Annotated in this window: 41 protein-coding genes and 2 pseudogenes; 29 read left to right on the top strand and 14 right to left on the bottom strand. The window is 58.8% G+C overall.

Annotated features, from left to right (window positions below):
- The 4 genes and pseudogenes from JAO32_RS17370 to JAO32_RS17355 form a co-directional block, all read left to right on the top strand.
- Positions 1 to 581, top strand: a pseudogene (locus JAO32_RS17370) (1-deoxy-D-xylulose-5-phosphate reductoisomerase); the annotation flags it as partial.
- Between the two features lie 82 nt (positions 582 to 663).
- On the top strand, positions 664 to 1,989 hold the full coding sequence (gene rseP / locus JAO32_RS17365; protein ID WP_334242729.1) for an RIP metalloprotease RseP: 1,326 nt from the start codon (positions 664 to 666) through the stop codon (positions 1,987 to 1,989).
- Positions 1,990 to 2,109: 120 nt separating this feature from the next.
- Positions 2,110 to 3,033, top strand: a complete 924-nt coding sequence (locus JAO32_RS17360) for a ketopantoate reductase family protein (RefSeq protein ID WP_334242727.1) — start codon at positions 2,110 to 2,112, stop codon at positions 3,031 to 3,033.
- A complete protein-coding gene (locus JAO32_RS17355; protein ID WP_334242725.1) occupies positions 3,030 to 4,019 on the top strand; it encodes a DHH family phosphoesterase in 990 nt (329 codons plus the stop codon). Before JAO32_RS17360 ends, JAO32_RS17355 begins: the two co-directional genes overlap by 4 nt.
- 9 nt (positions 4,020 to 4,028) lie before the next feature.
- On the opposite strand, the gene JAO32_RS17350 is transcribed toward JAO32_RS17355, so the two are convergent.
- Entirely contained in the window at positions 4,029 to 5,627 is a 1,599-nt protein-coding gene (locus tag JAO32_RS17350) for a Na+/H+ antiporter (protein WP_334242723.1), read from the bottom strand.
- Positions 5,628 to 5,754: 127 nt separating this feature from the next.
- Here JAO32_RS17350 and JAO32_RS17345 point away from each other — a divergent pair, with 127 nt between their 5' ends.
- Genes JAO32_RS17345 through JAO32_RS17335 form a run of 3 tightly spaced genes read left to right on the top strand, consistent with a single transcriptional unit; the run spans position 5,755 to position 8,883 of the window.
- Positions 5,755 to 7,575, top strand: coding sequence for a hypothetical protein (locus JAO32_RS17345; RefSeq protein WP_334242721.1), 1,821 nt, complete (start codon positions 5,755 to 5,757; stop codon positions 7,573 to 7,575).
- 25 nt (positions 7,576 to 7,600) lie between these two features.
- Positions 7,601 to 8,512 (top strand): polyprenyl synthetase family protein, encoded by a 912-nt coding sequence (locus tag JAO32_RS17340; protein WP_334242720.1) that lies wholly within the window; start codon positions 7,601 to 7,603, stop codon positions 8,510 to 8,512.
- Positions 8,513 to 8,517: 5 nt separating this feature from the next.
- The gene (locus tag JAO32_RS17335) at positions 8,518 to 8,883 is read left to right on the top strand and encodes a metal-sulfur cluster assembly factor (protein WP_334242718.1); all 366 of its coding nucleotides are present in this window, start codon (positions 8,518 to 8,520) and stop codon (positions 8,881 to 8,883) included.
- Between the two features lie 74 nt (positions 8,884 to 8,957).
- On the opposite strand, the gene JAO32_RS17330 is transcribed toward JAO32_RS17335, so the two are convergent.
- The 3 genes from JAO32_RS17330 to bshC are packed head-to-tail and all read right to left on the bottom strand — an operon-like array spanning position 8,958 to position 12,363.
- Positions 8,958 to 10,364 (bottom strand): glycoside hydrolase family 28 protein, encoded by a 1,407-nt coding sequence (locus tag JAO32_RS17330; protein WP_334242717.1) that lies wholly within the window; start codon positions 10,362 to 10,364, stop codon positions 8,958 to 8,960.
- A 27-nt stretch (positions 10,365 to 10,391) separates the two neighbouring features.
- The gene (locus tag JAO32_RS17325; RefSeq protein ID WP_334242715.1) at positions 10,392 to 10,709 is read right to left on the bottom strand and encodes a hypothetical protein; all 318 of its coding nucleotides are present in this window, start codon (positions 10,707 to 10,709) and stop codon (positions 10,392 to 10,394) included.
- A gap of 37 nt (positions 10,710 to 10,746) precedes the next feature.
- Complete coding sequence (gene bshC, locus JAO32_RS17320; RefSeq protein ID WP_334242713.1) at positions 10,747 to 12,363, bottom strand: bacillithiol biosynthesis cysteine-adding enzyme BshC; 1,617 nt, start codon at positions 12,361 to 12,363, stop codon at positions 10,747 to 10,749.
- A gap of 57 nt (positions 12,364 to 12,420) precedes the next feature.
- Here bshC and JAO32_RS17315 point away from each other — a divergent pair, with 57 nt between their 5' ends.
- The 5 genes from JAO32_RS17315 (at position 12,421) to JAO32_RS17295 (ending at position 16,517) form a co-directional block, all read left to right on the top strand.
- Complete coding sequence (locus JAO32_RS17315) at positions 12,421 to 13,122, top strand: NUDIX hydrolase (protein WP_334242711.1); 702 nt, start codon at positions 12,421 to 12,423, stop codon at positions 13,120 to 13,122.
- Between the two features lie 172 nt (positions 13,123 to 13,294).
- Positions 13,295 to 13,510, top strand: a complete 216-nt coding sequence (locus JAO32_RS17310; RefSeq protein WP_047497695.1) for a cold shock domain-containing protein — start codon at positions 13,295 to 13,297, stop codon at positions 13,508 to 13,510.
- A 110-nt stretch (positions 13,511 to 13,620) separates the two neighbouring features.
- Positions 13,621 to 15,390, top strand: a complete 1,770-nt coding sequence (gene polX / locus JAO32_RS17305) for a DNA polymerase/3'-5' exonuclease PolX (protein WP_334242708.1) — start codon at positions 13,621 to 13,623, stop codon at positions 15,388 to 15,390.
- 5 nt (positions 15,391 to 15,395) lie between these two features.
- Entirely contained in the window at positions 15,396 to 15,974 is a 579-nt protein-coding gene (locus JAO32_RS17300) for a hypothetical protein (protein WP_334242707.1), read from the top strand.
- A gap of 138 nt (positions 15,975 to 16,112) precedes the next feature.
- Positions 16,113 to 16,517, top strand: a complete 405-nt coding sequence (locus JAO32_RS17295) for a DUF6326 family protein (protein ID WP_334242705.1) — start codon at positions 16,113 to 16,115, stop codon at positions 16,515 to 16,517.
- 61 nt (positions 16,518 to 16,578) lie between these two features.
- On the opposite strand, the gene JAO32_RS17290 is transcribed toward JAO32_RS17295, so the two are convergent.
- A complete protein-coding gene (locus JAO32_RS17290) occupies positions 16,579 to 17,295 on the bottom strand; it encodes an energy transducer TonB (protein WP_334242703.1) in 717 nt (238 codons plus the stop codon).
- A 75-nt stretch (positions 17,296 to 17,370) separates the two neighbouring features.
- Positions 17,371 to 18,186 carry a hypothetical protein gene (locus JAO32_RS17285; RefSeq protein WP_334242701.1) on the bottom strand — a complete coding sequence of 272 codons (816 nt, stop codon included), beginning with the start codon at positions 18,184 to 18,186 and terminating at the stop codon, positions 17,371 to 17,373.
- 82 nt (positions 18,187 to 18,268) lie between these two features.
- On the opposite strand from JAO32_RS17285, the gene JAO32_RS17280 reads away from it, so the two are divergent.
- From JAO32_RS17280 to JAO32_RS17260, 5 genes are all read left to right on the top strand, one after another.
- Positions 18,269 to 19,288, top strand: a complete 1,020-nt coding sequence (locus JAO32_RS17280) for an NAD(P)/FAD-dependent oxidoreductase (protein ID WP_334242699.1) — start codon at positions 18,269 to 18,271, stop codon at positions 19,286 to 19,288.
- 124 nt (positions 19,289 to 19,412) lie between these two features.
- Positions 19,413 to 20,549, top strand: coding sequence for a citrate synthase (locus JAO32_RS17275; protein ID WP_334242697.1), 1,137 nt, complete (start codon positions 19,413 to 19,415; stop codon positions 20,547 to 20,549).
- 71 nt (positions 20,550 to 20,620) lie between these two features.
- Positions 20,621 to 21,580 carry a hypothetical protein gene (locus tag JAO32_RS17270; protein ID WP_334242696.1) on the top strand — a complete coding sequence of 320 codons (960 nt, stop codon included), beginning with the start codon at positions 20,621 to 20,623 and terminating at the stop codon, positions 21,578 to 21,580.
- A gap of 42 nt (positions 21,581 to 21,622) precedes the next feature.
- Positions 21,623 to 22,321 (top strand): (d)CMP kinase, encoded by a 699-nt coding sequence (cmk, locus tag JAO32_RS17265; protein ID WP_334242694.1) that lies wholly within the window; start codon positions 21,623 to 21,625, stop codon positions 22,319 to 22,321.
- Positions 22,322 to 22,519: 198 nt separating this feature from the next.
- Complete coding sequence (locus JAO32_RS17260; protein ID WP_047497671.1) at positions 22,520 to 22,720, top strand: cold-shock protein; 201 nt, start codon at positions 22,520 to 22,522, stop codon at positions 22,718 to 22,720.
- An 85-nt stretch (positions 22,721 to 22,805) separates the two neighbouring features.
- On the opposite strand, the gene JAO32_RS17255 is transcribed toward JAO32_RS17260, so the two are convergent.
- Positions 22,806 to 24,848, bottom strand: coding sequence for a hypothetical protein (locus JAO32_RS17255; RefSeq protein ID WP_334242690.1), 2,043 nt, complete (start codon positions 24,846 to 24,848; stop codon positions 22,806 to 22,808).
- Positions 24,767 to 26,779, bottom strand: coding sequence for a DNRLRE domain-containing protein (locus JAO32_RS17250; protein WP_334242688.1), 2,013 nt, complete (start codon positions 26,777 to 26,779; stop codon positions 24,767 to 24,769). The genes JAO32_RS17255 and JAO32_RS17250 overlap by 82 nt, the downstream gene beginning before the upstream one ends.
- A gap of 252 nt (positions 26,780 to 27,031) precedes the next feature.
- On the opposite strand from JAO32_RS17250, the gene pgm reads away from it, so the two are divergent.
- On the top strand, positions 27,032 to 28,696 hold the full coding sequence (gene pgm / locus JAO32_RS17245) for a phosphoglucomutase (alpha-D-glucose-1,6-bisphosphate-dependent) (protein ID WP_334242686.1): 1,665 nt from the start codon (positions 27,032 to 27,034) through the stop codon (positions 28,694 to 28,696).
- A gap of 102 nt (positions 28,697 to 28,798) precedes the next feature.
- Here pgm and JAO32_RS17240 read toward each other — a convergent pair whose 3' ends face one another.
- Entirely contained in the window at positions 28,799 to 29,122 is a 324-nt protein-coding gene (locus JAO32_RS17240; RefSeq protein ID WP_334242685.1) for a ComEA family DNA-binding protein, read from the bottom strand.
- A 336-nt stretch (positions 29,123 to 29,458) separates the two neighbouring features.
- On the opposite strand from JAO32_RS17240, the gene hisI reads away from it, so the two are divergent.
- The 8 genes from hisI to hisF all read left to right on the top strand — a co-directional run bounded on the left by hisI (position 29,459) and on the right by hisF (position 36,252).
- Positions 29,459 to 29,809: a phosphoribosyl-AMP cyclohydrolase gene (hisI, locus tag JAO32_RS17235; RefSeq protein WP_334242683.1), complete on the top strand. Its 351-nt coding sequence runs from the start codon at positions 29,459 to 29,461 to the stop codon at positions 29,807 to 29,809.
- Between the two features lie 143 nt (positions 29,810 to 29,952).
- A complete protein-coding gene (hisG, locus tag JAO32_RS17230; protein ID WP_334242681.1) occupies positions 29,953 to 30,831 on the top strand; it encodes an ATP phosphoribosyltransferase in 879 nt (292 codons plus the stop codon).
- Between the two features lie 162 nt (positions 30,832 to 30,993).
- Positions 30,994 to 32,265 (top strand): histidinol dehydrogenase, encoded by a 1,272-nt coding sequence (hisD, locus tag JAO32_RS17225; RefSeq protein WP_334242679.1) that lies wholly within the window; start codon positions 30,994 to 30,996, stop codon positions 32,263 to 32,265.
- Positions 32,262 to 33,389 (top strand): histidinol-phosphate transaminase, encoded by a 1,128-nt coding sequence (gene hisC, locus JAO32_RS17220; RefSeq protein WP_334242677.1) that lies wholly within the window; start codon positions 32,262 to 32,264, stop codon positions 33,387 to 33,389. The genes hisD and hisC overlap by 4 nt, the downstream gene beginning before the upstream one ends.
- Positions 33,382 to 34,092, top strand: a complete 711-nt coding sequence (gene hisB, locus JAO32_RS17215) for an imidazoleglycerol-phosphate dehydratase HisB (protein WP_334242674.1) — start codon at positions 33,382 to 33,384, stop codon at positions 34,090 to 34,092. The genes hisC and hisB overlap by 8 nt, the downstream gene beginning before the upstream one ends.
- Positions 34,093 to 34,505: 413 nt before the next feature.
- The gene (gene hisH, locus JAO32_RS17210) at positions 34,506 to 35,114 is read left to right on the top strand and encodes an imidazole glycerol phosphate synthase subunit HisH (RefSeq protein WP_334242672.1); all 609 of its coding nucleotides are present in this window, start codon (positions 34,506 to 34,508) and stop codon (positions 35,112 to 35,114) included.
- A gap of 2 nt (positions 35,115 to 35,116) precedes the next feature.
- Complete coding sequence (locus tag JAO32_RS17205; RefSeq protein ID WP_334242670.1) at positions 35,117 to 35,485, top strand: hypothetical protein; 369 nt, start codon at positions 35,117 to 35,119, stop codon at positions 35,483 to 35,485.
- Complete coding sequence (gene hisF, locus JAO32_RS17200; RefSeq protein WP_334242668.1) at positions 35,479 to 36,252, top strand: imidazole glycerol phosphate synthase subunit HisF; 774 nt, start codon at positions 35,479 to 35,481, stop codon at positions 36,250 to 36,252. Before JAO32_RS17205 ends, hisF begins: the two co-directional genes overlap by 7 nt.
- A 15-nt stretch (positions 36,253 to 36,267) precedes the next feature.
- On the opposite strand, the gene JAO32_RS17195 is transcribed toward hisF, so the two are convergent.
- Both JAO32_RS17195 and JAO32_RS17190 read right to left on the bottom strand, forming a co-directional pair.
- Positions 36,268 to 37,218: a glycoside hydrolase family 43 protein gene (locus JAO32_RS17195; protein ID WP_334242666.1), complete on the bottom strand. Its 951-nt coding sequence runs from the start codon at positions 37,216 to 37,218 to the stop codon at positions 36,268 to 36,270.
- 51 nt (positions 37,219 to 37,269) lie between these two features.
- On the bottom strand, positions 37,270 to 37,704 hold the full coding sequence (locus JAO32_RS17190) for a pyridoxamine 5'-phosphate oxidase family protein (protein WP_334242665.1): 435 nt from the start codon (positions 37,702 to 37,704) through the stop codon (positions 37,270 to 37,272).
- 100 nt (positions 37,705 to 37,804) lie between these two features.
- Between JAO32_RS17190 and JAO32_RS17185 the strand changes: the two genes are divergently transcribed.
- Both JAO32_RS17185 and JAO32_RS17180 read left to right on the top strand, forming a co-directional pair.
- On the top strand, positions 37,805 to 40,513 hold the full coding sequence (locus JAO32_RS17185; protein ID WP_334242663.1) for an MGH1-like glycoside hydrolase domain-containing protein: 2,709 nt from the start codon (positions 37,805 to 37,807) through the stop codon (positions 40,511 to 40,513).
- Between the two features lie 39 nt (positions 40,514 to 40,552).
- The gene (locus JAO32_RS17180) at positions 40,553 to 41,254 is read left to right on the top strand and encodes a 1-(5-phosphoribosyl)-5-[(5-phosphoribosylamino)methylideneamino]imidazole-4-carboxamide isomerase (RefSeq protein WP_334242661.1); all 702 of its coding nucleotides are present in this window, start codon (positions 40,553 to 40,555) and stop codon (positions 41,252 to 41,254) included.
- Between the two features lie 76 nt (positions 41,255 to 41,330).
- On the opposite strand, the gene JAO32_RS17175 is transcribed toward JAO32_RS17180, so the two are convergent.
- The 3 genes from JAO32_RS17175 to JAO32_RS17165 form a co-directional block, all read right to left on the bottom strand.
- Positions 41,331 to 41,780 carry a response regulator gene (locus JAO32_RS17175; protein WP_334242660.1) on the bottom strand — a complete coding sequence of 150 codons (450 nt, stop codon included), beginning with the start codon at positions 41,778 to 41,780 and terminating at the stop codon, positions 41,331 to 41,333.
- A complete protein-coding gene (locus JAO32_RS17170) occupies positions 41,777 to 42,943 on the bottom strand; it encodes a two-component system sensor histidine kinase NtrB (protein WP_334242658.1) in 1,167 nt (388 codons plus the stop codon). Before JAO32_RS17170 ends, JAO32_RS17175 begins: the two co-directional genes overlap by 4 nt.
- A gap of 128 nt (positions 42,944 to 43,071) precedes the next feature.
- Complete coding sequence (locus tag JAO32_RS17165) at positions 43,072 to 44,115, bottom strand: VWA domain-containing protein (RefSeq protein WP_334242656.1); 1,044 nt, start codon at positions 44,113 to 44,115, stop codon at positions 43,072 to 43,074.
- Positions 44,116 to 44,270: 155 nt separating this feature from the next.
- Between JAO32_RS17165 and JAO32_RS17160 the strand changes: the two are divergent.
- Positions 44,271 to 44,471, top strand: a pseudogene (locus JAO32_RS17160) (VWA domain-containing protein); the annotation flags it as partial.

Genomic DNA, 44,471 nt, shown 5'->3' with positions numbered 1-44,471 from the left:
TGAAGCATCCCACGTGGGTTATGGGACAGCGCATCACCATTGATAGCGCCACCATGCTCAACAAGGGACTTGAAATCATCGAAGCATGCCGCCTGTTTGATCTGCCGCCGAGCAAGGTGAAGGTCACGATCCATCCGCAGTCCACCATCCACTCGCTGGTGGAATACGTGGACGGCAGCATCCTGGCACAGCTTTCGGTTACGGACATGCGCCTACCGATTCTTTACGCGATGGCGTACCCCGAACGCGTGCCCAGCGAATTGACCTTTGATATGGCCGCGCTGGCTCAGTTGGATTTCCAGCAGCCTGATTTTGAACGCTTTCCCTGCCTGCGGTTGGCATACGAAGCGGCAGAGGCTGGGCCGTCGCACTGCATTGCACTGAATGCCGCAGACGAAATTGCTGTTGCGGCATTCCTAAAGGGTGATCTACCCTTTCTTGGCATCCCACGCACCATAGAACGTGTACTGGAACGGACGCCAGCGGCTAATCCGGCAACGATTGCCGAAGTTCTGGAAGCGGACGCAACCGCCCGCGAAACCGCTCGCCAAGTGGCATCGGAAACGCTGGCTCGCGCCTGACCCTGGGTCCGGTACAAAACGTCTAAACTTCAGGTTGTATTTGATTGGCCACGCGCTGATCGCGTAGTACGAGAGGGTCTGTTTGCACATCGGCGAAATGCTCATCACCATTATTTATTTCCTCGTCATCCTGGGCGTCATGGTCCTGGTACACGAGTTCGGTCATTTTGCTGCGGCGAAGCTTTTTGGCGTTCGCGTGGAGGCGTTCTCCATCGGCATGGGCAAGCGGCTGTTTGGCTATGTGCATAACGGCACCGACTACAAGGTGTGCGCGCTGCCCATTGGCGGCTACGTGAAGATGACGGGCGAAACCGAGATGGAGATGATCCAGACCTCGCCCAGCGAAAGCCTGGATCCCAACTCTCCTGACGGCGCGTTGCACTCCGCGCGTCCCGGCGAAGACACTGGCAACTTTAACGCGAAGCCTCGTTGGCAACGCATGGTGATCGCGCTTGCAGGCCCTATTGCCAATTTCGTCCTGGCGATCTTTGTCTTCACGCTCGTTGCGCATTATCACCACGAGACCATTGAATATCTGCAGGATCGCGGCGAACTGGATTACGTCGTAGCCGACTCACCGGCGGCAAAAACCGGCATCCAGGTGGGCGATCAGATTGTCCGCTTTGACGGCATCACGAACCCCACATGGCAGGACGTGATGATGTTCAGCGGTTTGAAGGCAGGCCAGACGCTTCCCTTCTCGTATATCCATAACGGCAACCGCGTAAACGCCGAACTGCCCATCAACTACACCGGCAAGCCGGAAGACTTTGGCCCGGAAGATGTGTCCACCGTGCTGGGTCTTGTGCCGCGTCCGCAGGAAGGCCCGGTGGTGATCAACGATCTGCCGGACAGCACCACGCCTGCAGCGCGTGCGGGTCTGCAGAAGGGCGACAAAATTGTTGCCATTGATGGTCATAAGTTCCACGGTACAGAGGCCACCAGTGCGTATCTGAGCGATGTGGGTGGGCGCCCTGTCACACTCACCATCGACCGCAATGGCGAAACGCTGCAGGTTCCCATCACGCCACGACTTACACCCGGAACCAACGGAGCGCAGGCTTACAAACTTGGCTTTGCCGTGATACCGCCGCCTGTTGTAACGACGAAGCAGCCGTTGAACGTGGCAATGAAGACCGGCTGGAAGGATTTCACCAAGAACTCCACGCTGGTGTTTGACGTACTCGGCGGCATGTTCAAGCGTCAGGTCTCCGTGCGTAATCTGAGCGGTCCTGTTGGCATTGCGCAGCAGGTGGGCATGGCACGCGAAATGGGCACATGGACAGTGATGAGCCTTGCTGCCGCCATCAGCCTGAACCTGGGCATCTTCAATCTGCTGCCCATGCCGATTCTCGACGGCGGCATGATCCTTTTCCTCATTATTGAAAGCATCATCCGCGTGATGTGAATGCGCAGTTGAAGGAGCGTATCTACCAGGCGGCATTTGTCTGCATTATCCTGTTCGCGATGTTCGTTATCTTTAACGACATCACCAAGCTGTCGATCTTCAGCCACAAGGGATAAGGCAATGCGCATTCTGATGGTGGGCGCCGGCGCCACCGGCGGATACTTTGGTGGACGCATGGCGCTCGCAGGCCGCGACGTCACGTTCCTGGTCCGTGGTCAGCGCAAGGAACAATTGCAGCGTGATGGCATTCGCATCGCCGGGCCATCGGGCGACGCAGTGCTCACAGCACCAAAGCTTATCACCGCAGATGAACTGAAGACCGCAGGTGCATTCGATGTCGTCATCATCAGCGTGAAGGCGTATTCGCTGGATAGCGCAATGAACGACTTCGCTCCTGCGGTTGGCGACAACACGGTCATTGTGCCCATCCTGAATGGCATGCGGCACCTTGACACGCTTGCGCATCGCTTTGGCAAAGAGAAGGTCATGGGCGGTTCCGTGCGTATCGTCTGCGACGTGGAACCTGACGGACTTATCCGTCAGATGACGAAGCTGGACCACATGAACTTTGGCGAGACCAGCGGCGACGTGACCTCGCGCGCGCAGGCGTTGCGCGATACCTTTGATGTTCCCGGCATAACACTCGCGCTGTCGAACGACGTTATCGACACCATGTGGCAGAAGTGGTGGATTCTTTCGACGATGGGCGCAGTCTGCGTACTTGGCGGCGGCAATGTGGGCGAGATCGTATCCACGGGCGCACAAGGTGTTGCGATGGCGCTTGCGGTGCAGGACGAAGCCATTGCCATTGCAACGGCGAATGACCATCCCGCTGATGCAGAGTTTGCCAAAGGCCACGCACAACGCATGACTGAGGCGGGTTCGTCGCTGACGTCGTCCATGTATCGCGACATGACCAAGGGATTGCCTGTGGAAGCCGATCACATCCTCGGCGATCTGCTGGCCCGCGCCAACGGCGTAAAAGCACCGCTGCTGGGCGCGGCTTACACGCACCTGAAGGTGTACGAAGGAAGGCGTGGATGAATCTGCGTGTGCTGTATCACAACAACTGTTTCGATGGCGCATGCTCCGCATCGCTCTTTACGAAGTTCCATCGCGAATGCATTGGCACCGCCACGGAATACAGCTACAAAGGTCTGGCCCACAAAGCCGGAGCGCAGTTTGATCCTGCCGACTTCAGCGGTAATGAAAACGCCATCGTCGACTTTAAGTATTACGATTCGCCGAAGCTCACATGGTGGTTCGATCATCACCAGAGCGCGTTTCTGACGGAAGCCGATCACGAAGATTTTCTTCGCGACAAGTCTGGCAAGAAGTTCTTCGACCCCACACGCATCTCCTGCACTGGCTTCATTGCGGACATCGCGCGTGAGAAGTTTGGTTTCAGCACCAAGGGCCTGGAGGATCTGCTGCTATGGGCAGACATCATCGACGGCGCAAAGTTTGAATCGGCGGACGCCGCCGTTGGCCTTGCTGCACCAGCCATGAAGTTGATGATGGCGATTGAAGGCACCAGTGACCCTACCTTTATTCCGCAACTGATTCCGCTGCTCACGTCACAGTCGCTGGTGGACACTTTGCAGGAAAACTTTGTGCAGGCAGAAGTGCAGCCACGGCTGGAGAAGCATCATCGCGACATCACACTGTTGCGTTCGCGTGCAGCCAGCGATCATGGCGTGATCACCTTCGACATCACCGACCAGCCCACCGAGGGCTACAACAAATTCATCCCGTACTATCTGCTGCCGCAGGGTGTATACGTGGTGGGTTTGTCGAAGTCCAGCTTCCGCACCAAGATTTCAGTCGGCACCAACCCGTGGACGACCGTGTCCACAGATAAGCTTGCGAACATCGCAGCTATCTGCGAACGCTACGGCGGAGGAGGGCATCCTCGCGTTGGCGCCATCAGTGTGCCAGTGGATCGCGTGGATGAAGCACGCCGCATTGCAGCGGAAGTCACAGCAGAATTGAAGGCGCTGGATCAGCGCAACATTCTGCCTACGGACTAACGCAGAGTTCTACGTGGAACTCTGCAAGCGGCTCTCATCCAGATCCAGTTCACGTTCCAGCGTGCGATAGACGCTCTCATCTACACGCCCTTCATCACGCAGGGCGATCAGTTGTTGACGCTCTGCGCGATACGTCTCCGCAAGAATCGTCTGCATGGAACGTTCGTGACGATCCTGTGCAGGAACACCCGGCCCACAATCCTGAATGAACTCCAACCGGTGTTCGTACTGGTGCAGCAGGTCTTCGTACGCATGCTGCAGCGAGGGATCATCACCTTCACGGGCTGATGAAAGATAGCCCATCGCGCTGCGGATCAGGATGCGTCGTGCCTCTCCTTCATCGCACTCGCTGGTGGGAAGATTCTTTAGCCGCAACACGCGCAGCAATGCCGGCAACGAAAGCCCCTGCAGCACCAGCGTCACCAGGATGACGCAGAACGTGAGGAAGATGATCATGTTGCGCTGGTGAAATGGCTGGCCGTTCGAAAGCTGGTACGGCAGCGAGTTGGCTGCGGCCAGCGCCACAACGCCGCGCATGCCGGTCCATCCCATTACAAAGATGCTTCTTGCCGAAGGCGTCTGCTCCTGTTGATGCTGGAAACGGCTGCGGAAACGATGCGTGATGTGTGCCATGGGGAAGCACCACAGCAAACGCAACGCGATCAGCACCGCTGCAAAGCTCAGACCGTAAAGAACGGCCTGCGTGTGAGTGAAGCCTCGAATGCCGTTCAGCACGGGCTGTATCTGCATGCCCAGCAGAAGGAAAACCAGGCCGTTCAGGAGAAACTCCGCCGCATCCCACACGGCTGTGATCTGCAGGCGCACGCCGGGCGAAAAGAATGTTGCGCTCTTACGGCTCATGAACAGGCCACACACCACCACGGCAATCACACCGGATGCATGCACGGACTCCGCCGTCAGATAGGAGCCATAGGCCACGATGAAGGACACGGCAATCTCTACCGGCCCGTCGTCAATGTAGCCTTCAAACCAAACTGCCAACTTGCCACAGAGCAAGCCCGCGCCCACACCACCGGCGAACAGCCACAGCAGTCGAAGCAGGCCTTCTGTGAGCGTAGGCGCTGAACCACGCAGCAGCATGTCCACGCCAAACTCCAGCGCCAGCAGGCCCGTGGCGTCGTTCAGCAGGCTCTCGCCCTCCAGAATGTCCACGATGCGTTTCGGCATGCCGATCTTGCGTGCAATCGAGGTCGCCGCCACGGCATCCGTTGGCGACACGACGGCGCCCAGCAGGAACCCGATCCGCCAGTCAAACTCTGGCAGAAAATAATGCGCTGCCACAGCCACGCCGATAGCCGTGAAGAAGACCAGTCCCACTGCCAATGAACTGATGGTGACAATGTTGTATTTGAAGTCAGTCCACGACGTTTGCCACGCGGCGGCAAACAGCAGCGGCGGCAGGAACACAAGGAACACCAGGTTCGGCGGCAGTGGAATATCCGGCACCACCGGCAAAAACGAGGCGAACAATCCCGCCAACACCAGGACGATGGGATACGAGACAGACAGCCGCCGCGCCACTCCTGCGATGAGCGCAATCGCAATCAGCAGCCCCAGAAGCAGGGATTGCAGCACATGAAGGTTCACCTCTCTAGTGTGCCATCCGGGACGCGACTCGTGGAATGTAGGGACACGGACATCTGGTTGTCCCACGAAAATCCCGATTTGGACGAGAACAAACTCTTTCCACAAAGCTAGACTCGTAAGAATCAAGATGTTGGATAGAGCAAAAGCAGAGACAGGAGGCCACGCGCGCTTTGTCACACGAGCCGATGTGCTTGCGTGGGTCATCCTGGCCGTTGCAGCAGTATTCGCTGCTCTTCCTCTGCTGACGCGCGGCTACTCCTGTGGCCATGATTTCGACTTCCACCTGCGCAGTTGGATGGAAGCCAGCGCGCAATGGAAGAGCGGCATCATTAAGCCCGTATGGGCGTTCCACGCCGCATGGGACGCAGGCGAACCGCGCCTGCTGTTCTATCCGCCACTTTCATGGATGACGGGCGCCTTGCTCACACTGATTCTTCCGTGGAGCAGTATCGCCTTCAGCTTCACCGCGCTGGTGCTGTTCCTGAGTGGCGTCACGATGCATCGCCTGTTGCGGCGATGGGTTTCACCGGGCATAGCGATCTTCGGCGGCTGCCTTTATCTGGTAAATCCTTACATGCTGTTCTGCGCCTATGAGCGCACAGCTTATGCAGAACTGATGGCCGCTGCGTGGATGCCCCTGCTACTGATCGGCCTTCTGCGCGACCGCGTAACAGCATGGCGCATCGCCATCGCCATCGCGCTGCTATGGATCACGAACGCGCCTGCTGGAGTCGTGGGTTGTTATTCCATGTTGCTCATAGGAGGCATGCGCTGGCTGTATCTCCTGCGCAAAGACCGGGAAAGAGCATGGCCCTACTTCGGCCGTGTCGCAGCAGGATTTTTACTCGGGATACTGCTGGATGCGTTTTACCTTTTTCCCTTCGCTATCGAACGCAAGTTCATCACACTCAACGCAGCGTTAACACCCGCCGCCAGTCCCGAGGCGAACTACCTTTTCCAATACACGAAGGATGAGTTCCACAACGGCGTTCTGCTCCACTCCTCCACCATTGCTGTCTCGTTGATTGCAGCAGCTTTGGTTTGCGGCAGTGTGATCCTTCTGCTGCAACGCAAACAAGTGCGCGCCTTTGCTGGCATGCACGATCGCGACGCATCCTTGCAGCGAAATAACGCAGGGCACATCGCCGTGCCTGTGTTGATGATCTACAGCGTTATTGTTCTTCTACTGCAAACGCCTCTGTCCGGAGCGGTGTGGCATTACGCACCGCAACTGAATTTCCTGCAATTTCCGTGGCGCTTTCTTGCCATGCAGGGCGCGGTTTCTGTAACGGTGGTGATGCTGATGTTGAAACGCATCACCGCATCCCGCGCCGTCACACAGAGAGCCAATGCCGCATGGATGCTGGCCGGATTACTGTTGGCGCTCGCGGCAGGCTACGGTCTTGCCAATCCAATCTTCCGGCAGGGTTGCGATGACGAAGAAGGCCTGGCGCCACAGTGGATGTTTTTTCAACGTGGCGACGGCTTTGAACAGACGGACGAATACACTCCGATCCGCGACGACAACGACGTACTGAAGATCAAACTTCCCGCAGCATGGGTCGCACAAAATGCGCGCAATCAACCTGCCAGTGGCAACGGTTCCTTTCCGAAAGGAACGCCGCTGCCTGCGGAGCAGATCCCGCATTCTGACGACCTTATCTTCACGCCCAACGCGACTCACGCCAACGATGTGTTGATTGTCCGTTTGCGTTCCTTCCACGGCTGGCATGTGCTGCTGGACGGCGTGGAACAAAACACTCTGCCTCAGCGACCGGATGGGCTTCTGGCTGTGCCTTTGCGTAGTGTTGGACCACATCGCGTGGAAGCGCGATATCGCAAGCCATGGGATCAGTGGGCAGGCGGAGCATTGTCTCTGCTGGGGTTAGGCATCCTTATCATTGCGGCAAAGCGCGAAGAATCCTCGCACAGCGGCCTTCTCCGGTAGAATCAAAGAGATCACTCACCCACACATGTCTGTAGATTTTTCGCAACTCGTTCAGGAAGGCGTAGCCCAGACCGACGCAGCGTTGGAACGCCTGCTGCCCGGCCCGGATGCGCAGCCGCACAACATCCATCGCGCCATGCGCCACAGCGTCTTCGCGGGTGGCAAACGCTTGCGCCCGCTGCTGGTGCTGGAATCCGCTCGCATGATCAACGGCACGTTGCCCGATGGCGCGGCCGACGTAGGCGCAGCTGTTGAAATGCTGCACACCTACTCGCTGATCCATGATGATCTGCCCGCGCTGGACAATGATGACCTGCGCCGCGGCAAGCCCACCTGCCACGTGGTCTACGGCGAAGCCATGGCCATCCTCGCAGGCGACGCGCTGCAAACGCTGGCTTATGAAACCCTCGCCAAGCTGCCCGGCGATGCGCTTGCAAAGATTGAAATCGTTAAGGAAATCGCCATTGCCACAGGCACCGGCGTGGGCTACGACGGTCTGGCTCCCGGCATGATCGGCGGCCAGGTGTGGGACATTGAAGGCGAAGGCACCAAGCCCACCGCTGAACGTGTGGAAGCGATTCACCGCTCCAAGACCGGCGCGCTCATCACCGTCTCCATCGTTGCGGGTGGTCTCATCGGCGGCGCGTCCGCGGATGAAGTCGCCAGTCTTCGCCGCTTTGGACAGAAGGCCGGACTCGCCTTCCAGATCGTGGATGACGTGCTGGACATGACGCAGAGTAGCGAAGAACTGGGCAAGACCGCTGGCAAGGACACAGCTACGGACAAAGCCACATGGCCCGCTGTCTTTGGCATCGAAAGCAGCCGCGCAACCGCCGCTGAACTGCTGCGCGATGCTCTTGCGGAACTTGATCGCTTTGGCACAAACGCTGACCGCCTGAAGGCCGTGGCCCGCGCTCTGGTTGAGCGCACACACTAATCCCGATGCTTACCGAAGACGATGTTCGCGATGCGCTCCGTGTCTGTTTTGACCCGGAACTACAGGTGAACATCGTCGATCTCGGCCTTGTTTACGGCATCACGATCACACGCGACGAAGAAGCTCCGGGCTTCGAGCCCCGCTACCTTGTCCACATTGCACTGACGATGCGTGCGCCAAACGACGAGCGTGAAGCTCTGCTCATTGGACAGGTGCAAAACCGCCTTGCAGGTATGCGTGAAGTGAGTCGCGCCACCGTCGAGGTTGTATGGGAACCCGCATGGACTGCTGACCGCATGACGGCTGCGGCACGCCAGCAACTGGGTCTTGATCGCCCTGCAAAGCAAGGCCTCATCAACATCACGCTCTAAGCAAAGCGCGTCATTCTGAGCGAAGCCGAAGGACCTGCTTTCTTCTCCGCCACTACAACGCAACCGGCAGGCAGCTACGGTTTCAACGCGGCCCCATACTTCACCTGCGATTGCCCCTGAAGCTCTGCGTTGTCCGTAAACTTCAGCACACTGCCATCCTCAATCTGCAGCTGGATATCACTCAGTTTCAGATTTCGTGTGTTTGCAATGCTTCCCGCAGACTTCGCTGCAATCGTCACATGATCGATCACGAAGTTATCCAGCGTCGCATTCGGATACGCCGACATATCGATCGCAGTTGTCGCATTCTTCGCGTCGATGTTCCAGATGTGAATATCGTGAAAGTGCGGCAGCCCTTTCTCCGGTGGAACAGGCGTTGTTAGTGGAATCCAGTACGGCGGCACCGTCTTCGGGTCAGCATCTTTCGGCAACGTGGCATAGCTGTACGACGGGTTCCAGTTCAGCGTCACCTTGATCGGCGTCTTCACACCGTCGAGATGTAGATCATGCACACGCAGGTTCTCACCAAAGCCACCGCGCACACGAGCACTCTTAATCAACACGCCGTTGCTTACGTTCTTCTCAGCGGTCAGGTTGTACGCTTCCACGTTGCGGAATCCTCCTGACGTCTCGCTGCCAAACGTCACTGCAGCGGCACCAGAGCGAATCACCGAATCATGAATCACCACGTTATACGTGGGCCGATTCACTCGCAGACCATCGCTGTCTCGTCCCGCCTTCAGACACAGCGCGTCGTCATTCACATCAATGTCTGCGTGCTGTACCTGGATATCGTGCGAGCTATCGATATCAATGCCATCCGTCGAAGGCCCCTTGCCACCGATGTTGTTGCGGATGGTTACACCATCCACCATTACATCGTGCGAGTAGCAAATGTGTACCGTCCAGAAGCCGGAGCGATGTAACTGCAATCCACCACCAAGCTTCACGTCCGACGAATCAAATACCTGGATCAGCCGAGGCCGTTTCGCGTCGTAATCGCTGGCCCAGCGTAACCCCTTGGGTTCATACGTCGCGCGCAGATCCCAGTAGCTCTTCCACCAATAACTGCCATCGCCATCGATGGTTCCTTCGCCGGTAATCTGCACATGCTGTTGCTTGTAGACATTCACCAGCGCCGCGGGCCACGTCATCTCAATCCCCGCAACGCGCGTGGGCATCTGTGGATATGCACTCAGCGATTGAATGCCGATTAACGTAACACCTTTGGCGATCTCAAGGTGCGTGTTGCTCTTCACAAAGATAGAACCGATACGATACGTGCCCGGAGCAAACGTCACGGTATCGTTATGTCGTGCGGCCTTATCCAGCGCGCGCTGAATGGCCTTTGTATCATCCGCGGCACCATCGCCCTTCGCGCCAAAATCATTCACACGCAACGTAGCCGCATGCAGCGAAGCAGATGCCAACAATACCAGCGGCAACAGGCCACGAAGCAAGAAGTTTACTTTCCTAACCATCGCAACCCGTTTCCTATTCTTGAAGAACTAATCCAGGTCAAACTCACGGAAGGGCTTGCCCGTATCGGGCGATTCCTTCGCCTTACGGAAAGCCTCTTCAAACTTTGCATTCAGGATGCTGTCGCGATTCTTCTGCGCTTCGACCGACTGCGCAAAGATGTTGTCGCGGCGCGCATCGTTCTCGCGCGCCGCCTTCGCAGCCGAGCCCAAATCTTCAAACGTGCGCTTTCGCGGAGCGGGTGTGTGAGCAATGATGGTCTGCGTCACGGGATCGATGCGCAGCATCGCGCCACAATCCGGACACAGCACTTCAAATCCGATTTCCTTCGTCTGCTTCTTCGCCATACGCAGAGGATTTTACGCCCTCTACGCGCACTATGGTTTAGATGTCGAAGACGCGATGGCCCGGACACTCCTGCTCCGCGTTCTCCACCAGCATCCTCGGCAGATCTACCGTGCTCACAGCAAGGAACTGCGCGCCCGCCAGCAGACGTTCCTGCACGTGGCCATTCGGAAACAGGTTCAGCGTCATCGCCTCAGCATGTTTACGCAGGAAGGTTTCGCGCTCCAGTTGCCAGTTCGCAGCCAGTCGCCGCAGGCGGTTCATCTGGTAACGCATCTTGTTCGCGGCAATGGAAGCGCTGTGGCCCAGATTGCTGTCCATCGCCCCCATCCACTGCTCCACTTCCTTCAACTCCGCATCCAGTGCATTTCCCGCACCGGCAATCTTGCGCTTGCCTTCAATGGGCATAGCGCGCGCAGCCAACCGCTGCGAAAGGGCATCAGCCGTGGTCAACGCATCGCGGAAGCTCACCTCATGCTGATCCATCACCTTCCGAATGGCATCCGGCACGACCGTTCCGGAAAGACGTGGCAGAATCGGCGTTGGCGCTCCCAGAATCGCTTCGTAGAGCGGCTGCAACTGCGCAAAATATGCAATTTCAGCGGGGCCACCGACATAAGCCGACGTGGGCAGAATCGCATCCTGAAACACCGGCCTCAACAATGCATTCGGGCTGATGCGTTCGGGCTCCGCATCCAGAATAGCCAGCAGTTCGTCTGCGGTATACACCCGCGAACCGGCCTTCCATTCGCTGCTTCCTGCAACATGCTTCAGCGCAACGCGGTTGCCGTCTTCGCCAACGATGAACAGCAGCGTGCTGTCGTCATGCACCAGCACCTGCGCGCCATAGCCCGCAGCTGCCAGATCATGATTGCGCTTCACAACAGAAGCATGAAGAGCATCGGCATCTTCAATTGCCGCACGCATCACCGGCGCACCCATTTGGTGGAACGCACGCGTGCTGGCATCAATCACAATCAGCCCAAACTCTGCGAAGACACCGGCGATGAATTTGCCGAACGCGGTAGCCAGCGTGTCCTGCGGCGTATAGCTGCTGCGCAAAAGCTCCGTAATGGGCGCGTAGGCCAGCAACTCTTCTGCTTTCTCCAGCACGGCTTCAATCTGCGGGCCCAGCACCAGGTTCCCCACCGGCTGCTGGCGATGTTGCGGGAAGGTGGAGTGCAACGTCTCCACTCCATGCTTCGCCAGCAACGAAACCTGATTCACTTCATCCAGATCATGGTCTTCGGTCGCCATCCAGAAAATGGGCACATGCGGCACACCGCGTTCGCTGGCCACCTGCGCCTTGCGAACCGCCGTGGCAGCCTTCATCAGCGTTAGCAGCGGCCCGCCAAGCAGGCCTACCTGCTGGCCTGTGACCACCGCCTTTGCGCCATTACGAAGTTTTTCCAGATTTGCAAACGTTGTGTCACTACAACCAAATACCGTGGCCTGTTCCGTCAGCGCATCCACCAGAACATTGCGCTCCGGCTGCAGACGTACCGACCGCCCCTGCATCCAGCGGTCGTCAAACGGGCTAGCCGCATAAAAACGGCGCACCGGGGCATCCGGCGCAGCCGTGCGCAGCTCCGTGTAGTCCACGAAGAGCCGCGACAAATGCGGAAGAACGGTGATCGGATAACACTCAAGACTCATAAACAGGTCACTGCTTCCGCTTTTGAACGGGGTCCGCTATAGGATGGCACGTCCCACGTGTTGGATGCAGGTTTTGATACGTTGATTGCTATGGCCAAGCGTATCGCAACCACCCAGCCCGTAAAGAAGACGAACAAGAAATTCACAGAGTCTCCTGCAAAGAAGTCCGTCCCCGCCGTAAAGGCTCCCCGACTGCCGAAGGGCAAAGCGCAGATCCTGTCCTCGAAACAGACGTACAAGGGCAAGGTCTTCAGCGTATTTACGGAAAAAGTACGCGAACCCAACGGCGTGGAAGCCATCCGCGATGTCGTTCGACACTCCGGCTCGGTCGTTGTGTTAGCCGTAGATGAAAGCACCAACCCCGCCGATCCCCTCGTCGTCATTGAGCGCCAGTTCCGCCATGCCGCTGACCAGTACCTGCTGGAGCTTCCTGCGGGACGCGTCGAACCCGGCGAGAAGACCCTGGCCGCGGCCAAGCGCGAACTGATTGAAGAGACCGGCTACCGTGCCAAAAAGTGGACAAAGCTTGTCCGCTACTACGCAAGCCCCGGCTTCGTGGCAGAGTGGATGGAAATTTACCTGGCAACCGGCATTACCGCAGGCACAGCGCAGCCAGAGGACGATGAAAAGATTGAGGTTCGCCTTCTACCTCTATCGGAACTGGTGCGCATGTGCGCCGCAGGTGAGATTCACGACGGTAAAACCATCATTGGTGCCCTCAGCTACGCCCAGCGTCTGCGCGCTCTTTCAGGGAAGTAGTACTGGTCTTCCATGTCATGAAATGGCATGGGAGGCTGCGCTACCAATTTCTTGAAAAAATTACCTCACCTTGCGCCCAAATTGGATTTTGCGCGTCTATCAAGCACCATCCTCGCGACGGATAATCCAGCGAGCACGAAGGCCGTGATGGTTGCGCAAGTGGTGAGCACGAGTGGCACAGTACAAGGGCACAGTGAAGTGGTTCAACAATGCAAAGGGCTATGGCTTTCTGGGACGCGATGACGGCGGCGCGGATGTTTTCGTGCACTACAGCGCGATCCAGTTGGATGGCTATAAGAGCCTGAAGGAAGGCGACCCGGTGGAGTTCGACGTGATTCAGGGCTCCAAAGGACCGCAGGCCGACGCAGTTATTCTGACGGCAGCCTAAACACTTCGTTCACGGCGGTTCGAAACGGGCGGGCTTCCAACCCGCCCCAACTCCTCTCCGCGCAACGAAGACTCACAACTAAGCCTGCGCCAATGTAGTCTCATGTCCGTATGGACAACATCACCATGGCGCGCCTGCTGGAAGAAACCGCGGCGCTGCTGGAGATTGACGCAGCCGACCCTTTTCGCGTGCGCAGCTATCGGCGCGCAGCAGAAGCTGTCGAACAGCAGACCACACCTCTCGTCACCCTCATTGACGATCCCAAACAATTGCTCACCATTGGCGGTATTGGCAAAGGCATGGCCGCGAACATTGTGGACATGGTTCGCACTGGCTCCATACCGTTGCGCGATGAGCTACTGAAGAAGTACAAGCCTTCCATGCTGGAGCTGCTTCGCCTACCCGGCATGGGGCCAAAGACGGTTGCACTCATGTGGAGCGCGCTCGAAATCTCCAACATCGACGAGCTGGAAACCGCCGCCAAGGCTGGCCATCTGGCCAAGCTGCCCCGCTTCGGGCAGAAGCAGGTCGACAAGCTGCTGAAAGGCATTGAGGACGCGAAGAAGCATAGCGGTCGCTTCCGCATTGATAACGCGACGGAGATCGCCGAAACCATCAGCAAACTCATCCGTGAATTTCCTGGCATTGAAACCATCACACCCGCAGGCTCGCTACGACGCGGTAAGGAGTCGGTTGGTGATCTTGATCTTTTGGTCACCGGACCTGCATGTGAACCGGATGTGGTCAGCGCGGCGGTAGAACATGTGGCATCACTTCCGCTGATCGACACGCTGATCGCTCGCGGCCAGAACAAAGTGAGCTTTACGCTACGCAATCAACTACAGGTGGACGTGCGCCTGCTGCCACGCGCCAGCTACGGCGCGGCGCTGCAATACTTCACCGGCTCCAAGATGCACAACGTGCTGCTTCGGCAGAAGGCATTGAAGCGCGGCTACACACTCAGCGAATACGCGCTGGCACGCATGAATCCGCAGGAAGGCGAAAGCGCCATCGTCGCTGCAGCCACTGAGGAAGAAATCTACGCCGCGTTAGGCATGCAATGGATTCCGCCGGAGCTGCGCGAAAACTGCGGCGAACTGGAAATGGCAGAGGCCAATACGCTGCCGCAACTGATCACGCTCGATGACATTCGTGGCGACGTCCATATGCACACAGTTGCCACAGACGGCAGCTACACCATCCGCGAGATGGCGGAAGGCGCATTGCTGCGTGGCTTGAAGTACATTGCCATCACCGATCACTCAAAGAACCTGGCCATGACCAACGGCCTGGACGATGCACGCGCACTCGACCATATCCGCGCCATTCATGCAGTGGATGCAGAGATGGAAGGCCGCATCCGGGTCTTCGCAGGCATTGAGGTAGACATTCTGCAGGACGGCTCGCTGGATCTGGAAGACGAAACACTCGCGCAGATGGACGTGGTGATTGGCAGCATCCACTCTGCCTTCAACCTTCCCGCAGACGAACAAACGGAACGCCTGCTGCGCGCCGTTGAAAATCCATACCTGCATATCCTGGGCCATCCCACAGGCCGCAAGGTGCTCAAGCGCGATCCTTACCAGTTCGACATGGATATGGTGCTCCGCCGATGCGCAGAGCTTGGCGTTGCCGTAGAACACAACGCCGCCCCTGCACGCGCCGATCTTAGCGATTTGAATCTGCGCAAAGCGAAATCGCTGGGCTGCAAAATCAGCGTGAATACGGATGCGCATTCGCTCGAAGACATGGACAAGATGCGCTTCGGCATCACACAACTTCGTCGTGCATGGCTTACCAAAGACGACGTTTTCAACACACTCGAGGTTGAGGCGTTTCTCAATGCGCTTCGTCCCCGTCCAACGCAGGTGAGAGCATAGAACACATGGCAGAGATGAAGCTGGACGGTGGCGATAAGCAGCAACGCGGCATGCTGGTGCCCATTCTGATTGCGCTGGCAATCCTTGCAGCAGCAGGCGCATGGTTTGCAAAGGTGTATCTGCACCCTGAGGTCACAGCCACCGCAGGTCCGTTGCAGACCTTTGAATACACGGCGAAGTATGCACGCGGCGGCGGCATGCTCGTTGGTGAAGATCAGACAGACGTTGTCACGTATGTCATCGCCGACATCGCATTGAAGGACAACACCGAAGTCCCGCTCTTCCTGAAGGGCATTGACGGCACACTCACCATGGAAGACGGCACGATCATGACTGCAAGCGCGCTGGAGAAGACAGACCTGCCGCGTCTCGCCGCCATGTTCCCGGACATGCAGCCGAAGCTGGATGCCGTTGCACCCGCACCATTACTGCGTGAAAGCACCATCGCTCCCGGAGCCACCGGCCACGGCTACGTCATCTTCGCGTACAACGTGCCGCAAGCCGTATGGGACAAGCGCAAGGCTTCCGATGTAAGCATCAGCTTCTATCACCAGGAAACAGTAAAGGTGAAACTGCCGAAGTAGCGCCGGTTCTGCTGCGGAGCAGCTTGCAGAATTAGCTGAATAAAGGAACATCCGGCTTGCACCGAGCGTATAAGTTCTCAAAGGCAGACACGCACGAAAGAGTGGCGACAGCCATATGCCTTACGTAAGGACGAACTCTTGCTGGACGACATCAAAGTACACACTAAGTTCAAGCTCTCGGCACTGTGGTGCTCCGTTATGTTTTGCTACATCTACGGTGACTACTTCGAGCTGTATCAGTCTGGAAAATTGCAGCAAATGCTTGCCGGCAGAACTGCACTAGGTCCGGCAACCCAGGCAACGCTGCTGGGTATGTCGACACTCATGGCGATCCCAAGTCTCATGATTGCCTTGTCGCTCCTGTTGCCCGCGACAGCAAATCGTTGGCTGAATATTGTTCTCGGAGTCCTGTATTCAGTAATCATGCTTCTGGCGATTCAGGGAAGCTGGCACTTTTATGTGCTTTTCGGCTTGATAGAGATTGCTCTCACCGTCGCGATTGTTTGGTATGCCTGGATCTGGCCAAAACGATTGGCTTCGTAAGAGTTGTGTGGGAACAGGGAGCAGCCCCGTTCCCACACGCGAGAGCAAGGACCTTCAGGGCTCATCCGCCGAGCGAGAAGTTTACTGTGATGGTTGTCTCCACATCGGTTGGCTCGCCATTCAACAGGTAAGGCCGATACCGCCACGTCTGTACCGCAGCCACCGCACTGCTGCGAAGCATCTCCGGCCCTGAGATGACAGTGAGCCGCTGCATCTCTCCAGTCTTCGAGATGATGGCACGCAACACCACCGCTCCTGACACGCGCGCGGCCTTTGCAATTGCGGGATACACAGGTTCATTTCCAGAAAGCCTGTTGCCTGCAATCACTCCACTGGAGATGAGCACTGGAGCAGTCACCTTCGGTTTTGTGACAGTTACAACTGGCGGTGGTGCGCCAGTACCAAGGGCAGCGGCAATACCATTGCCGCTATCCATCGCTCCAACAATGGGCATTCCGATGTTGCTGCCCACGACCGGAGGAGGATCATCATGACCACGATCCACCGTGTGCGGAATACTCGTTGGAGCCGTGAATACATTCATCACAGCCACTGGCTTTATAGCGCGTTGTTGCGTGGCTTGCTGAACAGGTGCAGCGCGTGGAGGAGGCGGAGGCGCTGTCACCGTGGACATCAACGATGTCCGTGGCAACGCCTCCGGATACAGCAGTGGAACCAGGATCATCGCACCGACAACCATTGCGTTGAACGTGGCCGTGACCCACACAAAGCGACTGGAGTTTGACTTCAGCGCGCCCGATGATTCAACGATCGACATCTCGAACATAAGCAGTCCCATCTGCGAGAGAGAGTGCTGGGACTGTAGACACCGCCGCCAATCGTTTTGTTACAGCTATTGCCCCTTCGGGACAGATAAATATCCCGTCACCTGGTTCTTTGCCACGTTGTTCACCACAATCTCAAACAGCGCCGGGTTCTTGCCGCTGTAGAACTGAATGGGCTCGTACAAGGTCTTGTCCTTCTTCTCAATGTTGCGATCGTCCGAGCTTACGTTGAGTGTGAACTTGCCCTTCTTCTGGTCGACCTTCTTCAACTGCAGCTTCACAGACGACAACAGCGTGGGCTGCGCGCCCTTCTGCAGCGTGAACTCGTAGTAGGTGCGGTCGCCCTTGTGCTTCAGTTCTTCCAGCTCATCGTGGTTCTTCGCAATCAGGCCGCTCATCACGCCCGCATCGCCCATGGTGCGCTGCAACTGTGACTTCGTATCCGCCAGATCGGCCTTAGTGGCAGCGACATCTGTCTTCGTGGAACCGAGGTCGGTCTTCACAGAACCCACATCAGTCTTCACAGAAGTGACGTTCTCGTTCAACTTTGCTTCCGCTTCTTCACGCTTGGCATTGTCAATGTTCTGCTGCTTCATGATGGCCGCAGCCTTGGCATCAAGCTGCGCCTGCGTGGTGCCCAGCCTCTGCGCAAACGTCTCTGAAGCTGCACGCGACCGCGCATCAGACGCGTACATGCGTTGTTGCAGCGTGCTGGCGCGTTCGTCCGCCATGGCCAGTTTTTCTTCGGTCTTCTGCAGGCGGTTCTGCAGCATGAAGGACCATATCAGCGCGCCGATGGCCAAAAGAATGGAAAATGCAACAGCAGCGGGAAGCAGCCCGGCATAAGAGCGCTGTGCGTCGGTATGGGAAATCTGATCGTCCACGGTTCCTCCACGGATACTCTGCGGCTCGTTATCTGATGCCGCTGATTTCGAATCACGCATGGTGCGAACTTAGAATAGACGCATGCGATCCCCCGATGTTGTCATTGCTGGTGCCGGACTGATTGGCCTCTCATGCGCCCTGGAGCTGCGAGCCGCAGGCGTGGCCGTCACCGTGGTGGAGCGTGGGCGCGCCGGACAGCAGGCTTCCTGGGCCGCAGGCGGCATGATCGGGGTCAACGATTCCACCCACCCGCATCCGCCGGAACTGATGGCCATGGCTGAACACAGTGGCAACCTCTATCGCGACTATCTGGAGATCATCGCCGAACGCGGAGGCACCCGCGTCCCGTACGAAACGGAATGGGTGTTGGAACAGGCCGAAGGATGGCGTCACCACCGCACCACGCTTTCCGCACTCGCTGGACCGGGTTATCGTCGACACGCAGAACCCAGCCTTGATCCGCGCAAGCTTTTTGCCGCGCTGCGCGACGCCGTGACAAAGTCTGACATCACCATCCAGGAAGACGCACCGGTTCGCGGCGCATTTCAGCGCGAAGGCGGTATCGACGTCCGCGTGAAGGACAGCGTCGTCTCCTGTGGCACCTTTCTCGACTGCACCGGCGCGTGGAGTCCGCCGCCCGTGCATCCCGCCAAGGGACAGATGCTGCGCCTGAATGCTCCGGGCGCCATGTCCGCGCGCGGCCTGGGCAACATCGTCGTGCGCACGCCGGACATCTACCTGATTCCGCGCCTGAATGGCACGATTGTGATCGGTTCCACGATTGAAGACGCAGGCTTCGACCGCACCGTACACGACACGGATATCCAGCATTTACGCGCCGAAGCCGCTGCTCTACTGCCTGCTCTTGGTGACGCGCCAGAGGTGGAGCGCTGGGCCGGTCTGCGGCCTGACACCCCTGACCATCTGCCCCTGATGGGGCGCACGGGCGACCACTCCTTCGTCGCCGCAGGACACTTCCGCAACGGCATTCTGCTGGCTCCCGCAACCGCGCAGGCCATGGCGGAACTCATCCTCAACGAACCTCCCGTACTTGACCTGCAGGCCTTCCGCCCGCAGCGATTCTCGGAGTACGCCGCCTGAAGTCAGGATTCCCCTGGACCGAGTAGCGCGATATTCGCGCAGACGTGATGACAACCGCACAGACCTTTCGATATAACGGCGGTTTATAAGGCTGTTTTGTCCACCTACTCAGGAGTCCTCATCCATGTCGCAGGCAGTTGCCCCACGCGGGCTTGAAGGGATTGTTGCTACGACCTCCGGCATCTGCTGGATTGATGGTGAGGCGGGCGTCCTTTCCTATCGCGGCATCGATATTCACGAGCTCGCCGCCAAATCCACTTTCGAAGAAACCACGTACCTGCTTTGGTTTGGCACACTGCCCACCGCCGCGGAACTGGAAGACTTCAAGCAGAAGCTGGCGGCCACGCGCACACTTCCTGCCAGCGTCGTCACCTTCCTGAAGACGCTGCCCAAAGAAGCCAGCGTGATGGAAGTGCTGCGCACCACCGTCAGCCTGCTCAGCATCGGCGACCCGGACGACACTGACTCCAGCCATGAAGCCAACGTTCGCAAGAGCTTCCGCCTCACCTCGCAGATCGCCATGATCGTGGCGTACTTCGATCGCATCCGCAAGGGCAAGGCCATCGTGGAGCCCGACACCAAGCTCAGCCACGCCGGCAACTTCCTCTACATGCTGACGGGCGAAAAGCCCATCACGGAAGCGGAGAAGGCATTCGACGTTGCGCTGATCCTGCACGCTGACCACGAACTGAACGCATCCACCTTCGCCGCGCGCGTTATCGCCGCCACCCTGAGCGATGTGCACTCCGCCATCACCGGCGCCATCGGCGCGCTGAAGGGACCGCTGCACGGCGGCGCGAACGAAGCCGTCATGAAGCTGCTCTACGAGATCGACGCCGCAGGCGCGGACCCCGTGGAGTATGTGAAGAATCTGCTGAACAACAAGGTGAAGGTCTCCGGCTTCGGTCACCGCGTGTACAAGACGGAAGACCCGCGCGCCACCCACCTGCGTCGCATGTCCAAGGATCTTGGCACCGCTGCAGGCAATGCCAAGTGGTACGAGATGAGCGAGAAGATTGAAGGCTACGTGCGCGGCGAAAAGAAGCTCAACGCGAACGTCGACTTCTACTCTGCCTCCACGTACACCACGCTCGGCATCGACATGGATCTGTTCACGCCCATCTTCGCAGTAAGCCGTATCTCCGGCTGGGCGGCTCACGTCATCGAGCAGCACGACAATAATCGCCTGATCCGTCCGCGTGCGGAGTACACCGGCCCGGCTTATCCCGCGCCTTACGTTCCGCTCACGCAGCGTTCGTAATTACCGGCTCGATTGCCACGAAGCGCCCTGCCCGGCTAGGCTTTATGCTTATGCGGGCAGGGCGTTTCTTTTTGCGATTGGGTCTTGGGGTCATGGTGGCCACGGGAGTATCCGCTGCGCAGACCGCAACGCCGCAAGCCACCGCAACAGTTCAGAACACAAAGACCATGTCTGACCAGGAGTTGGCATTGGCCGTCGCCAACAGCCTTGGCCCAGCGGGCATTGTGCCTCGCACCACCGGCTTCAACGCCAGTGTGATCTCCAGTTCGCAATACGATTCCATCACCGGCTGGGCCAACATTCTGACCCCAAGCCTCGCGTGGCGATTCAATCGCTATGTCAGCGCCGATGTCGCTACGCCGCTCTTTCTGTACATGCGTTCGCAACGCATGGTGCAGCCTCCTACCGGGCCGCCTTACACAGACACCACGATCCGCCACGGCCTCCCCGGCGACACAACCATGGCGCTTCATCTCAGTTCGAAGGGCTTCACCACGGGCAAGCTGGGTGACTTCAACGACGTGCTCACCGGCTCTCTCTCCGCTCCAACCGGCTCCGTACAGGACGGCATCGGCGCAGGCAAGGTGACCTACAACGTCACCAACCATCTGCAATCCGCCAGCTTCCTGGCACCGTATGTTGACCTCGGCATCGGTTCCACCAGCCGCCTGCAGAACCGCCGCGTGCAGCGTTCGCAGACATCGCGTGGCGAACTCGCAAACTTCGGCGTAGGCGTCAGCCTGGCACTACCCCGCGCTTCCACGCTTTACCTGGAGGGCTACGAGCAGCTCCCGCTGGGCACGCAAACCGTTTACCAGGTGGACCCACGCTCCGGCCGCCCGGACGCCACACAGAACTCCAACGGCCTGGCCGAAGACAACGGCATCAATCTCTCCGTTGACGTCCCGCTGGTACCACATCTCACATGGTCAGCCTTCTACAGCCGCGGCCTGCGCCTGCATGAAGACACGGTAGGATTCGCATTTACCCTTCTGCTTCGTAACCCCCATCGGAAAAACACCGACCGCTAAGACGTGGCACGCAGGCCCCACTCATCCGGCACAATAGAAAGAATGACTTCTGCTTCTCCGAACGAAACGCGCCACGGTCTGATTGTGGCGATTGACGGTCCCGCAGGCGCGGGCAAGAGTACCGTCGCTGCGCATCTGGCGCGCACCTTTGGCCTGCTCAATCTGGAAACCGGCGCCATGTATCGCGCCCTGGCTCTCAAGGCCCTCCGCAACAACGTTGTTGTGACCGACGGCGCAGCCGTCATCGCACTCACCCACAACACCGCCATCACGCTGGAACCCGGCGCCAGCGGCAACCGTGTTCTTCTCGACGGCGAAGACGTCACCGCTGCCCTGCGCAACCCTGACGTCACGCAGGCCGCCTCGCAGGTCTCCATCCACGGCCCGGTACGTGTGTGGATGGTCAACGCGCAACGCGCCCTTGGGCTCGCAGCAGCTTCAGGCGTTGTTATGGAAGGCCGTGATATCGGCACCGTAGTTTTCCCCGATGCCGATGTGAAAATCTTCCTCGATGCCAGCGTGGAAGCGCGTGGTGATCGCCGCTTTGCGCAGCAGCCAGCTACCGAATCCAAGGAAGATCTTCTCCGCGACATGCGCGAACGTGACAAGCGTGATCGCGAGCGCACAGAGAGCCCTCTACGCCCCGCAGAAGATGCCGTTCTGATCGATACCACCGGCATGACGCTGGATCAGGTTCTGGAACGCGCCGCCGTAATCGTGGCAAACGTCGCTCGTCATTAGCCACACTACAAATAGGGTCGCCAGACTTCCGTGTTTCTACGAAATTGTCGAATACCCTGTTTTTTCTGAGTAAATTTTCTGTTTCATGCTAGTCTAGGCGCAATCGTTAGAGACAAAGTGGTCATTCCCCCGCCAAAAGCGGTTGACCCCTTGTATTCAACGGCAGACTCGAACAAAGAAGAAGAGGGACCGGGCTTTATGGAACAGGGCACAGTGAAGTGGTTCAACGACGCAAAGGGATTCGGGTTCGTCAGCCGCGAGAATGGCGAGGACGTGTTCGTGCACTACTCGGCAATCCAGTCCAACGGCTTTAAGAGCCTGCAGGAAGGCCAGGCAGTGCAGTTTAACGTGGTGAAGGGACCCAAGGGCTGGCAGGCGTCGGACGTCACGCCGCTGTAAGCCATCTGCAATAACCCACGGCAGATTCAGAGGGCAGTCTTCCCAACGGAGACTGCCCTCTCACGCATACCCAGACTTACGGCTTCTAGTTACACGTGAACTGCGTGTACAGGTACGACGTCGCCGTAGCAATGGTTGAGATGTAAAGCGATACAAAGGCACCGGAACCCAGTGTTCCCGGCCCTGCGCATGTTGTCGTGGTGTTTGGCGCCACAGTGCAGGCCGTGGACGGATTCGCGCTCATGTTTCCTGGCGTTCCCGTCCGAATGGTGACTTGTGCATTCGTCGTCTGCCCACCCGTCGTGGCAGCGGCATAGTAATACGCCTGAATACTGGCCAGATTGCACGTGGAGGGAAGCCATCCCAACACAGCTCCGGTCTCCGTGGTGGCGTGCGCGTCGGCAACGGCGTTGTGATACTGCGCCGCACCATTCGGCACCGTGTGCACCGTCGTGAAAAACGAACCCCCACCACTACTGGAAGATCCTGCAGGACCGGTTGGCCCCGAGGGGCCGGTCGCACCTGTGTCGCCCTTGGGGATGGTGAAGTCCAGCAGGATGTTCGACGAGTCTGTGCTCACATTCTTCACAACGGCAGCCGTCCCAGCATCGCCGGTATGCGTGGCATACACACTGATCGAAGGTGCCGTTCCCGCCGCTCCTGTTGCACCCGCAGCCGCCAACAAAGCCCATGCCGACGCGCTGTTTGCATCGCCCACCGGATGAACGCTGCTACTGGCCGCGCGCGCAAAGTACGCCGAACCGTTGTAGGTAACCACGCTCGTGGGTGCATAAGAAACGGAAGTATCCCACGCTCCCAGGAACGTCAGCCCCACCGCGCCGGTCGCACCTGTATCTCCCTTCGGCAACGTGAAATTCAGAACCGCCGCATTCGAAGTTCCTGTGTTCGTAACAACGGCCGCTGCACCGCTGGTCACGGTACCAATCGAAACCGTTGCAGGCCCCGGACTTCCCTGCGAAGCCAGCAACTCCCAATCACCCGTGTTGTTCGCCACAGACGTCGCCGGATCAGCGGTATTCGTGCTCCGCTTGGACACATACGAAGAACCAGCTTCATACACTACGTCACCCGTGCTGTATCCAATGCCGGTCAGCCACGTCCCCTTGTACGTGAGCCCCGGCGACCCGGTAGCCCCGGTCGCGCCCTGTGGAATGGTGAAATTTAAGACCGCTGCACTGCTGGTGCCCGCATTCTGCACCACCACACTGCTCCCGGCGGCTCCTGTCGTAACGCTCCCTACCAGAATCGTTGCCGCTGCACCAGCGGCACCGTTCGTTCCATTGGTGCCGTTCGCGCCCTGCTGCCCGGTCGCGCCCGCAGCCGCCAGCAGAGACCACAATCCTGACGATCCGGGTGTCACCGCCACATTCACATCTGACGTGGACACGTACGCCGATCCGCCATACGCAACCGCATCACCCGTCACATACCCGGTGGCTCCGTTCCAAGCGCCCTTCCACTGCAATCCCGGAACACCCTGCGGCCCGGTCGCGCCCGTAGCTCCCGGATTGCCCTGCGGCCCCTGAGTTCCCTGCACGCCCTGCAAACCCGTCGCGCCCGTATCACCCTTCTGCGCCAGCAACTGCCACGACGGACTGACACCCGGAGCATTCCCCGTCACCGCCTCATAAGCGATGTACGACGACCCGTTGTAAGAAACCGCATCACCCGTCACATACGCCGTCGTCGCCGACCAAGACCCCAGAAACCGCACCGGCTGTCCCTGCGCTCCGGCAGGCCCCACCGGCCCCTGTACCCCCTGCGAACCTGCGACTCCCTGTGGACCTGCAACGCCCTGCGGACCCACTGGCCCCTGCGCGCCCGGAGCTGCAATCTGCTGCCACCACAGCGACGACGAATCCGGCGGATTGCCATGGTTCGTCGCCTGCAACGAAAGCCACGTGCCACCCGCATAGGTCACCGCATCATGCAACGCATAACTGGTGCTGCTGTTGTAAGCACCCACGTACTGCATCCCGGCAATGCCCTGTGGCCCTTGCGCGCCTGTGTCGCCGGTATCGCCCTTCACTCCCTGCGGCCCCGGTGGTCCTTGAACTCCCTGAAGTCCTTGAACTCCTTGCACACCCTGAGGACCGGTCGCACCCATTGCAGCAAGCAGTGTCCAGTCCGAGGCGAACTCTCCGGCTCGTTCCCATGATTCGTTCCGTGGAGAGATAACCAGCTCTGCCCCTGCCATGCCACGGCATCATTCGCGGCGTAATTCGTGGTGGACACGTATGTCCCTTGCCATGTCAGCCCAGCTGGCCCCGGACTACCCTGTGGCCCCACTGGCCCCGTCGCGCCCTGAGGCCCCTGCGCGCCATCGCGACCGGCTACGCCCTGCGGCCCCGTGGAACCCGCAGGCCCGGTAGGCCCCTGGGGACCAGCCGCGCCCACCATTCCCGCTGGCCCCTGCGGCCCCACCTCGCCGGTGTCGCCTTTATCGCCCTTCACACCCTGAGGCCCCTGGGAGGTCAATGCTCCCCAGTAGGTGGGCGAACTGTCCGGGGTATTACCAAGATTCGCATCCACCAGCGAAGCCCACGAGCCGCCCTGCCACACCACCACATCGCCCACAGCATAGTTCGTGGCAGAAGCATATGCCCCCTGGTACACGAACCCGGGACGCCCCGTAGCCCCCGTCGCACCCATTGGACCTTGTGGACCAGTATCGCCGGTATAGCCGCGCTCCCCCTGTGGCCCCTGCGGGCCAGTGGCTCCCGCAACACCCTGCGGCCCCTGAACCCCAATGGCCGCCGGCACCAGCACAGCCCAGTCATTCATCGACACATCCGGCGCATTGCCGTGATTCGCATCATGCAGCGAAACCCAGGCCGTGTTCTGCCACGTCACCACATGGTTCGTCGGGTAGCTCGTCGTCGAGACATATGCGCCATCAAATAAAAGCCCGTTGATGATGGTCGTGATCGTCGCTGGATTCGTCGAAGCCGGCACCAGCACAGCCCAATCACCCGACGATGTATCCGGCGTATTGCCGTGATTCACATCATGCAGTGAAACCCATGCCCCACTCTGCCAGGTGACCACCTGGTTCGTGCTGTAGTTCGTCGTGGACACATACGCCCCGGCATACTGCAGCCCATTCCCCGTAGATGACCCGCCACCGCTCGCAGGAACCAGCAATCCCCATGATGCTGTCGACGTACTCGGCGTATTCCCGGTATTCGCATCCACCAGTGACACCCACGCGGCATTCGCTGACGTGACCACATCGCCCGTCGCATACAGCGTCGTCTGGCTCCACGCGCCCCTGTATGTCATGCCCGGTGCGTTCGTCCCCGGATCGCCCTTGTCCCCCTTCGGCCCTTGCGGCCCCACAGGCCCCTGCGGTCCAGCAGGACCACCCGCAGGACCTGCCGGTCCCTGCGCGCCCGTGGCTCCGGTGTCGCCTTTATCGCCCTTCGGTCCCTGCGGTCCCACCGGCCCCACCACACCGCTGGTCAACGCAATCTCCAACTCCGCAGGATGAGCCGTCGTATCGCTTTCCTTGCTATCCAGCGCCACATCCGCCGTAGTCGCCGTCAACACCAAACCAAAATTCGTTGTTGAAGCGTTCACCCATGCCTGCACCATCGCCGTGACGTCCACCGTCACAAACTGCGCTTCATCGGTTACGGCAAATACCTGCGCCACCGTGCCCGTAGCAGGCAGCGTCTGCGCCGTCACCGCGCCTTCCGCCCATGCTCCTGAGACGGGCGCAACACCCACCACACCCGGCGTATTCACACGGTTCACATACAACCGCAACGTGGCCCGGCTGATCTGCGACCCTGTCGTACCCGGCGGCAGCGTGCCCAGGTCAAACCGCAGGAGAGCCGTGCTGGTGCTGTTGATGTACAGATTGCTCAACGAACCAAAGTTGACGGACGCACGCCCCGTATCCACGGCCGTATCCGCGACCAACGTCGCCGTCTGCCCGTGGACACACCCCGGCAACAGCAACAGGCCTGCAAATGCCAGCGCAGCGGGAACGGACTGCCTTCGCACAGTCCGCAACGAAGTCAAACACAATTGCATGCGGCGTAATCGTCAACTCACAACACAGGACGCAAAGGCCATGTACCATCGGGGCCAGTCGCTGTCCGTATGCCGATTCAGGAGAGCTACAGTGTAACGACAGAACCACATCCACTCCGCCGTCACGGCAACACACAAAGAACAATTTCCGCATCTAAGCAGTCGTAATCCCAAAACGGGAATTGATACTCCCGCGATACACTCGCAGGGTTCGTTCTGCACCGATTTGTTTTTCTTTGAGGAAGCACACTGATGAGCAACAGCCCGAACGCTGGCAAACTGCCCGATCCACATCACCTAACGGACCTACCCCGCCTCGTCTCCGCCTACTACACGCTGCATCCTGACGTGGACAACGCCGCGCAGAAGGTCAGCTTCGGCACCAGCGGCCATCGCGGCTCCGCGCTCCACGGCGCATTCAACGAGGACCACATCCTCGCCATCACGCAGGCCATCTGCGAGTACCGAGCTGGACAGAAGATCACCGGTCCCCTCTTCCTCGCCGCGGACACCCATGCCCTCAGCGAACCCGCCTTCCGTAGCGCCCTTGAAGTCCTGGCAGCCAACGGCGTTGCCACGCGCATCGACGCTGGCACACCTGAAACCAACGGACAGCCCGGCTACACGCCGACCCCTGCGCTCTCGCACGCCATCCTCGTCTACAACAAGGGCCGCAAAGACGGCCTGGCCGACGGCATCGTCATCACGCCCTCGCACAACCCGCCCGAAGACGGCGGCTTCAAGTACAACCCGCCCAACGGCGGCCCCGCCGACACCGACGTCACCGGCTGGGTGCAGAACCGCGCCAACGACATCCTTAAAGCGAAACTCACAGACGTGAAGCGCGTGCCGTTCGAACAGGCACTTAAAGCATCGACCACCACAAAACACGACTACATCACCGAGTACGTAGACGGCCTCTCCACCATCGTCAACATGGAAGCCATCGCTGCCAGCGGCCTCAAGCTCGGCGTCGATCCCCTCGGTGGCGCTGGCGTTTACTACTGGCAGCGCATCGCCGACAAGTACAAGCTGCCGCTACAGGTACTCTCCACCATCGTCGATCCAACCTTCCGCTTCATGCACATCGACTGGGACGGCAAGATCCGCATGGACTGCTCCTCGCCCTTCGCTATGGCTGGCATGATCCAGAACAAGGACCACTTCGACGTAAGCTGGGCCTGCGACACCGACCACGATCGCCACGGCATCGTCGCCAAATCCACCGGCCTGCTGAACCCCAACCACTACCTCGCCGTCAGCATTGAGTACCTCTTCGACAACCGCCCCAACTGGCGCAAGGACGCTGCCATCGGCAAGACGCTTGTCTCTTCCTCGATGATTGATCGCGTCGGCGCAGGCCTCGGCCGGAAAGTCCTCGAAGTCCCTGTCGGCTTCAAGTGGTTCGTCAACGGTCTCTCCGATGGCTCGCTCGGCTTCGGCGGCGAAGAGTCCGCAGGCGCATCGTTCCTGTGCCTCGACGGCAGCGCCTGGTCCACGGACAAGGACGGCCTCATCATGGGCCTGCTCTCCGCAGAAATGACCGCGCGCACCGGCAAGGACCCCGGCCAGCTCTACCAATCGCTCACCGAACGCTTCGGCAATCCCGTCTACCAGCGCATTGACGCCGCAGCCACCAAGGAAGAAAAGGCTAAACTCGGCAAGCTGTCGCCTGAACAGGTCACCACCAAGGAACTGGCAGGCGAACCCATCACCGACATCCTCACCAAGGCACCCGGCAACGGCGCATCCATCGGCGGCCTGAAGGTGGCAACGAAGAACGGTTGGTTCGCCGCCCGTCCTTCCGGTACAGAAGACGTCTACAAAATCTACGCGGAAAGCTTCCAGGGTGAAGACCACCTCCGCCAGATTCAGGACGAAGCCAAGCAACTGGTCAACGCCGCACTGAAGGGTTAAACAAAAGAACAAACAGAAGTGCGCCAGCTTCATGCAAAGCCGCAATGCACATTGCGTACTTTGCGCGAACCTGGCGCACTTTGCGTTCTGCTGCTGCTTTGCTTACTTCTTAACCTGCTTTGCCACAATCTGCGACGAAATCTTGTCATAGGTCGCCTTGGGCACAATGCCGCGCGACACAAGCTGGTTCTTCGCCGTGTACGGACGACCATCGATGATCTTCTTCGAGTACACCTGGCCAATGCCCGGCAGCGCCTGCAACTGGTCCAGCGACGCCGTATTGATGTCCAGCGGATCACCCTTTGTTGTGGGCGTCGGGGTCGGAGCAGTAGCCGCAGCCTTGGTTACGGACTTGCTCTGTGCGTGTGAAGCCGGCAGCAGCATCAGTGCCAGCGCGAGAACGGGAAGCGAGCGGAAAAATTTCATGCGAAATGCCCTCCAAAGAGTACTTCCGTAAGGAAGATACGCCACCACAACGCCGCTGCATAGACGGTTGATATTGCTCTTCATCGCACTGTAATCATTGACATACCAGCGCACCGCGGGTAGCCTTATAGCTGCAATGCTCGTTCGCACGCACCATCACGGCCACCATCACCACGCGCACATCAGCGCGACGGCGGCGGTATCCGGTGCAAAGCGGTAGACGAAGGCAGCAAGCACAGGATTCGATTCATCACCAGCCCGCCCGAGCGATGCTCACCGGCGGGCTTTGTTGTGTCCGCCTCATCGCAAACGGCACACACGGAACTTGAGGAACGTATGACCACAGCAGCAGCCACGCAACCCACCATCGACTTCGCAAAAGCAGGCGGCCTCGTCCCCGGCATCGTGCAGGACGCAGCCACCGGCCAGATGCTCATGCTCGGCTTTCTGAATGAAGAGAGCTACCGCCGCACCCTGGAAACCGGCTTTGTCACCTTCTTCTCACGCACACGTAACAAGCTGTGGATGAAGGGCGAAACCAGCGGCAACCGCCTGAAGATTGTCAGCGTCCGCACAGACTGCGACTTTGACACGCTGCTCTTCCAGGTCCAGGTCGAAGGTGATGGCCTCGTCTGCCACGAAGGCACCGTAAGCTGCTTCACCAAAGAAATCGAAATCGGCAAGTAAATTGGGTGCCCCAGGTTCGCGAAGCTAACCTGGGCAGCGGCAAAGCCGCTCTCATCGAGCGAAGCTCGATCGGTGGGAGCAGCGGGCTTTAGCCCGCTGACATAACCAAAAATTCAGGGAGGGGCTTCAGCCCCGGAAAGCGAATGACAGTGAGCAAACTCAAACTCGGCATCCCAAAGGGTTCCCTTCAGGACGCCACCATCGACCTCTTCAAGCGCGCCGGCTGGCAGATCAACCCTTCGGGCCGCAGCTACTTCCCTTCCATCAACGATCCTGAAATCGAGTGCATGCTCGTCCGCGCACAGGAGATGGCTCGCTACGTGGAAACTGGTTCGCTCGACGCTGGCCTCACCGGCAACGACTGGATTCTCGAGAACCTCTCCGACGTCGAGCGCATCACCTCGCTCACGTACAGCAAGGCCAGCCGCCAGCGCGTGAAGTGGGTTCTCTGCGTCCCTGAAGACTCGCCCTTCCAGAAGCCCAAAGACCTCGAAGGCAAAGTCATCGCCACCGAACTCGTCGAGTACACCAAGCGCTACTTCGCCGAGAAGAAGATCAACGTCAAGGTCGACTTCTCCTGGGGCGCCACCGAAGTGAAGCCGCCCATGCTCTGCGACGCCATCGTCGAAGTCACGGAGACCGGCAGCAGCCTCCGCGCCAACCGCCTCCGCGTGATCGACCTTTTGATGGAAAGCGAAACACAGTTCATCGCCAACAAGAGCGCGTACACCGACCCCTTCAAGAAGCAGAAGATCGACAACCTCGCACTCATGCTCAACGGCGCCATCAACGCGCTCTCGCAGGTCGGCCTCATGCTCAACGTACCCAAGGCAAACCTCGACGAAATCCTTGGCCTCTTGCCAGCGCTTTCTTCGCCAACCGTCTCGCATTTGAAGGACGAAAACTGGGTCGCAGTGAACACCATCCTCGACGAGAACACTGTCCGCGAAGTCATCCCCAAGCTCAAGGCAGCAGGGGGCAGCGGCATCGTTGAATACCCGCTGAGCAAGGTCGTTCTGTAACAAACACGGGTGCCCCACGTCTCGATTCTGAGACGTGGGTATAGCGCAAAGCGCGCCCTAGCGAAGCTCATACGGTCGAAGACCGTCATCCTGAGCGAAACGAAGTGAAGTCGAAGGACCTGCATTCCTCTCGCATCACGGGAATGCAACAAGGAACGACCAATGAAGCTCATCAAGACCACAGGCCGCACTAAAGCAACCGCCTACGAACTCCTCGCCACACTCGAACGCCGCGGCGCAGTCAAAACCGCCGAAGTCGAACCCGTCGTTCGCAAGATCATGCGCGACGTACAAAAAAACGGCGATAAGGCGCTGCTGAAATACGCAACGCAGTTCGATGCATTACAGCCGAAGCAGCCCATCCGCGTCACTACGGAAGAAATGCAGCAGGCCTGGAATGAAACATCGCCTGAACTGCAGCAAGCTCTACAGACCGCAGCAGAAAACATCCGCAGCTTCGCCGAACAACAAAAGGCTGAAGAATGGATGACGCAGAACACACCCGGCGTCACAGTAGGCCAGATCGTGCGCCCACTTGAATCCGTTGGCTGCTACGTCCCCGGTGGCCGCTTCCCTCTGCCTTCCACACTGCTGATGACGGCAATCCCCGCATCCGTCGCAGGCGTGAAGCGCATCGTCGTATGCAGCCCCAAACCCGCACGCGAAACACTCGCCGCAGCGCACCTCGCAGGCATCACAGAGATGTACCGCACCGGCGGCGCGCAGGCCATCGCAGCACTCGCGTATGGCACGCAGACCATCACGCATGTCGATAAGATCGTTGGCCCCGGCAACCTCTACGTCACAGCCGCCAAGATCATCGCCAGCACCGAGTGCGGCATCGACATGCCCGCAGGCCCAACGGAAATTGTCGTCACCAGCGAGAAAGGCAACGCCGCAGGCATCGCTGCAGACCTCGTCGCGCAAGCCGAGCACGACCCCGAAACCCTCGCCGTCTTCGTCACCGCAACCGAACAGCTCGCACGCGAAGTAGTGAACGAAACTAAGCTTCAGGCCAAGGGCAACAAGCTCGCCGAGATCTCGTTGAAAGCACGCGGCACCGTCTTCCTCTGCGGCTCCGTGGAAGAGACACACATCATCACCAACCGCCTCGCGCCCGAGCACCTCACCGTCGACAGCGACAAGGACCTCAAGTGGGTTCTCAACGCAGGCAGCGTCTTCATCGGCAACTACTCGCCGCAATCCATGGGCGACTACATCAGCGGCCCCAACCACGTTCTGCCCACAGGCCGCGTTGGCCGCATGCGTGGCGGCCTCAGCGTCAACGACTTCCTCAAAGTCATCACCGTGCAGAACTACACGCGCAGCGGCCTCGCAACACTCGCGCCGCACGCCATCGCACTTGCTGAGGCAGAAGGCCTCATCGCGCACGCCAACTCCGTGCGCATTCGCAGAAAAGGAGGCAAACGATGAGCGACATTCAACCCCGCCGCGCCATCCTCGCCATGCCGGAGTATCACCCACCCCTTGGTGGCCGCGACGCATTGCGCCTCGACTTCAACGAGAATACGCACGCCCCCTCACCGCGTGTACGCGAAGCCCTCAGCACACTCTCGCTCGAAAGCTTCACCATCTATCCCGAACGCGCACCGGTCGAAGCAAAAGTAGCCGAACACTATGGCCTCAAGCCGGAGCAGGTATTGCTGGCCAACGGCACCGACGAAGGCATTCACCTCGTCACCTACACCTTCCTCGAAGAAGGTGACGAATGTCTCTTCGCCACGCCATCGTTCTTCATGTACGACGTCAACGCCATGGCGATGGGCGCGAAGCTCGTTCGCATCCAGATGGACGACACGCTGCAGTTCCCCTACCAGCGCATGCTCGACGCCATCACACCCAATACCAAGCTCATCATCCTGTGCTCGCCGAACAACCCAACCGGCAACACCATCACGCGCGAACAGATCCGCACTATCGCCAAAGCCGCACCACACGCGGTCATCCTCGTCGACGAAGCCTACTTCCACTTCTTCGGCGAATCCGCAATGGACGACCTCATCAGCGGCGAACTAACCAACATCCTCATCGCACGCACTTTCAGCAAGGCGTACGGCCTTGCCAACCTGCGCGTCGGCGCCATCGCCGGACCAGTTAACCTGATTAACTATCTGCGCAAGGCCAGCTCGCCTTACAACGTCAACGGCATCGCACTCACTGCAGTCAACGCCAGCGTGGACGACACCGAATACATCGACTGGTACGTGCAGCAAATCAACGAGGGCCGTGAACGCGTCTACAAGGCGCTCGCCAACATGAAGGTGCCCTACTGGCAGTCGCACGCCAACTTCGTGCTGATGCACATTGGCCCGCGCCACAAGGAATTTGTGGAAGGCATGCGCGCTCGTGGCGTACTCGTCCGCGACCGCAGCAGCGACCCCGGCCTCGATGGCTGCGTCCGCATCACCATCGGCCTTGAAGATCAAATCACCACCGGCATCGCCGCTCTGCGCGATACGCTTGCAGGTATGGGATGGACGCCCGCCGAAGTCAACAAGCCGGAAACAGCACCCAAGGAGACACCCGACTATGAGTAACGAACAGAACGGCAGCGACCTCCACACCGCACCGGCATACACCGAAGCATTCCCCAACGCACCGGGAACCCCTGCGTCAACGGGTGCCCCACGTCTCGCTTCTGAGACGTGGGTTCCGCGCATCGCAGAGATTGATCGCAACACCACCGAAACCAAGATCAAGCTGCGCCTCAACCTCGACGGCCAGGGCACCTACAACGTCCGCACCGGCATCCGCTTCTTTGACCACATGCTGGAACTCTTCACGCGCCACGGCGGCTTCGATCTTGACCTCGTTTGCAACGGCGACCTCGACGTCGACCAGCACCACACCGTAGAAGACGTAGGCATCGCTCTTGGTGAAGCCTTCGACAAGGCGCTCGGCGACAAGAAGGGCATCCTCCGCGCAGGCTACTTCGTCATGGCCATGGACGAGACTCTCGCCGTCGCCGCCATCGACATCAGCGGCCGCGTCGGCTACGCCGTAGACGACCAGGTCAACGTGCCCATCGTCGGCGATCTGCAAACCGAACTCGTCACCGACTTCTTCGACGGCTTCGCCCGCGGCGGTCGCTGCAACGTCCACGTAAAAACCATGTACGGCCGCAGCAATCACCACAAGATCGAAGCCATCTTCAAAGCCTTCGCCCGAGCCCTGCGCGGAGCAGTAAGCCGCGACGAACGCATGAAAGACCTGCTGCCCAGCACCAAGGGACTGCTCTAACGAACACGCCCGGAGGCCATGATGGAGAAGAGGTCAAAGCTGGATTTTGTGCCAATTGCGATTGGCAGTTTTGCCATCGCTTATCCACTGGCCTCCATCGCGTTCGCACAGGTGCATTATCGAGTCACATCTCATAACATCAGCCCCTCAACGGAAGCTGGGATTCTCTTGGGAACATTTCCAATTTGTTTACTGTGCACGCTTGCCTTAATACTTTCGAGAAAAGCTCACGGCAGCCGACGCATGATCGGGATTGTTTGTTCACTTATCGGTGGACTACTAAATCTTCTATTTTTCTGCGCGGTCGGCGTTTCCGACTAGTGCGCTGAAACTTCACAACAAGCGCCGTTGGCGCTCAACACCGAGCCCGCTGACTTGCTGACTCGCTAACTTGCTGACTGGCTGAATTTCTTATGATCCAGGTAATCGACTACAAAGCCGGCAATCTCACCAGCGTAGTTAAGGCACTTAACTATCTCGGTGCAGAAACCAACATCACGCAATCACCTGACGACGTTCGCAAGGCCGACAAGATCGTCCTTCCCGGCGTTGGCCACTTCCAGGCCACGCAGCTTCTGCACGACCTTCAACTCACCGAGGCCACACGCGAAGCCATCGCACACGGCGTGCCCTTCCTCGGCATCTGCGTGGGACTGCAGTGGCTCTATCAAGGCTCCACGGAAGCGGAAAGCACTGACGGCCTCTGCGCCTTCGGCGGCAAGTGCGAACGCTTCCCCGCCACCTTCAACGGAGCAGAACTCAAAAGCCCGCACGTCGGCTGGAACTCTCTCGAGGACATCCGCCCAGACAGCAAGCTGCTGCGCGGCATCACCCCGGGCGAGTTCGTCTATTACACCCACTCCTGGCGAGCGCCCATCAGCCGCGATACCGCAGCCTCCACCAGCTACGGCGGCCCATTCACCGCAGCGGTCGAACGAGACAACGTAATGGGCGTCCAGTTCCACCCAGAAAAATCGGGCGACACCGGCCTCAAACTACTACGTAACTTCGTGGAGTTGTAACCATGACTGTCCCCAAGAAGAACAACGGCCTCTTATTCTTACTTGGGTTCCTCATGGCGGCAGATAGCCTTTGGGGGCTGCTCGCAATCATGATGTTTGGCTTTGATTCATTCAACGAGATCAGTCTCGCGGTTTGTTTCTTGGCACCGCTGCCTGTCTATCTTTTAGTTCTTTATTCTGTCCCGCTTGCGGCAGTAGGAGCATGGCTTCTTTTCTTTGCCACATGGATCACACGGTGCTTTATTTCAAAGCCGCCAACTCTCATCTCCCCGATCATGGCGTGGTTTCCAGATGTAGTTCCCTGTGTTGCAATCGCTTTAACCTATATCTGGATTGCAGGCAATAAAAACAAGAAGGACTCTTCATGCTGACCAAACGCATCATCGCCTGCCTCGACGTCCGCGCCGGACGCGTCGTCAAAGGCATCCAGTTCCTCGATATCATCGATGCCGGTGACCCCGCCGAACTTGCGCATCGCCACGCCGCGGCAGGCGCGGATGAAATCGTGCTGCTCGACATCACCGCCACACATGAAGGCCGCGGCACGTTGATTGACACGGTAAAACGCACCGCCGCGGAACTCTTCATCCCGTTCACCGTCGGCGGCGGCATCCGCAGCGCTGAAGATGCAGAAGCCGTATTCCTCGCAGGCGCAGACAAGGTCAGCATCAACAGCTCTGCCATCGCGCGACCCGAACTCATCGGCGAAATCGGCAGCAGCTTCGGCGCACAGGCGGTCATCGTGGCCATCGATGCAAAGCGCAACAACGAATCAAGCGACCCCATCGGCGACGCCGAAGTCTACGTCAGCGGTGGCCGCAAGAACACAGGCCTGAAAGTTGTCGAATGGGCCATCGAAGCCGAGCAGCGCGGCGCAGGCGAAATCCTGCTCACCAGCATGGACGCCGACGGCACACGCGCAGGCTTTGATGACGAACTCACCGCACGCGTCTCGCAGGCCGTGCAGATCCCCGTCATCGCCAGCGGTGGTGCAGGCAATGCACAACACTTCGCCAACGTCTTCGGCGCAGGCAAAGCCGACGCCGCACTCGCCGCCAGCATCTTCCACTTCGGCATCACCGATAGCTGGGCCCTCAAGCGCGAACTACAACAACACGGCGTCCCGGTCCGCTTGTAGCAATAACAAAGCCGATCAGTGCAAACTGATCGGCCCATCCTTCTGCGGCACACCAAACACCGGCACGCTATCCTTCCACGTAAATCGCTGCACCCTCACTGCGCGATTCCGTGGCGTGGGATCATCCTTAGCCTTCGCCGCATACAACAACCACCAGCCGTCGGCATCCTCTGCAAACGTACCGCGCCCCGGCCCGTAGATACCGTTCGCAGGACTCGCCTCAAACACCGGCTGCGGAGTCTTCACCCAGTTCGTACGCACCAACGGATCGCCACCGCGAAACGTCAGCAATCCAAGACAATACCGTGGCGACGCCGTATCGCTACCCGAGTACACAACGAATGTCTTACCCGCGTGATACAGCGCTGTAGGCCCTTCATTCACGGGATAATTCTTCGTCGTACCCGCACCACGTTCCCACGGATATTCCGGCTCCGCAATCAAAACCTTCTCACCCACCGGCTGCAACGGTGACGACAACTTCGTCATCCAGATCGCATTCTCACCGCGATCCACCGTCACATACATCAGGTACGGCACGCCTTTCACCATCAGCAACGACGGATCAATCGAAGGTCTTCCCAGCTCCAACGCACCATGAAATGTATAGCTACCAAACACATCCTTCGTGTCTGACGACAACACGAAGATGGCATGATCGCCTTTGTTCATGCGGGCCGTGAAGTAGATCCACCACTTCCCCTGCATCTGCCACAGCGTAGGCGACCACAACTGATCCATCCCCTCAGGCGCAGTGAACACCACCTTCGCATCCTGCGCCGCTGTCACGACACTCGGACCACTCCAGAGCGTAATGTTGTTGCCCGTAGTCGCCAGCAACACATACTTGCTCTGCACCGGATGCAGCGTAATGAAAGGGTCCGCATGGTCCAGGATCGGATTCGTCTGCGCCACCGCGCCACCCGCACCCAGCACACACAACAGCAAAACGCGAAGAAGTTTCATCCGCCAATTCCAAGCCAACATGCCGTCGCGGTCAAGCACGGATGAGCGCCACTAAACCGCCACGGTTCCCTCTTCTTCGCCGTCCCAATACGTAATCCGTGAAGCATGTGCCTTAATCAACACCACCCCCGGCGTATCCACGCCCTCGGGAAACCAGCGTTCCAGATCGCTCTGCCAATGCTCTTCAAACACGGCTTTGTCGCGAATCAACTCGGCCTTCGCCTCAACCGCAATGAAGATCGGAGGCTTGCCCAACAGTCCGCCCTTGCCCTGGAGCGAAAGCGCCACACGCGGGTCAGCCTCAATCTCCTTCACCACATGCGTCTCTTCGGATGTGAAGAACCACGAGTCACCGTCATACTCCACGTCTCCGTTATTGCTCATCGGTCGCAATGCGATCCGCCCATCCGCGGCTTTCGTTGCCAGCATGGTGAAGTCAATATCTGCAATCTTCTTCGCCAGGTCCTTCATCGTCATCTCAGCCATGAGCATTCCCTCCACTTCATCGCACCGTAGGATGCAACTAACAGGAATGTGGTATGCCCCTTCTTTGTGACCTATCGGACACTTGTGCATCAAAAAACCCATGTCTCATGTGACCGCCGAAGAGCATCGCCTGGAAGAAAACCACACACGCCAAAAGAACTGGCAACGCTGGGGCACGTACCTGCCGGAACGCCAGTGGGGTACCGTGCGCGAAGACTACTCTGCCGACGGTAATGTATGGACCAGCTTCCCATATGAGATGGCGCAATACCGCGCCTATCGCTGGGGCGAGGATGGCCTCCTCGGATGGACAGATCGCCAGTGCCGCCTCTGCTTCTCAACAGCTCTGTGGAACGACCAGGACTCACACCTGAAGGAGCGCCTCTTCGGCCTCGGCAATCAGGAGGGCAACCACGGCGAAGACGTGAAAGAGCAGTTCTACTACCTCGACGCCACGCCCACACACAGCTACTGCAAGGCGCTCTACAAGTATCCGCAACGCGCCTTCCCCTACCAGCAACTGCGCGAAGAAAACAAACGTCGCGGCTATAACGATCTCGAATACGAATTACTCGACACCGGCATCTTCGACGAAAGCCGTTACTTCGACATCCTCATCGAGTACGCGAAGGCGGACGACGAAGACACGCTCATCCGCATCACCGCATCCAATCGCGGACCCGACGCTGCACCGCTCTACCTTCTGCCCACGCTGACGCTGCGCAACAATTGGTCGTGGCGCAACCTTGAAGCAACAGGCAAGACGCGGCCCATCATCCGCAAACGCGCAGAAACTGGCGTGCGTGCCATCCACAAGGTGCTTGGCACATATAACTTTTACGCACTCACCGGCAGCCAACTTGCACCCAGCGAGCTTCTCTTCACAGAAAACGACACCAACTTCTTCCGCCTCGACCCCAACTACAAAGGCGAGCCGCATTACAGTAAAGATGGCTTTGATCGCTACATCGTTCACGGCGACAAGAATGCTGTCAAAGCAACAGAAGGCACACGCTGCGCGCTGCTCTATCAAGACATCATTCCCGCAGGCGAAAGCCGCACGCTCTATCTGCGTCTCGTCCGCCTGCCAACAGCAGACATGCCGCATCCGCCGCGCATTGAAGCAGAGCAAGCCGCCGCAATCTTCGAACAACGCATCGCAGAAGCCAACGAGTTCTACGCCGCAAAAATTCCGCACGAAGCCACACCGGAAGAACGCAACGTCTCACGCCAGGCCTACGCTGGTCTACTGTGGTGCAAGCAGTTCTACTACTTCATCGCACAGCAGTGGATGAGCGGCGACGCGACACAGATTGCACCGCCACCACGCAACAAGAAGTCAGCAGAGTGGCGTCACCTTTTCTGTCGCGACGTCCTTTCCATGCCTGACAAGTGGGAGTATCCATGGTTCGCCGCATGGGACACAGCATTCCACATGCTCCCCATGGCGCAGATCGACCCGGAGTTCGCCAAGAACCAACTCCTGCTTTTACTGCGTGAGTGGTACATGCACCCCAACGGGCAAATGCCCGCATACGAATTTGCATTCGGTGACGTCAACCCGCCCGTGCACGCATGGGCCGTATGGCACGTCTACCGTCTCGGCTTCGACAACAAAAAAGAAGGCGACGTCGAGTTCCTTGAACGCGCCTTCCAGAAGCTGCTGCTCAACTTCACATGGTGGGTCAACCGCAACGATCAGTATGGCCGCAACCTCTTCGGCGGCGGCTTCCTCGGCCTTGATAACATCGGCGTCTTCGACCGGTCCATCCCTCTGCCTGACGACACCTGCCTGCATCAAGCCGACGGCACGGCATGGATGGGCCTCTACTGCTCCGTCATGCTCACCATGGCTCTGGAACTCGCGCATCGTCGTTCCACCGCGTATGAAGACATCGCCAACAAGTTCTTTGAGCACTACATCTCCATCATCGACGCCATCAACTCCGTCGACGCAAATGGCCTATGGGATGAGGAAGAAGGCTTCTATTTCGACCGCCTCGAAAAAGTTGACGGCAGCAACTCCATCGCACTTAAGGCACGCAGCCTCGTCGGCATCGCCCCGCTCTACGCCGTCTGCATCCTGAAGAAAAGTACCGTCAAAGGCCTGAACGATTTCAAGAAGCGCACCGACTGGTTCCTTGACTACAAGACGGAACTCAAGAACTACGTCGCAACCGCAAAGAGCGGCAATCCGGAAATCGACAGCTCACGCTGGATCGCCATTGCACCGCGCGACCGCATGGAACGCATCCTGCGCCGCGTCTTCGACGAGTCAGAGTTCCTCTCGCCACACGGCATCCGCGGCCTTTCACGCCATCACCTTGAACATCCGTTCGAGACTGAAATCCACGGCCAGCGCTTCACCGTACGTTACGTACCCGCAGAGGGCGACAGCGGCATGTTCGGCGGCAACAGCAACTGGCGCGGCCCCGTCTGGTTCCCCATGAACATGCTGCTTATCACCGCACTCGAACGCTACTACCTCGTCTACGGCAACAGCTTCACCATGGAATACCCAACCGGAAGCGGACAGCAGAAGACCTTTGTCGAAATCGCCGAAGACATCGCCCGCCGCATGGTGAACCTCTTCCTTCCAGACAAGGACGGCTACCGCCCCAGCCACGGCCGCGAACACCGCTATGCTGACGATACCCACTGGAAAGACCTCATTCTCTTCAGCGAGTACTTCGACGGCGACACAGGCCGCGGCGTGGGCGCATCACACCAAACCGGCTGGACCGCACTTGCCGCCACACTCATCCACGGCCTGTACACGCGCCGAGCCGTCCGCAACCGCGCCCAATAGTGGCGGCCACCACCGCAAAGCTGCGACACTATATGCGTCATGCTTATTCCTTCCATTGACCTCATGGGCGGCCGCATCGTCCAGCTTGTCCAGGGTGAAAAACTCAAGCTCGCTTTTGACGATTTCGATTACTGGATCGACCGCTTCTCCAAGTACCCGCTCGTCCAGCTCATCGATCTCGACGCGGCCATGCGCCAGGGCGACAACCGCGCACTCATCCAGCAGTTCACCAGCAAGCTCACCTGCCAGGTGGGCGGCGGCCTCCGCACTGCGGATGACGGTAAAGCGATGCTCGATCTCGGAGCGAAGCGCGTCATCTACGGTTCCACGCTCTTCGGCGGCGACAACGAAGCCGACCGCAAGCGTCACCCGGTCATGAACCTCAACTTCGCAGAGTCGCTCAACAAGACACTCGGCGAAGACCAGCTCGTCTTCTCCGTCGACACCAAGGGCGGCAAGGTCGCCGTCAAAGGCTGGAAGGAAAGCGTCGACCTCACGCCAGAGGAAGCCGTCACCTGGCTTGAGAACGACTGCGCCGCGTTCCTCTACACTCATGTCGACACCGAAGGCACCATGTCCGGCTTCCCCATGGACATCGCCGGCATCCTGCGCGCCTGCACCGCAAAGCAGTTGATCGTAGCCGGGGGCATCAAGGAAAAGAAGGAAGTCGACGACCTCGACGCCATGGGCGTTGACGCCGTAGCAGGCATGGCCGTCTACAGCGGAGCCATGGAAGCGTAAGTCAACAGCTGCCACAAAATACATAAGGGCATTGGCGCGAGCCATGCCCTTAATTGGTATGTAAATACGTTCAAACTTACCGGCGCCGCCCCAGGTTCTCCAGTGTCTTAATCAACTTGTCTGGATGAATCGGCTTGGCTTCCAGTGCAAACGGCAGATCCCTATCTTCAATCAACTGGCTCGTACCAGCCTGCCCGGAAAACAACAGCACCAGCACCGTGGGCAGCATCTCCTGCACCGCCACCGCAAGGTCAATGCCGTTGGTTCCCGGCATCATCACGTCTGACAGCAGGAAGTCCGGCAGGAAATTCTCCGCCAGCTTCAACGCGTCATTGGCCGAATACGCGCCGAACGCATCGTAGCCATGAATATTCAGAATCTGCACTACCGTATCGGTGATCAGACGTTCGTCATCCACCACCAATACACGTCGTCTGCGCGGAGCAGACTGCTCACCAAAATGCGTAGCTACATCACGCGGCGGCGGGGGAAACGCCGAATCGCCATCCAGGCGAAGGATGCTCATGCATTGCCTCTTTCAGCAGCAACGGCATTCTGCGTCAGACCGTTCTCATACGGCAGAAAGATGCGGAACGTGGTGCCATGATCTTCGGCATCCGTGTTGCTGGTCACAGCAATACTACCGCGATGGTCTTCCACAAACTGCCTGGAAAGCCACAGACCAATTCCGGTGCCACGCTGTTCTTTCGTCGTGAAAAATGGCTCGAAGATCTTTTCCAGCAACTCCGAGGAAATACCTGTACCTGTATCCGCCATCTGCACACGCACACCATTCGCGGGCGCATCGCCCTCCGGCGTCACGGAGACAGACAGATCGCCTCCCTGCGGCATGGCATCAATTGCATTCGCCACCAGGTTCGAGAACAACTGTGTCAGTTCACCCTTTCGCATCGTCAGGGGCTGTGCCGGTTGATAGTCACGATGCACGTCGATCCCGCTATACGCCAGTTTCGCGCCGTATACCGTGAGAACTTCATCCAGCAACACGCTCACCGGAAAATTCACCGGCACCGCCGTCTCGCGGAAATACCCCAGCGTCTGCCGCGCAATCAGCGACACTCGCTCAATCTCCTGCTCCGCCAACCGCAGATACTCGCGCACCTGATCATTCACGGTAGGACTCAACCGTGCCAGGTAAATCAGGTTCACCACAGCTTCCAGGGGATTGTTAATCTCGTGCGCAATCGTCGCGGCCATGCGTCCCGTGGCGACAATCTTTTCCGTCTCCACCAGTCGCCGCTCAAATTCCTTGCGCTCTGAGATGTCGCGGGCAATCTTCGAGGCGCCCACCACCTTACCATTCGCATCCCGCACCGGCGAAATCGTCAGCGACAACGACAGCAACTTACCGGACTTTGCCAAACGCGTCGTCTCAAAGTGTTCAATGCGCTCGCCGTTTCGCAACCGTGCAATGATCGTCTTCTCTTCGTCCCGTAGCTCTTCAGGAATCAGCGTCAGGATCGACTTGCCGATGATCTCCTCAGGCTTGTAGCCGAAGATGCGTTCTGCCGCACTGTTCCAGCTTGTAATGGTGCCGTCCAGATCTTTGCTGATAATGGCATCGTCCGACGACTCTACAATCGCCGCCAGCAACGAATTTGCCTGCGGCCCAACTTCCGCCAGCGGCTGGCTGGAAGACTTGTCTTTTGATTCGCTGCCCTGCGTCACTACTCAAGACCAGTCGGTCACGAAATACACCTTCGGACCGCATCTTCCTCCGGGAAAACTTTCCTGCGTTTCCACCTAAGATAGCGCGGTTACGAAAAAAGATGCACATAGGTCTTAAAGACCGGTTGTTACTCCGTATTTGAATCCGCCATCGCGTAATAGCCCTTGCGCGCCTGGATCTTCACATCCTTGCCGCACGAGATCGCAATGTTGCGGAACGTCCCGTCGAACTTCTGATTCTTCGGCGTGTAGCTGATCAGGTACTGCGTCCGCAATTCATCGCTGATCTGCGCAAAGGCATCGTCCAGCTTCTTGCCGTTGTGCCCCACGTTGATCACGCGGCCGCCCGTTTCCTTCGTCAGCTTGTCCATGTCGCCTGCGGGATTGCCCATGGTATACACCGGCCCACCCATACCAAAGCCAAATCCGCCCGAGTCGCTGATCAGGATTACGTAGATGATCGTGTTCGCCTTCTGCGCCGCTTCAATGGCTTCCTTCAACTTCACCTGGCTGCCCTGATCGCCGCCATCGGTCAGCATCACAATGACCTTGCGCCCGGCCTCGTCGTGCAGCTTCTCATGCGTCGCCAAGTACACCGCGTCATACAGCAGTGTGCCCCTCGGTGTGGAATTGCCCGTCACCGAACCGGTACCCGCCCCCGTGTTGATCTGAGCCTTGTTCATCGCCCTGCGCAACGCCGCAGGACTGTTCGTGTAATCCGCCAACAGATCTACGTTGATGTCGAACGAGATCAGAAACGCCTCATCCTTCGGCGTCAGCACATCCTTCAAGAACGTTGCGCCGCTCTCCTGTTCCAGCGGCAGCACATTCTGTTGCGACCCGCTCGTATCCAGCAGAATGCCAATCGTCAGCGGCAGCTTCTTTTCCTGCGTGAAGTTCTTAATCACCTGAGGATCGTTGTTCTCCGTCAGCGAACAGTCATCCTTATGCAACCCGGTCAGGAACCCGCCCTTATCGCGCGCAGAAAAGTAGGTGTTCACCAGGTTCACCTGAACCTTCAGCGTCTGCCCATCGGCAATCACTTCTTCCTGTTTCGGAGCGGAACTCGCAGGTGGAGGCCCCATCGGCGAAGGAGCATCCTGCGCCCACGCAGAGGCGGCAAATGACATCACGGCAGCAAGGGCAAGGGCAGAAAAGCGCAGAGGACGCATACAACTCATTGGACGAGACACCACGCCCCGAAGTCTACGACAACGATGCACCCCGCCGCTGCGTCCAACAGGAAAGGAACCGCCAGATTCCGCCGTGAAACCCTCGGCTGATACTCTTGGTGGGACAGTTGCGTTCGTATTGAAGGAGTTTTGTCTTGGTAAAGCTTGGATTGGCAGCGGTGTTGGCAACAGGTCTGGCGGCGGGTCTGGTTACGGTAGCAGGCGCACAGGCGGGTCAGCAGCAGGCCATCCCTGACAGCCCTCGTCCCAACGTCATTCCGCAGGCCGCTGGCGTCACCCCCGGTAAGGGCATCACGACCAGCACCAGCACCGACGACGGCGGCAACGGCGGCGTC

Origin of the sequence: Terriglobus sp. ADX1, assembly GCF_036877645.1 — a bacterium.
Taxonomy (GTDB): domain Bacteria; phylum Acidobacteriota; class Terriglobia; order Terriglobales; family Acidobacteriaceae; genus Terriglobus.
Note: the sequence above shows the minus strand (reverse complement) of the source record. Positions and strands in the feature narration are given on the sequence as shown.

What these genes read in the sequence shown, in the direction of transcription:
- JAO32_RS17360 (WP_334242727.1), top strand. Translation starts at nt 2,110, where the DNA reads ATGCGCATTCTGATGGTGGGCGCCGGCGCCACCGGCGGATACTTTGGT.
- JAO32_RS17355 (WP_334242725.1), top strand. Translation starts at nt 3,030, where the DNA reads ATGAATCTGCGTGTGCTGTATCACAACAACTGTTTCGATGGCGCATGC.
- JAO32_RS17345 (WP_334242721.1), top strand. Translation starts at nt 5,755, where the DNA reads ATGTTGGATAGAGCAAAAGCAGAGACAGGAGGCCACGCGCGCTTTGTC.
- JAO32_RS17340 (WP_334242720.1), top strand. Translation starts at nt 7,601, where the DNA reads ATGTCTGTAGATTTTTCGCAACTCGTTCAGGAAGGCGTAGCCCAGACC.
- JAO32_RS17335 (WP_334242718.1), top strand. Translation starts at nt 8,518, where the DNA reads ATGCTTACCGAAGACGATGTTCGCGATGCGCTCCGTGTCTGTTTTGAC.
- JAO32_RS17330 (WP_334242717.1), bottom strand. Translation starts at nt 10,364, where the DNA reads ATGGTTAGGAAAGTAAACTTCTTGCTTCGTGGCCTGTTGCCGCTGGTA.
- JAO32_RS17325 (WP_334242715.1), bottom strand. Translation starts at nt 10,709, where the DNA reads ATGGCGAAGAAGCAGACGAAGGAAATCGGATTTGAAGTGCTGTGTCCG.
- bshC (WP_334242713.1), bottom strand. Translation starts at nt 12,363, where the DNA reads ATGAGTCTTGAGTGTTATCCGATCACCGTTCTTCCGCATTTGTCGCGG.
- polX (WP_334242708.1), top strand. Translation starts at nt 13,621, where the DNA reads ATGGACAACATCACCATGGCGCGCCTGCTGGAAGAAACCGCGGCGCTG.
- JAO32_RS17300 (WP_334242707.1), top strand. Translation starts at nt 15,396, where the DNA reads ATGGCAGAGATGAAGCTGGACGGTGGCGATAAGCAGCAACGCGGCATG.
- JAO32_RS17290 (WP_334242703.1), bottom strand. Translation starts at nt 17,295, where the DNA reads ATGTCGATCGTTGAATCATCGGGCGCGCTGAAGTCAAACTCCAGTCGC.
- JAO32_RS17280 (WP_334242699.1), top strand. Translation starts at nt 18,269, where the DNA reads ATGCGATCCCCCGATGTTGTCATTGCTGGTGCCGGACTGATTGGCCTC.
- JAO32_RS17275 (WP_334242697.1), top strand. Translation starts at nt 19,413, where the DNA reads ATGTCGCAGGCAGTTGCCCCACGCGGGCTTGAAGGGATTGTTGCTACG.
- cmk (WP_334242694.1), top strand. Translation starts at nt 21,623, where the DNA reads ATGACTTCTGCTTCTCCGAACGAAACGCGCCACGGTCTGATTGTGGCG.
- JAO32_RS17260 (WP_047497671.1), top strand. Translation starts at nt 22,520, where the DNA reads ATGGAACAGGGCACAGTGAAGTGGTTCAACGACGCAAAGGGATTCGGG.
- JAO32_RS17255 (WP_334242690.1), bottom strand. Translation starts at nt 24,848, where the DNA reads ATGGGTGCGACCGGTCCTCAGGGTGTGCAAGGAGTTCAAGGACTTCAG.
- JAO32_RS17250 (WP_334242688.1), bottom strand. Translation starts at nt 26,779, where the DNA reads ATGCAATTGTGTTTGACTTCGTTGCGGACTGTGCGAAGGCAGTCCGTT.
- pgm (WP_334242686.1), top strand. Translation starts at nt 27,032, where the DNA reads ATGAGCAACAGCCCGAACGCTGGCAAACTGCCCGATCCACATCACCTA.
- JAO32_RS17240 (WP_334242685.1), bottom strand. Translation starts at nt 29,122, where the DNA reads ATGAAATTTTTCCGCTCGCTTCCCGTTCTCGCGCTGGCACTGATGCTG.
- hisI (WP_334242683.1), top strand. Translation starts at nt 29,459, where the DNA reads ATGACCACAGCAGCAGCCACGCAACCCACCATCGACTTCGCAAAAGCA.
- hisG (WP_334242681.1), top strand. Translation starts at nt 29,953, where the DNA reads ATGACAGTGAGCAAACTCAAACTCGGCATCCCAAAGGGTTCCCTTCAG.
- hisD (WP_334242679.1), top strand. Translation starts at nt 30,994, where the DNA reads ATGAAGCTCATCAAGACCACAGGCCGCACTAAAGCAACCGCCTACGAA.
- hisC (WP_334242677.1), top strand. Translation starts at nt 32,262, where the DNA reads ATGAGCGACATTCAACCCCGCCGCGCCATCCTCGCCATGCCGGAGTAT.
- hisB (WP_334242674.1), top strand. Translation starts at nt 33,382, where the DNA reads ATGAGTAACGAACAGAACGGCAGCGACCTCCACACCGCACCGGCATAC.
- hisH (WP_334242672.1), top strand. Translation starts at nt 34,506, where the DNA reads ATGATCCAGGTAATCGACTACAAAGCCGGCAATCTCACCAGCGTAGTT.
- JAO32_RS17205 (WP_334242670.1), top strand. Translation starts at nt 35,117, where the DNA reads ATGACTGTCCCCAAGAAGAACAACGGCCTCTTATTCTTACTTGGGTTC.
- hisF (WP_334242668.1), top strand. Translation starts at nt 35,479, where the DNA reads ATGCTGACCAAACGCATCATCGCCTGCCTCGACGTCCGCGCCGGACGC.
- JAO32_RS17195 (WP_334242666.1), bottom strand. Translation starts at nt 37,218, where the DNA reads ATGAAACTTCTTCGCGTTTTGCTGTTGTGTGTGCTGGGTGCGGGTGGC.
- JAO32_RS17190 (WP_334242665.1), bottom strand. Translation starts at nt 37,704, where the DNA reads ATGGCTGAGATGACGATGAAGGACCTGGCGAAGAAGATTGCAGATATT.
- JAO32_RS17185 (WP_334242663.1), top strand. Translation starts at nt 37,805, where the DNA reads ATGTCTCATGTGACCGCCGAAGAGCATCGCCTGGAAGAAAACCACACA.
- JAO32_RS17180 (WP_334242661.1), top strand. Translation starts at nt 40,553, where the DNA reads ATGCTTATTCCTTCCATTGACCTCATGGGCGGCCGCATCGTCCAGCTT.
- JAO32_RS17175 (WP_334242660.1), bottom strand. Translation starts at nt 41,780, where the DNA reads ATGAGCATCCTTCGCCTGGATGGCGATTCGGCGTTTCCCCCGCCGCCG.
- JAO32_RS17165 (WP_334242656.1), bottom strand. Translation starts at nt 44,115, where the DNA reads ATGCGTCCTCTGCGCTTTTCTGCCCTTGCCCTTGCTGCCGTGATGTCA.